Consider the following 57,671-nt stretch of genomic DNA (forward strand, 5'->3'; position numbering starts at 1 on the left):
GCAGTTGATTGCAGAGACTTTTGAGAAAGGTATGAAGAAGTGAGTGGAGAATTCGATAGGGGATTGAATGTGAAATTTTTAACATGATGCTGTGGTGTAGCTAAGTCTTGATTTCTGGTGTGAGTATATCGATAACTACTAGCTAAACCTATAATTGATAGTGCAGCAACACTTACGATTATTTTGAGTTTCTGGCTGAATAGGGTACTCATAATTTGGTAACGGATTTCGCAATATAAATTTGTTTATGCGGTAAACACGCATTTGATCGGGCATTAAACCTCTTCCATTGTTTGGGAGAAACTCAGCCTAACATTGCATTATAACCTGCACTCATAAAGCAATCCGATGTGATTAATTGACATTTTAGTAGGGTGCGTCAGTGTCAGAAAACCTAACTACACCAAGAAATTATTCATACTGACGCACCCTACATTTGGAATATTTTTTTCTCTGGAATTCCCTAATTATTAACCAGATTGTCAAACTTGAGCCGGAATTGATATCACACAAGTCTGTCACAAAATCCTTCTCAGGGTTCATGAAAAATTATCTGTATTTTTCCACAATCGCTACAACATATCATTGCAATTCCGTCAATGCGTAAGTTATATAGAAATAGCATCAAATGCTACTATTAACATTTGCTCATCACAGTTTAATTATCCGTATTCTGAAAAAAATAAAACAAAATGTTAAGTATTCCTATTCATCGACCTTTACCTCGTCAGCCTCACTTGGTGACATCTTTACCAGGGCCGAAAGCCTTAGCTATTGTAGAACGCGATCGCACTGTGACTTCTCCTTCTTATACCCGTGACTATCCCCTAGTTGTGGCTCGCGGTCAGGGTTGTATGTTGGAAGATGTAGATGGTAATGTGTTTCTCGATATGACTGCGGGTATTGCTGTCACCGCTACCGGACACGCGCACCCAGAGGTAGTTAAAGAAATTCAAACACAGGCGGCGCTTTTGCTGCATATGTCAGGGACAGATTTTTATTATGAGCCGATGGTGGAATTAGCAGAACATTTGGCGATTCGCACTCCCTTTCCTCATGGTGCTAGGGTATTTTTCACCAATTCCGGTGCAGAATCTAACGAAGGGGCGATGAAATTAGCTCGATATCACACCAAGCGATCGCTGATTGTCGCTTTTTTAGGCGCATTTCACGGACGCACCTATGGCGCAATGTCCCTGACTGGCTCTAAAGCAGTACAACGCGCTCATTTTGGCCCGTTAGTTCCTGGGGTGACTCATATCCCCTACGGTACTCACGCTAGTTTAGATCATTTAGAACAACAGCTATTTAATACCATCCTACCGCCTCATGAAGTGGCAGCAATTGTAGTTGAACCGATTCAAGGAGAAGGAGGCTATATCGTCCCGGAAGACGGATTTTTAGCTAGGATTCGGGATATCTGCAATCGCCACGGCATATTAATGATAGTCGATGAAGTGCAATCGGGGATGGGACGTACAGGTTGCTTGTTTGCCATTGAGCATTGGGGTGTGATGCCTGATATTATTACTACCGCCAAGGGAATCGCTAGCGGTTTACCTTTAGGTGCAATTCTCGCCCGTCCTGAGTTGATGACTTGGCCACCTGGTTCCCACGCCACCACATTTGGCGGTAATCCTGTAGCTTGTGCGGCTGGTATTGCTACACTGCGACTATTAGATAGTGGTTTGATGAATAATGCTACTCAAATGGGAGAAATCTTAAAAACTGGACTGACTCGGCTGCATGAAAGATTCCCCAGAATGTCCTTACCCAGAGGTAAAGGTTTGATGGTAGCAGTGGATTTATTAGATACCGCAGGAAATTATGATAGCAGACTGCGCGATCGCATTATTCAATCAGCCTTCTTACGCGGTCTATTGTTACTTGGTTGCGGTAAAGCGGCTATTCGTTTCTGTCCACCTTTAGTTATCGACGGCGACCAAATTCAAACGGCTGTGGACACTCTTTCTGAGGTTTTAAAGGAGGAATATTAGACATCTCCAGAAATTAAATATGCGTTTTCCAGAAACCTTGTAGAGACGTTCCATGGAACGTCTCTACATTCTTTTTTGGAGATGTTTATTAGACAAAAACTAATAGCTGTCTTTTTGGCAGAACTGCTAATGGTAATCAAATGCGGTGTAGCTAGCGGTCTATCAGAAAAGTTTTGATCAGATAAAGACTAAACTCCTAACTACAAATCTAGATTAATACGCTAGACCACTAGCTGGGTGATTTACACAAGTTATAGATTCAGCGATCGCTATTTTTGTTATCTGTATTCTAAGCAAACAAGAATTGTGCAGTATTGCCAGAGGCTAGATTCAAACTGAGATTATCGGCGGTGAAACCAGTTACACCTCGTAACTCAGCTAATAATTCACCTGAACCAAATCCGTTATTACCAACTATTCCGTCACCTAGGTGAAAGTAGGTATTGCGACCATTCATTACCACATCAATCGCGTCAATACCTTCAAACTGCAATAAGTCACCACCTGCACCACGCCGGAACTGATGGATAGTATCACTTCCATCACCTTGGCGATATATTACCGTATCAATCTGGCGATCGCGTCCCAAATAAAGCTGATCATCTCCCCAACCACCAATCAAAATATCTGCACCTTTTCCACCATGAAGGGTGTCGTTACCTTCACCACCACGCAAAATATCATCGCCACTCAAACCCCAAATCATGTCATTACCAGCTTGGGCATTAATCACATCATCAGAGTTGTCAAAACCACGCACATAATTATCTAAATCATTCAGAAAGGTGACTGTGTTACGATTCCAAATTGTATTTTGGGTAGAGTCCGCATTGAAGACATCAAAACTATCTTGCAGGGTTTCATCACCATCAAACAGAATGTTACCAATCTGACCATGCTGACCACCAGGAATCGGCAAGTTATCCAAGTTTTCTAAAGCAAAGTCCTTGAGAATCACTTGGGTATCATCAACCCCTTCAAAACTGACAACTAAATCATCACCAGTTTGGGTAAGGAGCAAGTTTTTGGCAACTAAACCCTCTCCTGTAAATATGAGTTCGTCAAAGGTTTCCTTCACTTCCACTGAGGGATTGCTCCCCCGTCCTACACCCTGAAATCCTTCTACCTCAATCGTGCCATCGCCTCGGTTGACTTTGACTGGATAGATATTGCTATCAGCATTTGCCGTTGATGCAGAGTTTTGAATGAAACGCACTCCACCCATATCTCGCAATCTACCCCCCGATTGCACAAAGATTGCACCACCCCGTCCTTGACCATTCTCAAAGCCACTACCACCAACGGCAGAATTGAAGAGAAATGTACTGTTGCTGACGCTAAAGGTTGCGTTGTTAGAGACAAAGACTGCACCGCCTAAACCTGCACCACCGCCGCCTTGTCCTCCCACTCCGCCGTTACCTGGACTGTTACCGGTAAACGTTGAGCGACCATTAGTCCCATTAGCTCCAGCGCGTCCATCCCCAGCAAATGCGCCACCTAAGCCCCCAGAACCACCAGCGCCACCGGGGCGAGCGCGTCCTCCCAACACGTTAGCACCGCCACCGCCGCCACCGCCGCCACCGCCGCCGCCAGCACCATAGCCACCAAAACCACCACCGCCGCCACCGCCGCCACCAGTCGCATTTCGGAAAGCACCAGCACCGCCCGTACCACCACCACCACCGCCGCCACTACCACCAGCGACCCCAAAGCCCCCTGAGCCACCACCGAAACCGCCACCAGCTCCCGAACCTGTAGTTCCGACTATTCGTCCGCCCACACCACCGCTACCGCCGCTAGTTGGGACTATCCCACCAATAGCGAAGAAACTTGGTAAACCACCACTACCACCCGGAAAGCCATTGCTTCCAGCCGAGGAATCATTTCCACCCCGCCCACCGTCGCCACGACCAGTAAAACTATTACCTCCGACTGCTCGGTTATCAAAAAACACCACATTATCTGCTGTGACATTAGCACCTGGATTCAGAAATAGGCCTCCTCCAGCCCCTAAACCGCCACCACCGCCTCGACTGCCGTTTCCTCCTTGAGCAAGACCCCTGTTAATGTGTAAATCATTAAATCTAACGCTGCTGTTATTGATGAGAAATAGGGAAGTGCGCCCCTGTCCATTGAAGCCACTAGAGCTAGTCCCATTACCCTGGAAGTTAATGTTATTGCCTGGTCTGATGACAATTGGGCTATTTAGTAGAGCAATGCTATTAATGACGATGGTATCAGTTCCAGGTAGGGCTTCTGCGGCTGTGACCGCTTCTCGTAAACTTAACAGCCCATCTCTGGCATCAACAACATCATTGAGTGTAGTAACGGTAAAAGTTGCCATCTGAGTATCCTTTGATGAGTAAATTTAGGTTGGCGTAATTTGTATAAATGCAGCAAGCAGCAAGTCAACCACAACGTTGGCAGTGATGTCTACGCATTTATCACCGTCATGATTTTTAAAACTGTTGTATAGCCGGAGTATCCTAGAAAATTCTTGGTTATGTCGATACAGAAAAGTTAAGGACTTAGTAATCTGAGTTAAGTCTGTCCGCCATCAAATTAATACTTTTTGCCTGGTAAAAACTGCATAACTTTTATGTATCGACTGGGAAAAATTAAATTTTATCGTGATAATAGTAAACTCTATTTCAACAATAACTTGAGCAAACATACTCACCCAGGATATCAAGCAACTTGAATTTTTCTTTTCAGTTGTGAAAGCTAGCAATGAGTGGTGTCTGCTCTGGGCGATGGTTGTAATTAAGACATAGTTAACATGAGTATCCTGATTGATTTTGCGCCGGAATGTCGTTTACAGACTTAATATTCCTCAACAAAACTGTGATTTATTTCCGTAATCGCTTACCCTGAAGCAGTATTTATCTACTATTCGCATATTTCCATACCAGTGAATGCTGCTGACCATCACCACCATCCACTCCCCAGCGACGGAGTTAGGCTACCTACTACATAAACACCCAGACCGTTGTCAGTCCTTTGCTCTCAGTTTTGGACAGGCGCACGTCTTTTACCCGGAAGCCAATGATGAGCGTTGTACAGTTGCGCTACTGTTGGATGTTGACCCGGTAAAATTAGTGCGGGGGAGGAGTGCAAGACTGGAACAATATGTAAACGATCGCCCTTATGTGGCATCATCTTTTATGAGTGTAGCGATCGCACAAGTTTTCAGTACGGCTTTAGGTGGACGCTGTAAAGATAGACCAGAATTAGCACAAACTCCGATACCTTTGCTAGCAAAACTATCTGTATTACCCTGTCGTGGTGGTGAAGGTTTCTTAAGAGAATTGTTTGAACCTTTGGGTTACACTGTGAAAGCCACAGGTCATCTGTTAGATGAGCAATTCCCAGAGTGGGGAGAGAGTAAATATTTCACTGTGGAATTGCAAAACACCCTCACAGTCAGCGATTTGTTAAGTCATCTCTATGTTTTAATTCCCGTACTGGATGACGACAAACACTATTGGGTGGGGGATGAAGAAATAGCCAAATTATTACGTCATGGTGAGGGTTGGTTATCGCAACATCCTGCTAAAGAACAAATTACTCGCCGTTATCTCAAACGCCAGCATCGCCTCACACGCCAAGCTTTAGCACAGTTAGTAGAAGAAGATAATCCTGACCCTGATAGTACAGAAGAAAGTCACGCTGAAGAAGAAGCGGCGGTAGAAAAGCCAATTAGCTTGAATCAGCAGCGCATGAATGCAGTAGTTACTGCTTTAAAAGACAGTAATGCTAGGCGCGTGATTGATTTAGGTTGTGGTCAAGGAAATTTATTAAAAATACTCCTAAAAGATAGCTTTTTTGAGCAAGTTACAGGTGTAGATGTTTCCTATAGGTCATTAGAAATTGCTCAAGAAAGATTAGACCGTTTGCGCCTGCCCCGTAATCAATGGGAACGTTTACAACTGATTCAGAGTGCGTTGACTTATCAAGATAAACGCTTTTCTGGTTATGATGCTGCTACTGTAATTGAGGTAATTGAGCATCTGGATTTACCCCGTTTGGGTTCATTTGAGCGAGTTTTGTTTGAGTTCGCTAAACCAAAAATAGTGATAGTCACAACGCCCAATATTGAATATAACGTGAAATTTGTCAACCTCCCGGCGGGAAAATTGCGACATAAAGACCACCGCTTTGAATGGACGCGATCGCAATTTCAAACCTGGGCAAATCATATCACAGCAAAATTTGGTTACACTGTGGAGTTTCAATCCATAGGAGAAGAAGATACAGCAATTGGTTCACCTACACAAATGGCATTGTTTAGCTTGAATAATTAACTTCATGTGTTCAGAATCCAGCCCTCTGATTGGTGTCATTTAACTATTGGTTGATTAAATTAAACATTGATAGCAATATCTTGCTGATTTTGTTTAGATAAGTCAATTAAATTCAACAAACTTTCTCAGAGGGTGTTGCTAAACCTTGAGCCAAAGTTATTCAAAAACAACTATGAATGAACCTAAATTTTCTCGAAAACAATACCTTGAGGAACAACGCAGCGAGATTTTGCAACAGCTAGAAGAGTGGCTAGAAATCCCGATGTTGATTCTAGCATTTGTTTGGTTAGCACTGTTTATAGTTGAGTTGATTTGGGGTTTAAATCCTTTAGTGGATGTGATTGGTATCAGTATTTAGATGATTTTTATTCTCGATTTTGCAGTTAAAATTATCCTGACTCCGCGTAAATTTTCCTATATCAAAAGCAATTGGTTAACCGCTATCTCTTTGATGATACCTGCTTTGCGTACCTTTCGCATTGTTACAGTAGTGCGATCGCTAACATCAGTCAGAGCCGTTAGAGGATTAAAACTTTTACGGGTGATGACACGCACCAATCGAGGAATGCGGGCTTTAGGCGCAACTGTTCAGCGTCGAGGATTTGGTTATGTATTGTCACTAACAGCCATTGTTACTCTAGTAGGAGCAGCTGGAATGTATGCGTTTGAAAGTGATTTGCCCAATGAATCTGGTTTAAATGACTACGCTAATGCACTGTGGTGGACAGCAATGCTCATCACCACAATGGGTTCTGAGTATTGGCCTAAAACCCCTGAAGGTAGAGTGCTGTGCTTTTTCTTAGCAGTATATGCGTTCGCTGTGTTTGGCTACGTAACAGCAACTCTTGCAACCTTCTTTATCGGTCAAGATGCAGACGATGAGGAAGCAGAATTAGCAGGAGCTAAATCAATTACCGCCCTTCAAGCTGAAATTGCCGCGTTGCGAGCTGAGATTCAAACATTGTTGCAGCGAAGTATAGACCCAGAAGAAGATTGCAAAAATTAACATAGATACCAATCACATCAATGAAAATCACCATCCCTGAATTATCTTTAATTATCCTCATCGGTGCTTCTGGTGCAGGTAAATCGACTTTTGCACGCCAGCATTTTCCACCTTTTGAAGTGTTGTCTTCTGATTTTTGTCGCGGTTTAGTTTCTAATGATGAAAATAATCAGTCCGCCTCTAAGGATGCTTTTGATGTTCTACACTACATTGCAGCTAAAAGATTAGCTGTTGGTAAACTTACTGTTATTGATGCTACTAATGTGCAGGCGGAAGACCGCAAAATTTTACTGCAAATGGCAAAACAGTATCATTACTTTGCCGTTGCTATAGTTTTTGACTTACCAGAAGAATTATGTCATGACAGAAATCAGCAAAGGAGTAACCGCAATTTTGGCCCCCATGTCGTGCGTCGTCACACCCAAATGTTACGCCGTTCCTTGCACAGTTTAGAAAAAGAGGGTTTTCGCTACGTCTACACCCTGAAATCTGTTGAGGAAATCGCATCTGTCGAAATTGAAATTCAACCCCTGTGGAACAACAAAAAACACGAACACGGCCCCTTTGATATCATCGGTGACATTCATGGTTGTTGCGATGAACTAGAGGCGTTGCTGCAACAGTTAGGCTACGTGAAAAAAGCAGAAGAGGAGGTAGCAGAACTTTTATCTAGTCCCCAGTCCCTCTGGACTTTCCCCACTTATTACCATCCAGAAGGACGTAAAGCTGTCTTCCTGGGTGATTTAGTAGACCGTGGCCCCCGCATCCTAGATACAGTCAAGCTTGTGCGGAATATGGTCGCCGCCGGGACAGGCTTGTGTGTTTGTGGAAATCATGAACACAAATTTTTGCGGAAATTACGGGGTAAAAATGTCCGAGTAACTCATGGCTTACAGCAAAGCATTGATGAAATGGAAGCGTTACCTGATGCAGTGCGCGAAGCTTTCACCCAAGAACTTGCAGCATTTTTAGATTCCCTTATCAGTCATTATGTGCTGGATGATGGACGCTTAGTGGTGGCTCATGCGGGGATGAAAGCGGAAATGCAAGGACGTGGTTCTGGTGCGGTGCGGGAATTTGCTATGTATGGTGAAACTACAGGTGAGATTGACGAGTTTGGCTTACCTGTGCGTTACAACTGGGCGGGAGATTATCGAGGTGAGGCGTTAGTTGTCTACGGACATACACCTGTCCCTGAAGCAGAATGGCTGAATAATACGATTGATATTGATACAGGTTGCGTGTATGGTGGCAAACTTACCGCCTTACGCTATCCCGAAAAAGAACTGGTGAGTGTACCTGCGGCTCGTGTTTACCGCGAACCATCTAAACCATTGGGAGAGAATAGCATCACCCGTACAGTCCAGCAAGAACTAGATGATGTTCTGAATATTGAGGATGTTTTGGGTAAGCGGCTCATTAATACCAAACTACAGCCAAATATTACCATTCGGGCAGAAAATGCGATCGCGGCTTTAGAAATCATGAGTCGGTTTGCAGCTAACCCCAAATGGCTGATTTACCTACCGCCTACGATGTCTCCACCAGAGACATCCTCAATACCAGGATATTTGGAACACCCCACCCAAGCCTTTACCTACTACCAAAGCCAAGGAATTACAGAAGTTGTCTGTGAAGAAAAACACATGGGTTCACGGGTAATTGTCGTGATTTGCCGCGATGTCGCAGCCGCCGAAAAAAGATTTGGGGTAGTGGATGAAGGTATCGGGATTTGCTACACCCGCACAGGGAGACGCTTTTTTGATGACCCAGAATTAGAAGCGCAAGTCTTAAGGCGGGTGAATGCGGCTCTGACTGACAGCAACTTTTGGGAGGAATTTAATACAGACTGGGTGTGTTTAGACTGTGAACTAATGCCGTGGTCAGCCAAAGCTCAAGGTTTACTACGCGGACAATATGCACCTGTGGGAGTGGCATCACACCTAGCCTTAAATGATGCCATAACTGTATTAAAACAAGCAAGCGATCGCGGTCTAGATGTCGCCACTCAACTTGCTCACTACCAACAACGCACAGCGATGGCGAGTCAATACGTTACCGCTTACCGTCGCTACTGCTGGACAGTGAACGATATTGCAGATTTGAAACTTGCCCCCTTCCACATCCTAGCCACTGAGGGAATTGTTCACATCGACAAAGACCATCGTTGGCATATGGAACAAGCCGCCAAAATCTGTCACTCAGACCCCGCCTTACTCCTAGCTACTGCTTATAAAGTCATCGATTTAACAGACCCTAGCAGCCAAGCTGAGGGGGTGCATTGGTGGTCAGAAATGACTCAAGCTGGGGGTGAGGGTATGGTTGTCAAACCTATACAATTCATCATCAAAGGTAGTCGGGGTATTGTGCAGCCTGCGGTAAAGTGTCGCGGACAAGAATATCTGCGAATTATTTACGGCCCCGAATATTCAGCCTTAGAAAATTTGCAACGTCTGCGTCAACGGGGTTTATCCCTCAAGCGTTCCCTAGCCATGCGTGAATTTGCCTTGGGTGTGGAAGCATTGGAGCGATTTGTTAGTCATGCACCTTTACGCCGTGTCCATGAATGCGTGTTTGGTATTCTAGCCTTGGAAAGCGAACCCGTAGACCCACGATTGTAGAGGGGGAGCAGGGGAGCAGAGGAGCAGAGGAGCAGGGCAGCAGAGGAGCAGAGGAGAAGAACTTTTACCCAATCCCCAGTCCCCAATCCCCACTCCCCACTCCCTACCCTACCTAACGCCGTCTGCCAAAACCAGTTGAGCGCCGGGCAGGAGAACGACCACTACCAAAACTACTACCGCTAGGGCTACGTCTAGTTGTACTAGATTTACCAGAGGATCTGAGATTACTGCTACCAAAACCAGAACCAGAGGGACGGTTTGTAGTACGTGTTGTAGAACGGACATTGGTATTACCAGATGACCGTCTAATTGTGCCTGTAGTTCTAAAAGCAGTCCGATTTCTGACTGCTGCGGGTGCTGAATTGTAGCGAGTCCGGTAACTATCAACAGCTTGGTCATAGCTTCTACCATAGCCACCGTAGCCAGTTAGTATTGTACCGGGTTGATAAACAGGTGGTACGTAATACTGGGGTCTAAATAATAAGCTACCCAATGCTTGACCTGCCAACGCTCCGGCAAAGGGTGTCCAGAAGTTACTTTCTCGGCGGACTACAACCGTTTCAGGTTGTCCTGTCTGGGGATTATTTCTAGTCTCTGTGACGTTGTGAACGTACTCAATTTTAAAATCTTCAGTGAGATACAAAACTGGCTGTCCGCTATCTACTTTCAGATAGGTTTTTTTACCTTCTTTGATTTCTTCGTCAGTCAGCCTTGCCATTTGTAAATTTTCGGTGGCAAATGTTGGGGGTGTACTGTTGAGTAGAAATAAGGTGTACTCCCCAGAAGCATCATCATAAGTGGCTTGTTGGACTTGATACTGACCATCACTGAGTTTGGTAGCAGTAGAAGTTTGGCGAACATTGCCATTTGTGGATGTAGTTTGGGTTCCTCCTCCACAGGCGACAGTTGTCAAGCACAAACTAAAAGCTAATAAAAAGGCTGTAAATTTACGTAGTATGGGCATGATCATGGCGTTATAAGCTTCTCTCTGAGCTTAACAAGTTATTACTGGGGGCAGTGTACGGACAACCCCATTAAGTTACAAAGGTATCAATTCTGGATAATATTGCAACAGCTGATCATTCGTCAGTTCATCACCTAACCGTGCTGGAGAGAAATGTACTTGAATAGCCCTGAGTTTATGTTTGTAATGTAGATTAATCAAGGCTTTCAACCCTTCTTTCAACGCCTGAATATTCGCTAAGTCAGTTTCTAAATCTGGAACTTCTCCTTCAAAAGCAACTGTGATCATCACTATAATGTTGCGCGTTACTGGGAGGGATAAGGGCTGATCATCACCAGAATTGATCTCTAAATCAGCACCGTATCTTTCGGCAGAATCACTAAATAAGTCATTAACATAATCTCCCGCTTCGCCTTCATTCCAAAAGACATCACCTTCATTAGAAGCAGAGAGCCAGTATTCATCGTATCGCACTAAGGTTTCGCAAAGGTCTACTAACCCTTCTCCCATAACTTGCAAGTCACCCTCAGCATCAATCGCTTCTCTGGCAATCCGATTTAATTCTCCTAAAATCGGTGCGACATCAGATCCCCCCAAATGGAGAAACAGGCGACAAACTACATAGCGAGTTCGACCCATCATTCTGTTGAACATTTCTTTATCTACGTAAAATCAGTAATTCTAGGCTCTATCTTAACTGTAATGCTCAACTAATGTTTCAACCCGACCGCGAAAACCAACGTCAAAATCATCATTGGTTCAACCTGAAAAAACCTGCTCCCCACTCCCTTTTTTAGCTAAATTGTATAATTTCAATTAGAAAAACTTCAGTATGAATTTTCTCTAAAGATAGACAATTAATGTGAGATTTGCGTTGCTTTTTGGTTTATAAAAGTAAATTAGTTGGCAAAATTTACCAGCCATTTTATTAAAGCTATTGTAATCATGGATACGAATCTATCTGTTGATATTGCTGAGGCAGAAATAGAGAACTTGGATCTTCTGCTGACAGTAGCGATGATCCGTCATCCTTTGGTGGTTAATACTGATATGCCTGCAATAGAGGCATTGCGGTTAATGAGTAACACAAGAAGCAGCTCACTCTCGACCGATGGCAATCAGTCTTGGCTAGCGATCGCCGCCCAAGCCAGTTGTGTGTTAGTGATGGAAAATAGTCAACTGGTGGGCATCTGCACAGAGCAGGATGTGGTGCGCTGGAGTGCGGAAGGGCGCAATTTGTCTGAAGTCAGCATGGGTGAAGTTATGACCTATCCTGTAATTACCCTAAAGTATTCTCAGTTAAATCATCCCTCCGTATCATTAAACTTATTTTGTCAGCATCAAATTCGGCATTTACCTATAGTTGATGATCATGGGTTGGTCACTGGTTTAATCACCTATGAAAGTTTAATGAATGCACTGAGTTCTGTAAAACAGAGTCAGTTGCAGTTATTAAATTCACTGGAGAATGGCAATGTCCAAGCTGACCAGGGTAGAGTTACAGAGATTACAGTAGTTAAACAGACTCAACCAGCTTTTAGAAATAGTGATGGCCGCTATGTAGCTCTCACTGAAAATGCTCCAGTCGGTATTTTTTATACAGATCACCAAGGTAACTGCCAGTACGTCAATCCCAAATGGGAAGAAATTGCAGGCTTGGCTATGGCAGAGGCATTAGGCACAAACTGGTCACAAGCCCTGCATCCAGACGATCGCGATCGCGTCATTGATGAGTGGTATAGTACCGTTACCAACCAACAGCCTTTTCTCACGGAATGCCGTTACCAAAATCCACAGGGTAAAGTCATTTGGGCGGTTGTGCGTGCCACACCCACAACAGATAGCACTGGTAATTGTATTGGTTATGTAGGTACTATCACAGATATTAGCGAACAGCAAGCTGCACTCCGGGAACGCCAACGGATTGCAAGGCAATTGGAACTACAAAACTGCATTTTAGCCCGGATTGCTAGAGGGGAACCATTAACAGATGTTCTCCATACTCTGATTGCAGGTATGGAACAGCAATTTGATGGCGCGCTGTTTTGTATTATGCTGCTAGACGAAGAAAATCGTTTACGCCACGGTGCATCCCTCAACTTACCACCAGATTACGTCCGTATTGGGGATGGCATGATGATTGGTGAGGGTGTTGGCTCCTGTGGAACAGCTGCTTATCGCCAGCAAGTAGTAATTGTCTCGGATATCGCCAATGATCCTCTGTGGAAAGATTTTAAGGATCTAGCTTTGAGTTATGATTTACGGGCTTGCTGGTCAGCTCCCATTATTGCCAGTGATAGTCAGATGGTGGGTACATTTGCTGTGTATTATCGTCAAGTTAAAACACCCCAACCATCTGATATCGAAACAATTACCCTGGCTGCCTACATTGCCGGTATTGCCATTGAACGCCAACGTTCAGTAATTGCACTGCAAAAGAGCGAGAGTTTTCTCAGAGCCATCTATGAAGATGTTGAGCAAGCCATTTTTGCCTTAGAAATTGATAGTCAGGGCGAATATCGCTATGTCGCTTGGAATCCTGTTGCTGAAAGATTCACTGGTATTAGTTTTTTAGAAATACAAGGTAAAACTCCCCAAGAGGTGTTTTGTCAATCCTGTGGGCAATCACAATCCAGATATTACGAAACTTGTGTCAAGTTAGGTAAACCTTTTTCCTACGAAGAATACATTACTAATTTCAAAACCAATCGCAGCTATTGGATATTAATCACACTCAAACCCCTACGAGATGAAAGTGGGCGTATATATCGCCTTATAGGTACTGGTGCTGATATTACTGGTCGCAAACGCGCTGAAGAATCTTTACGCACCCTAGTCGAAGGCACTGCTACCGTGACGGGTACAGAATTTTTCTCAGCTTTGGTGCGCTATACAGCAAAAGCCCTTGATGCTCCCTACGTGCTGGTATCGGAACTAATGGGCGATCGCTTACATACCTTGGGGTTCTTTGCCGATGAAGAATTACAACCTCCCATCAGCTACAACATAGCTTGTACGCCCTGTGAAAAGGCGCTGTCACAGGGCGTATATTACTGTCCTCGTAATGTTATTCAGGAATTTCCCCAAGATTTTGATTTGCAAGGGATGCAAGCCCAGAGCTATTTAGGTGTAGCACTATGGGATAACAATGGTGTAGTTATAGGCAACCTCTGTATTCTCAATACGCGCCCGATAGAAGAACCAGAACGCCTCGAAGCGACTTTGCGGGTATTTGCAGCCCGTGCTGCCGCCGAATTAGCACGTCAGCGTGCTACAGAGGCCCTAAAACACCTGAATGAAGAACTAGAAACGAAAGTTATCAAACGCACGGCAGCACTAAAAGAGAGTGAAGCTCGCTTTCGCGCTACTTTTGAGCAAGCCAATGTCGGGATGATCGAAGCTGATTTACAGGGCAGATTCACTCGCATGAATCAAAAATTCTGTGAGATTGTTGGTTATTCAGAAGCAGAACTACTGGGCAGAAGCTTTACAAGCATCACCCATCCTGAAGATATTACTGTTAGTAGAGAGCAAATACAGTGTCTCTTATCTGGGGCAATTCACACCTTTGCCCACGAAAAACGGTATATCCACAAACAAAGCCAGTGTGTCTGGGCATACGTCACTATTTCCTTGGTGCGATCGCTCTCTGGTGAACCAGAATACTTAATTGGTGTGATTCAAGATATTAGCGATCGCAAACACGCCGAGGAAATCCTGCAAAAACAAGCACAGCGCGAAAGACTCCTCAGAAATATTACCCAACATATCCGCCAATCTCTAGATTTAGAGTCAATTCTTTCGGCAGCCGTTAACGAAATTAGGCAAACCTTTCAAGCGGAACGCGCCTTAATTTTTCGCCTCATGCCCAACGGATCTGGGGTGGTGTTGGAAGAATCAGTTGTGCCGGACTATCCATCTATAAAAAGTAGGCTATGGCAAGATGAATGTTCTCCTCATGAGTTATATCAATTTTATCGTGATGGTAATGTCCGCATTGTCACCGATACCCAAAATGATCTCTGGGGAGAATGTTTAGCTGAGTTTATGGCTGAAGCACAGGTGCAATCTAAAATTGTCGCCCCCATTGCCCAAAAGTTAGACAACCAACCTCCCAGAGTTTGGGGATTAATCAGCATCCATGCCTGTGGTAAAAAACGTCAATGGCAAACAGATGAAGCTAATCTCCTCCAGCAAATCGCCAGTCAATTATCGGTGGCTATTCAGCAAGCAGATTTATATCAACAGGTGCAAACCGAACTGAGCGATCGCAAACGAGCAGAAGCAGCTTTGTCGGAGTTGAATGAGCAACTTTTGCATACCAATCACGAATTAGCCCGTGCTACCCGCCTCAAAGATGAATTTTTAGCGAGTATGAGTCACGAGTTGCGTACACCCCTCAACGCTATCCTAGGGATGTCTGAAGGCTTGCTAGATGGTGTATTTGGCAACTTAACAGAAAAGCAACAACGAGCTTTGACTACTATCGAGCGTAGTGGTAAACACTTACTAGAACTGATTAACGACATTTTAGACTTAGCAAAAATCGAAGCGGGTAAACTGGAACTAGAAATAGCTCCCATTGCTGTAAATTATTTGTGTGAGTCCAGTTTGGCTTTTGTCAAACAAATGGCATCTCAAAAGCAAATTCAACTCAGGTTGAATATTCAAAACACTGTCCAAGATATTGCCGTAGATGAACGACGGATGCGGCAGGTGTTAATTAACCTGCTCAATAATGCCGTAAAATTTACACCAGAAGGCGGGTCTGTCATCTTAGCAGCGAGAAGGGAAAGAATTGAAACCTATCACACCCAGGGAAATACTCAATCCCCAACATCACAATCATCTGATTGGATCAGCTTTGCAGTAATCGATACAGGTATTGGCATCGCTCCAGAGGATATGGGCAAATTATTCCAATCTTTTGTACAGATTGACAGCCGTCTTAACCGTCAGTATACCGGTACAGGATTAGGATTAGCGTTAGTACGTCAAATCGCCGAGTTGCATGGAGGAAACGTCACAGTCAGTAGTGAAGTAGGCAAAGGTAGTTGCTTTACAGTGCGTTTACCTGACACATACCAAAAATTTAAATCACCTCAACTGACACCAGATGTACAATCAGCCGAGGTACGGCAATCACCCATTGATCTAACTACAGAATCACCATTAATTCTGTTAGCAGAAGATAATCAGGCTAATATCGAAACTATTTCTAGCTATCTGGAAAGTCGGGGGTATCGGCTGATCCTGGCTAGTGATGGAGAAACATCTGTTGACTTGGCTAGATCACAACACCCCAGCTTGATTTTAATGGATATTCAAATGCCCGGTATAGATGGATTAGAAGCTATCCGCCGTATCCGTCAACATCGAGAACTGGCTCAGGTTCCCATTGTAGCCTTGACTGCCTTAGCTATGCCAGGCGATCGCGAAAGATGTCTCCAAGCCGGGGCAAATGAGTACGTAAATAAACCCGTCAAACTCAGAGAACTGACAAATATCATTCAAAACTTATTAACAAGTTAATTTCTATATTCAATGGATAATCAACCATTTATCTTAGTCATTGACGATGAACCAGATAATTTTGATGTAATTGAAACTCTACTTTTTCATGAAGGTTATCACCTAAACTATGCTGCTAGCGGTCAGCGAGCAATGGAGCGTCTGGAAATATTTCAGCCGGATGTGATTTTATTAGATGTGATGATGCCGGACTTAGATGGTATTGAAGTATGCAGACGCATAAAAGCTAATTCTCAGTGGCAGCATATTCCGATCATCATGGTGACAGCCTTGACTGCCAAAGAAGACTTAGCCAAGTGTCTAGCCGCAGGTGCAGATGACTTTATCAGTAAACCTGTCAATGGTTTAGAGTTACGTGCCAGGGTAAACTCAATGCTGCGAATTAAGCATCAGCATGACCAGTTACAGGCATTGCTCCAACTTAGGGAAGACATGGTAAATATGATTTTGCATGATATGCGAAATCCCCTAACCTCGATTTTGCTAGCAACGGAAATTCTTAAATTACCTGATTTTCCAACTTTAAGACAGCAAAATAAGATTGAGCAGATTGTCTCTTGTGTACAGCAGTTACAATCGTTGATTGATCATCTGTTACTCATGGCCAAGTTAGAATCTGGCAAAATGGTTTTAAACTTGAGCGAAACAGACCTTTGTGGTCTTTGTAGATCAGTATTAGCCAACTTTGAGGCGATCGCATCTCAAAAACATCTGGAACTCATCATCCAATTACCTCAACCTCACATTAGTATCAATTTAGATCCTGCCATCTTTCGTAGAGTCCTAGATAACTTGGTTTCTAATGCGATCAAATTCTCTCCTCAAAATAGCCAAGTTGTGCTGAGGGTAAATGATTGGGATGCAGGCGGAGCGATAATTCAGATTGCTGATTTAGGCCCAGGAATCAGCGAAGACCTCAAACAGTGCATTTTTGAGAAATACGAAGTAGGAAAGCTCATACCAGAAGTATCTCAATTAGGTTTAGGTTTAGCGTTTTGTAAAATGGCAGTTGAAGCCCACGGTGGCAAAATTACCGTCGAAAATAATCAACCTCAAGGGGCGGTGTTTACAGTCTTGTTACCAGAAAGTAGGGGGTAGGAAGTGAGGAAAAAACCTTTATTGTGTCTAGCAGGTGACAGGTTACAGGTTACAGGTTACAGAAGTGAAAGGCTTTCATTGTAACGGTTTTAGGATTGTTGGATGTCCTAATCTATATCTATATGGCGACTGGTATATCTTCAGCGTGAGTTGAGCAAACGCCCAGTCTATAGCCGCAGATTGATACTGCTAGCGTTGGGAATCGATACAGTTGTGGTTAACTGTGGAAGCAACAAGGAACTTTTACCATGAAAAATCACTTTACCACATCTGTTGGGGCTGCTGTTCTATCTTTAAGTATGGCGACTTTACCTTTTAGTTTACCTGCTCAAGCTCAGGTTACTGATCCGAGAGTTGATACCGTCCCCAGGACAACAACTTATGAGCGACGCGATACTTTTGATTGGGGTTGGCTGGGTTTAATTGGCCTATTAGGTTTAGCTGGGTTAGCAGGTAAAGGCAGAAGAGATCATGAAGAACCAACCCGCTATCGCGACCCCAATGCACCTGGAGCTACCACTTACAGAGACTAAGCCGATCCGTCATTGATCAATTTTTGTGTCCTAATGATTATAGGCACGGCGGCGAAAACTTGTATTGTTGAAACTAATAACTTCAATGATGCCGTGCCTCTCTACCTATTCAAACTTTAGCTGGCTGCTGGTTCTGGGTTGGGTGAGTTAACTTCTGAAGTCTGGTCATTGTTTAAAGGTGTCCAATAGCTGGCTATCAAGGCAACCATCAGCCACCACAGGGTATTTACTTCCGGGCGAAACCAGATAGTATCTACTGAGCCATGAGCTAGCATCCCCAACAAAGTAGCAAATGCCCCAATTAACCAAAATCCTTCTTTGTTTCTTAATTGTCGCAATCGTCGCAATTGCATAAACGCTGTATTTAAAGTCACTATTATTAACCAGAGAAAACAGCCAAGACCAATAAAACCAGTCTCTACAGCTACCTCTAGAAAAATGGAATAGGCGCTCAAAGCAGTATAACGAGGGCGCTGGTAAAAAGGGTAGATTTTGTTAAATGAATTGTGACCGGGGCCAATCCCGATAATGGGGCGATCGCGGATCATCTCAAACACCGCGTCCCAGACATTGCGGCGAAAATTATTACTGCTATCTTGGCGATCAGCAAAGATACTAAAAATCCGCAGACGTACTGGTTCAACGAAAATTACTGCCATCACTAATATAGCAATGACCCCTCCTAAGAGAATCGGTAGCGACCAAGTACGCCAGAAAGGAGGCATCTGCACAGACCACCAATAAACTAACAAAGCGATCGCACTCAACAAAGCCACTAACAAACCAATCCAACCGCCACGACTAAAAGTTAATACTAAACAGGCAGTATTGACAATCAGCATTGTTAATGCTAGTGCCTTTTTCACCCAGCTTTGCCAAGCAAAAATAGCCACTAGGCTGAAAACTACGGCTGGTACAAGATAACCAGCTAACAAATTAGGATTACCCAAATAACTGTAAACCCTAGTGGTCTTAGATAAGGGAGATTCTGGATCAACCCAAGTAGCCAACTGTGCCGCACCAAAAAACCATTGTCGCAAACCGTAGACGCTGACAATCAGTGTGACGTGCAAATAAAGGGTGATTATCCAAGACCTTAAACGAGGCGATCGCAACACCCTAGCACAAAGAGCAAATAACAGCAAATACAGCGTCAAGGTGATTAAGTCAGTTAATGCTGCTTTTTTAACTGGTGATAAAGCTGTGGCGACTACCGCAATTCCCCAGTACAACAACACTAAAAGATGAATCGGTGTAAATAAAGAACTATTTGTGACTGTTGGTTCATCAGTTAAAGTCAACAATAACCACAATCCCACCCCAGCTAATAGCAATACCCCAACCAGGGTACTAGACACAAAAGGGGCAAGCGCATATACCAAGCTGAGTAAGGCAGCAGCTAAGATATCTCCCCACTGCATTAACACACTGCTTTGCCGCCAAGAAAATAACAACCCCACCAGATAACGGCGTAGGTAACTGGTCGCTAAATATTCTTTTAGCGGTAAATACGATAAAGTAAACCGTTGCCAGACTAAATTCATAAAACACGCTGTGATCAAAGAGCAAGCACTTTTAGCACTTGGACTTGATCATAATGCGGCTGATTCAAAACGGGTAATAATGGGGTAATTTAGGGCGGGCTTTGCCTACCAAGACCTAGCTTAGATATTAAGGGCAAAGCCATCCTAGTTAATTCCAGTTAATAATTGAAAATAATCATGAAATTATTGACCATACTTAAAAATAGAGATTTTTTAAGAAATATCGCTAACTTCTGAGGTAGTGGTCATTTGCAGTGGCAAACTCAGTACATAGCGATGTCCTGACTCTGGTGAACCTTGGATAGAAATTTGTCCCCCATGCAATTCTGCCAACTGGCAGCTAAGTAACAAACCTAAGCTTTCACGGGACAAATGGCCTTTGACTTGAGTGACATCGCCATCAACACTGTCAGCTAAGATATGAGATTCATCATTCTCATTCAGATGATGTAACTTCTCTAGTGTGATGGGTAGGTTGCCAGTTTCCTCCTGATGATCCAGATGAAGACTGTAAGGAGCTGCTTCATTGGTCAACTCTAGTAGAGATAATGAGTTGAGCCGAAAATAAGGATCAACCTCAGTAATACCATCTCCTAACCAGGGATGGGAAACCCAGACAGTAATATTGAGTGTATTTTCCTTGTAAGAGACATGAATCCGCACAATACTACCCGTAGCAGAGAGTTGAATCACGCTAAAAATCAGGTGATATAGTATTTGTCGGACTTTATCTTTATCCAAAGGCCAAATACGTCCACGCCCTGGTTCGATAGATAGGCGAATATCTTGCTCACGACGATTAGCTGCTTCTTCTAAAGTATTGATAGCCTGTTGACAGAGCATCTCAATATCTACAGGAGTTAGATTTAACTCAGTTGAGTTATCCTCTATTGTTCCTAGTTCGGTAATTTCGTTAACCAAGGAAAGTAAGTATCGACCACTGTGTTGGATGATATCTAGGTATTCTCTTTGCTTAGTAGTTAAAGGCCCATAAATTTCACGCCCTAAGACGCTCGCCATACCTAAGACAGATGTTAAAGGTGTACGTAATTCCTGAGTCAGTTGTGCTAAAAGTTCTAATTGGATTTGCTTAGTGCCAACAGTTTTTTTCTCTAAACTAGGTGAAGTAATTTTGATCTCAGTGACAAGTTCGTCATTGAGTAACAAGGAAGGCGCACTCTTCAGACTGATTTTTTCTACTGTTCCAGCCATCAGGAGTTGATTGCGCTCAAACTCACTCATACTCCAACGGGCTATAATCTGTAGAAACTCAATGTCTCGATGAGTAAAATTGCGCGGTACTAAATCCATGACAGCTAATGCACCCAGGCAATTACCAGTCGCGTCTATCAATGGTGCGCCTAGGTAAGCACGGATACCATATTCCTGTACAAGCTTGCTAGTAATAAGTGTCGAATTAGTTAGTTTTTGCGTATCATTAATGACAACAGTTTGCAGGTTTTCTACAACCTGAGTACAAAAAGACTCACCGCGTAACAGCTGACGGCTTTGTGCTAAATGATTCATCAGCCCCAGTCTAGATAAGCCTACAGCTGACTTAAACCAATGACGTTCTTGATCTATAAATCCTAAAACGGAAATTGGTGCTTCCAAAAAGTGAGCAGCAGTTTGAGTAGCCTCTTCAAAAACTGGGATTGTTTCTGGATGTCGCAAACCTAATTCTGACAATGCTTTGAGGCGTTGTTGTTCTCTTGTTTCGTGAGAAGCCCAACCATCCTTAAGAACAAAAAATTTGTTATCCGGCTCTACCATTGCCACCGTTACCTTGATAATTGCTCGATATTGTAATTTATATAACCACTATTACTGGGTTATGATTTGCTATTTTTAAGCATTCCCCAATTTTGCTGCCGACAAACAAGTTGGACAAAAATTTTATTCCCCTGATGGAAATAGGGGATAGTATGTGTATTATAATACAAGTGTTCAATATTTTGGTTGGGATGATCCCAGAAACATTGTTGGCTGTTTAGATAACAGGTCATGTTAGTCTACACTTGTATGCGGGTATCATAACAGTAACAGTACAAGATTCAGATATGGTAGAAAGTCCAGCAATTATTTTAATAATAAATTATGCTAATGATACTCACACCAGATAAATTTAGCCTTGCTTAGGGTTAGTTATGAGCATTAAGGAATTTAATGATGAATTCTCATGTCATTCCACTAATTATGTAATTAAAACACTACTAGATTTTTTGCCCAAAATTTTATTCAATGAACTGGCGATATCAACAAAGGTTGGGTAAAATTTTTCAGTATTGGCAACATTGCTATTTTGCAGAAATGCCTGAAACAGAATACTTTTACATATAATTCTTACTCCCTGACTACTCGGAAAAAGACGTTTATCTCAAAGTGCATCAGTTCTCATCAATTGTCTTTATTTTTTCTTAAACAAGAATTAAACTAACTGCATAAAAATTTTGCTCATCAAACAGTCTGCTAGGACTTGTATTATTAACCATATTTCATATTTATGACCTCATAAAAATTTAGACCTCTGCCAAAATTTATAAAATTTTTACTAAGATTTTAAAATTAATGATGGCAACAAAGTTTACTTTGAAGTCATCAAGTCATCATAGATATAGGTAGATAAAATAATGACATTTAATTTTGAGGCTAACTAGCAATGACTAATATAAGAATCCCTTTCGTAGACTTAAAGTTACAACACCAGTTAATCCACACTCAGATCCAACAGGCAATTGAGACAATTTTGCAGCAAGGGGATTTTATTTTAGGAAAAGCACTGGCAGAATTTGAAGTAGCCTTTGCCAAAGCCTCTGGAGCAAAATACGGTGTGGGTGTAGCATCGGGAACTGATGCGATCGCACTAGGTTTGCAAGCGTGTAACATTGGGGCTGGGGATGAGGTGATTTTACCAGTAAATACATTTGTCGCCACACTGATTGGAGTGCTTCAGGCGGGAGCCAAACCCATCCTTGTAGATTGTGATCCGGCAACAGCTTTAATTGATATAGCAGCAGCAGCCAAAGCGGTTACACCCCGAACTAAAGCCATTATTCCCGTTCATTTGTATGGCCAGATGGTATCTCCTCAACAGTTACTGGATTTTGCCGATCAATACAACGTGTTAATTTTTGAAGATGCAGCTCAGGCACACTTAGCCCACAGAGAAGGGTATACAGCTGGAAGTGTAGGTGTAGCCGCCGCCTTTAGTTTTTATCCCAGTAAGAACCTAGGGGCTTTAGGCGATGGGGGAATGCTGCTCACCAATGATGCAGATATTGCTCAAAAAGCGACTCGCATCAGAAATTATGGCTCATCCCAAAAGTATGTACATCTAGAGATGGGAACAAATAGCCGTTTGGATACATTGCAAGCAGCAATTTTACTAGAAAAACTACCACATTTACCCCAGTGGAATCGCGATCGCCTTAGTATTGCCCAACAATATGACTTAGAACTAGCACCTTTAGCTGCTGCTGGTATTATCCCCATGCACAATCAAAGTGGTACAGGTCATGTTTATCATCTTTATGTCATCAGAGTTACCGATGCTTGTCCTGTAAAACGCCAGCAAATCCAAGCAGAATTAACAGCAGCAGGGATTCAAACTGGTATTCACTACCCTATACCCTGTCATCTTCAGCCAGCATTTACCAATTTAGGTTATCAAAGCGGAGATTTTCCTCAAGCAGAAAAGCTAGCCCAGGAGATACTCTCTTTACCAATGTACCCTGGTTTGAGCCATAGCCAAATCCGAGAAGTTGTAGCAGCTATTGGCCGTGTAGTTGGTGATTTTACAGATAACTCTCCATCTACTACGGAATTAGTGTAACCTATTACACGTAGTATATGCAAATATATGCAAAAAGTGGCGATCGCTACTTTTATAGATATCTGATGTTTTTGTACTGCTTAAAATCATGGCACTTCAGCAACATATTAAAAATAGAAACACAGCCCAATTGTTCAGCATAGGGATTTTAGCCCTTTTGATGCTGCTGTATGCTCCTGTTTTAATCCATTGGGTGGACGGATGGCTACACAAAACGATTAGCATTGAACACGAATACTTCAGCCACGGGCTGATCGGTCTGCCATTTGCTGCTTACTTAAGTTGGAAGCATCGGAAACAGTGGCAACGGTTGCCAGATCAAACCCATTTCTTGGGCGTAGCTTTACTGGTAATTGGGGGAATTTTTTATTTAAGCGGTGTTACAGAATGGGTTAATCTTTCATTGCCCGCTATATTGGCTGCTCTTTGCCTGTGGTTTAAAGGTATCCCAGGCTTACGATTACAATGGTTCCCTCTGCTATTAGTGTTTTTAGCTACCCCCACAGCAATGCCTTACCTGATTGCTCCTTACACTTTCCCTCTCCAAAGTTTCATTGCAGGTACAGCAGGCTTCATCTTGAATCAGTCTGGCATGGAAGTAGTTGTTGAAGGTATCAATATCTATATCGCTGGCAGAATTGTGGAAGTGGCTCCCTACTGTGCAGGGCTGAAAATGCTATTTACGACTATCTACGTCAGTTTAATGCTGCTGTATTGGACAGGTGCTTTATCTTCACGCCAAACAACAATTTGGTTTTTATCTATTGCTGTTGTCATTAGCATTATTGCCAATATTATTCGTAATACTTTACTTAGTTTCTTTCACGGCACAGGTCAAGAAGCCGCATTTACATGGCTACACGATAGTTGGGGCGGTGATCTCTACTCTGCTTTGATGCTACTTTCATTAGTACCTCTGCTCAATTGGATGGATCAATATTTATCAGCACCTATAGACACTTCAGAAGCAGGGGATAGAGGGGAGAGTTAATTTTCTTAATTTTTACTAGGGTAAGGAAGGGCTGGCATTCCGCTACACGAACAGCGAACAGTACCCTTCCTACCACTACGTTAATTTTACTGAACCCATAGTGTGATTTTTTCAAGTAAAATTTTGCGTAAATATAGCAATTTTTACTAATGATTTCCTTATCTAAGTTCATTAGAGAAAAGCGGTTGACTTATGTAGTTGTGTTGGTGTTGTTGCTACTGTTATTGGCAGTAGGAGCAGTTCCCGGATACCTCACAGGAAAATGGTCATGGAAACAACCACCACCAGTTACTAACCTCAAGGCATTAAAAGAAATACGTGCTAAGGGGTTAACTTTGCCGGGATGGAAAACTATTGAACAAGTAGAACAACAGGTTGGTGAACATAAATGGTCTTTGCAACTCCTTCAGCAAGACAGCTCACAAAACAGAGTTATCTTGCTGCTGTTACCGCAAAATGGACCCAAAGATCAGCCGGAAATCGAATGGACAGATATTAGCGGCTGGGGCAAATTTCGTTGGGGTAAATGGGATGAAGCTCAAGAACGTTCTGCTCAGTTGATGATCAAAGATTCACCTAAATCGGCAAATACTCCAACAAAAGTTGAAGCTAGATTCTTTCGTGTTTCTACAAATCAAGAAACCTTTGCTGTCTTACAATGGTACGCTTTACCAAATGGTGGTTACGCATCCCCTTTGCGCTGGTTTTTGGCAGATCAAGTAGCACAATGGCAAAAACAACGTGTGCCTTGGGTTGCTGTCAGTATCCTGGTTCCTATGGAACCTTTAGGTGATGTGGAAACTACTTGGCCTCTAGCACAGTCTATTGGTGAAATAGTACAAACTACATTGATGGCAGGTGCTTTCAATACAACTCAATGAGTGTAATGGCTCCTGGCAATATATTCTTAAAGTCAGCAATGTTAATAGTGACTAACTTTTATATGCGTGCATTTAGCGCCCTTTGCTTTGCCAGTGTTCAAGCGGGGATTTTCTTAAATACTGTTCAACCTGTAGTTGCTCAAACTTCACCGCCTTCAGGGGAATTACCAGTGCAGTTCCCTTCACCTCCACCAGAGACCGAGCTTTTACCTGCTAGCGGAAATAACGAAATTTCTCCCCAATTCAACCGTTACTTGTTAGGTCCAGGGGATGTTATTAACGTCACCTTTGAACGTCCGGCTGGTCCTTATCGCTTAGGACCAGGAGATGGAATTAGTGTTATTGTGCAACGCTTTCCAGATTTAAGCTTTCAATCGACGATTAACCTGGAAGGCAATATCATTGTGCCACTACTAGAAACAGTGCCACTGCAAGGTTTAACTTTGCAAGAAGCACAAGAAAAAATTCGCTTGTTACTCAATCGTTATGTAATTAATCCTGTTGTGGTGTTAGCGTTGACGGCGCAGCGTCCTGATTTGAGTTTTCAAGCTCAAGTTAGTCCCGAAGGCAATATTGTAGTGCCACAAGTCGGAATTGTCTCTGTACAAGGCTTAAGTTTAGAAGAAGCACAAGAAAAAATCCGCTTGAGTTTAAGCCGCATTGTAGTCAATCCGATGTTGGTGGTGTCACTAGCAACTCCCCGTCCGGTGCAAGTAACTATCAGTGGGGAAGTTTTTCGACCAGGGATTTATGGTATTGCTTCATCAATACCCCGTGTTGCTGATGCTTTGCTCACAGCCGGTGGTTCTACCATCGGTGCTGACTTGCGACAGGTGCAGGTGCGTCGTCGGTTGATGGATGGTTCGACAATTGCTCAAAACATTGATTTGTACGGAACATTACAAAATGATGGGTCGCTACCTAGCTTACGCTTGCAGGATGGTGATGCCATTATTGTGCCACGCCGTGAAATTGGTACAGATGACGGTTACGATCGCAATTTAGTTGCTCGTTCCTCTTTAGCCGTACCGCAAATTAGAATTCGAGTGTTAAATTACGCTGCTGGAGGAGTTGTTACTCAAGCACTGCCTAACGGTAGTAGCTTTGTCGATGCCTTGGGAGGAATTAATCTAGATACTGCCAACCTCCGAGATATTGCTTTAGTAAGGTTTGATGCGGAACGAGGAAAAGCTGTCACCCAAAAATTAGATGCGAAGAAGGCTTTGGCTGGTGATGTCTCTCAAAATGTGCCACTGCAAGATAATGATGTGATTGTAGTTGGTCGCAACCTAATTGGGAGAATTACGAATTTTCTTAGCACTATTACTCAGCCATTTTTCAATATTCGGTCGTTCCTGAATTTCTTTGAAAACTTCGGCGGCGGCAATTAAAATATGTCTTTTTGAGGCATTTGGGTTGTAAAGTCTCAATCAAGAATGTAGAAAAATGAAACAATGGGGTGACTAATGCGTGATTCATCATGAATAATAACAAGTAACTATAATCACAGCTAGCGATCGCCTATTCAATTCATCCTCCTCTGTTTACCTATGGCTCTGTTATGACCCCACCAATTGTTAAACGCTACATTATCGCTTTTGAAAAATACAAATGGATTGGATTAGCCAGCTTTGCTTTAGTGATAGCGGGGTCAACAGTGGTGGCTATCCAGCCAGATCCACCAACTACTTATGTAGCAGATGGCGCATTGACCTACTCTCGTCCACCAGTTTCATTCTCTGCTACTGGTAGTGAAATTCAGCAACAGGGACAGGAACTAAACGAACAAGTGTTACTATCAGACCAGTTGGTGGAAAATGTGGCAACAAAACTTAAGATTAAACCGCAAACGATCGGTTCCAGTGTTGCTATCAAGCTACCGAGAAAAAACCCCCGTACTGGGCAATTAGAATCGAACATTATTGATCTAAAGTATCGTGATAGCAACTCTAAGCGCGCTCAAGAAGTGTTACTGGAATTGATGCAGGCAATGGTCAAGCTCAGTAGTGATATTAATACTGGGCGATTAACAGCAATTATTGAAAAAATTAATGAACGCATACCCCAGGCTAGGTCAGAATTGCAAGCGGCTGAACAGAAATTAGAACTATACGATCGCCGCGAACGACCTGCTATATTAGCAGCCGAAAATGGTAGTTTACTGAGTGCAGTAACTAATAGCCAAAATCAGCAACGACTCATTCAACAAACTGTTGCTGGGATTGATGCCCAAATTCGCAGTTTGCAAGAAAAATTGGGGTTAAATGTCGATCAAGCTTATGTTTCTTCGGCCTTAAGTGCTGACCCCATCATTGCCAATTTACGCAACCAGATTTATCAGACGGAATCACAAATAGCTTTGCTACGTAAGGATCTGCGACCAGAACACCCAACTATGATTCAGTTGCAGCGTCAAAAACAAGCCACTGAGGAATTGTTGCAACAACGAGCAGCTGAGGTGATGGGTGGTGGTGGAACAGCCGCACCTTTAGCGGGTAGCATCACTGGTATTCGCACCCAAAGTAATCTCGATCCAGCCAGGCAGCAACTAGCAAACCAGATGGTGGCTTTGCAAACCCAGCGAGAAACCCTGCAACAACAACTAGCGCAGCAAGTTCGAGAAGAAATGCAATTGCGGCAGGAATATTCCCAAATACCCAACAAGCAATTAGAGCGATCGCGCTTAGAACAGGAAGTTGCCCTGAAAAAAGCCGTTTATGACCAAATGCAGACCAAGCTTACCGATGCTAGAACGGCTGAGGCAGAAACAGTCAGTAGTTTTAGCATTGCCAAACTTCCCTCTGTGACAGCTGATACTCCCAAACGTAAGAGTGTACCCTTAACTTTAGGAGTGGGTGGTTTCCTGGGATTTTTGGTAGGTGGTGGAGTCATCTTCTTGTTAGGTGCCTTGGAAGGAACTTTCAGAACCAGGGAGGACATTCGCGACAGCCTCAAACAACGGGAAACCTTACTGCTGGGAGAAATACCTTTAATGCCAGTGGATGATTTGCCGCCAGAAGGAATACCTGTTGTGCTGTCTCCAGATTCTCTATATTTAGAGTTTTATGAGAAGTTACGCAGTAATCTGCGACGCATTGGTGGGAAAAACTTGAAGGTAGTTTTAATGACCAGTACCAGTAGCCAGGAAGGTAAAACTACCAGTGCTTACAACCTGGGTGTAGCAGCTGCACGAGCTGGAAAAAGAACTTTAATTATCGAAACAGATTTGCGATCGCCTTCACGTTGTTTATCGTTGAAAGTCAATCCAGATCCGGATGCTACTATAGAACCCCTGCGTTATTATGGCAGCTTGAGTGAATGTATCCGCTTAGTGCCTGATGTGGAAAACTTATACATCATTCCTAGTCCTGGGCCTGTACGTCAATCTGCTGCTATTTTAGAATCCAGTGAAATCCGTCGATTGATGGAAGATGTCAGGGAGCGTTATGACTTAGTGATTTTAGATACTAATCCCCTGAGCTTATCCAATGATCCTTTATTAATTCAACCTTACAGCGATGGTATTGTCTTAGTAGCACGACCCAACTATACCCAAGAAAATATGCTCGGTGAAGCTATTGACCAATTAGTTGAAGATGAACTGGGTTTATTAGGAGTGATTATTAACGGTGCTGATATTACCGTCTCTTTACCTCCATCAGCTGAATCCTTGTCAGATGATGTATCTGGAGCAGAAAACCAGGAAGAATCAGAACAAATTTCAGTCGGCGTGAGTAATAATTAGTTAATTATGAATTGGGTGTGGGGTGAATATCCCCAACCCATATCAACTATCCACTAATCACGTCTAAATAAACCAAATAAAGGGCTAAGAATCATCCCGAATACAAAACCGCCAATATGCGCCCAATAAGCAACGCCTCCGGTTTCTACACTCATGTTGGCAGCAGCTTGTAGGCTAGCAAGGCCAGATATGACATTCTGAAGAAAGAAAATACCAATCAATACCAGTGCAGGAATATTGATTGTCGTGACAAAAAAACCTAAGAAAACCAAAGTCGTAACTCTGGCATGGGGAAAACGAATAATATACGCACCTAGTACCCCAGAAATCGCACCACTAGCACCCAAAGAAGGGATAGTTGAAGACATCCCAATAAACCATTGACACAAGGCAGCTAAAGCACCACAGCCTAAATAAAACAACAAATATTTGAGATGTCCTAGACGTTCTTCAATATTGTTACCAAACACCCAAAGAAACACCATATTAGATATTAAGTGCCACCAGCCACCATGTAAGAACTGCGACGTAAATAAAGTTGTCCACTCACTAGAGAAATTGGTGGTTAACTCTTGGGGTATTACTGCATACTGATTAAAAAACTGATTTAATTGGGCAGTGGATAAGCTCAATTCGTGAAGAAAGACTAAAACATTCATCCCAATTAAACCGTAAGTAAAATACGGGGTGACTCTTGTCGGGTTTTCGTCGTAAAGGGGAAACACAGGTGTTTTTCCTCATCATTGATTAATTGCAATATAACGTGAACCCGGAGTTGAGTAGTCCAGAAAAGACTCTTCTCTGTGCCTCTGTGGTGAAAAATACTGATTAAACACAGAGATACAAAGAAAGATACATCTCTCTTTTTAGCCTCTAGCCCCTACCATCTGTAACTGCCAGTTGGAGGTAGTCTCAGTTATTTCACAGCCAATGTTTTTCATCTGAGTTAATATTCGCTCATCCCGTTGATGCCAGACTGCAAATATTTCTTGTCTACCATCATTAAATGTTTCTGGAGCGATTTGATAAATATTATTTACCCGTTGCAACTTCAATCCTAATAAATTTAATAATCTGTTGAGGATTTTTATACCTGTAGCGTTACCTTTACCTTTGATAAAATCAATTCCTAAAACTCTTTTAATCTGCTTACTATGTTGAGAAACCACATCTTTTAGCTGAATTAACTTACTATCATCCTCAGTGATTTTTAGTTCTGGTTCTAGGAATTGCAGCATTCCTAAAGCTCTCATCGCTTCAACTTTCAGAGTATAGGTTTTTAAATCTGGCAGAAATACCTTGCCTTCCCCTAAACATAATTGCTGCTGCCATTCTTGCTGATCTTTGAAATGAAAATACTCACTTTCATGGGTAAGATAATAATGAATTAACAATTGTGAATAATATCCTTGATCATCCTGCAATTTCAAACGGGGAGTGACTTTAATTCCATATTTTTGTCTGAGATGATATTTCTGGATTTGGTGACGTTCCGCATCAGTTAGTGAGTGTTGAACAGATAAATGCTCATATTCTAAATAATCGATATCTTTGGCGTTAGCAACATTGGTAGCTAACGCCAATTGATTTTGTTTTTTAATTTCTCTGATTTGGCGCTTAATTTCTTTCCCTTTTTGCCGCTTTTCTGTCCATTCTTTTTGGACTTTGACAATTTCTAGAACTAATCTTTGGCGATTAGCTAAATCACTAGGATCAGTCGCTAAAAATGCTAACCGTAAATCTCGAACAATATTATTGTGAATGGCATTACTTCTAACCCAAAGTTGGTGTCCATCAGTCTTTAAACCATCTTGCATTGATTGTCTGTAAAGACGAAGGGAAGCATTCACCCTCGCAGATATTTTAGCCCAAGTGCGTAAATGAATCGGGTCATAAACTAAGGGTAAATCTACATCTATTTTATGTAATGGACTGAGCAATGCTAGGTTCTCTTTTTGATTTTCTTGATACCAGTTTGACAGTAATCGATAATTTGTACTACCACTGCCAATTAAACCAATTCCTCGTTTAGCACACCAAACAATACGCGGAACATTATCCCGGACTCTGGCTAATGCTTGTCTTGCTTCTGAGTCTGGGATAACTCCTTGGAAAATCCCATATACTCGATCAAAATGTTGGACATCAATACTAATACCTGTACCTAAACTAGGAGTGACAAATACATGATCATATTCGGTAATTTTTTGATTAATATCTGCGACAAAATCAACGGCTGCATGGCCTGGTGTATTTGTAGTTTGGCTATTGATAACAAGAGTTTTAGGAAATTGATATCGCAGTTTCGCTAAACGTTCCTTGAGATAACTTTCGATAGTTTCACAGCTATAACGTCCAGAGCGACTATCTGTGGTGACGTAGCATTTTCGCCCAGCAAGTAAATCTAATTCTAATTGTTGAATTAAAGGTATGGGATTAGGAGAATCATAAAAAGTTACATCCCAACCGTGTTGAGGTTTCCAGTGATTAACTATTAACCACGGATGAAGTTTACATCCTGCTAAACCCTGGAGATATTCTAAAGAGATATCAGATAAATCAGCATCTTGGGCAATTACTAAGCCGCCAGTTAATAATACTGTAGAAATTAATTGTTGGAATATTTTTAAAATTTTGACGCGTTTGTGTTTACAGGTATTGCTATTGAGGAGATGCCATAAAGATTGCTCGACTTCATCTAAAATAACAATGGCTCCTTGCCAATCTTCTGGATGTAGTCTCCAGATGGAATCAACACACAACCCCAAGGATTGGGTATCGGTTGACGTTTGAGGATTAATGGTTAACCAAGTATTCTGGGCTGGTAGTGTTTCACTATTACCTAATCCCCATTTAATGCCAATTTTTTTACATAAAAATCTGCCTAGTTGAATTCTGTGAGTAATTAGTAATACAGGTTGGCTGCGAGTTTTGGCTTGATGTACAACAGTTTGTAGAGCTGTGGTTTTGCCTGTGCCTTTAGCTGATTTTACTCCTACTAACCCAGAAGTGGGAAAAGCGATTTCTCCTAAATAGGGACGATTAATAGTGAGTGCCGCCGGAATAGTTAACTCGGTGTGGGGTTTAATTTGAGCTAAGTAAATTTCTAAATCAACACTTTGACGATAAATCTTTTCAAAGGCGTTAGCACCTTTGCCAACAATCAACTCATCAACGCCTTTTTCTTGCCCTGGTAGTTGGATGACTTTTACAGGACATTTTTTTTCTTGGAATAAACAGCCAAGTTGAGCGATCGCATTACTGACAGCAGCAATTTTTTTGGGTTGGGTTTCAAAATCAAAACATATATACAAGGTGCGTTTCATCCGCGTAAATGCAGACAAGTCAGGGATCAACTGGCGATTGATAACTTTACCAAATTTATCTTTGACTAACCGATAACCGCTAGTAATACCAGGAATAGCGATCGCAGCATACCCTTGTGTCAACAATGTGGCAGCTTTTTTCGCTCCCTCGCAAATAATTACGGGGATTTGAGACTCTATTACCCATTGCCAAAAGCCGACGGCTTCCCCCTGTTCGTTGATGCTGATGTTGGCAGGTAGGGGGATATTGTAGCGTTGGGAAACTTGCTCCCAGATATCCAGCGTCACACGCAGACAGAAAATCCGCGTCGGCGTGCTGGGGGGATGTTCGTATTTGATGGGTTTGCCGTTTTGATTCGTGCGTGGTTGGTTGGGTTTAAAGCAACCCCATTCCATCGGTTGCCAATGATTTAGGGGATCTAAGCCAGAACACCACCAACCACCCGCACTGGTATGACTGTAACGTTGTAACCAGCCAGTTTTCACCATTCCAGTGTTCGTGCGGGGTAGATGTTCAGAAATCAAGAGACACTCATAGGCTGCTACACCTGCAAGAGACTTGAAATTAAGCTGTGTTAAGGCTAAATCAATACCACTATTCTTGACTAATTCTTCAAGATGTTGTGGATGTAAGTCTGGTAGATACATGGGGCGAACCGCGAACGGAATCAGGATGGATTTAAAACTTAGCACGCATTTATCGGTTTTTTTTACCAAAAAATATCAAGTAACCTTGATATTTTTTTTACTTCGTTGTACGAGATACATCGGTGAGTCACACACAAAGTCATTTTGTCGGATGACAGTGTAAGAGTAATAATCTTGTATTGTAATATTTATTGCTATTAATTTTTATTTTTCAGTATTAATCTATAGGAACAACAAGCAGCACAGACCTATAAGCTTTGTCAACCAAACTTTTTCTATTATGTTAAGGATGACATGATTTGTGATTAAATATGATTTTGAGATACATAATAATAAATCACAGCACTGAGATAGATAAAGATGATGAAGAGAAACTAGGTTGATAAAAATATTTTTACTTCAGTATGTAAGGAAATTGCAAGTCAGATATCTTACTAATAAGCGGTATAATGTCCCATGTTTTGATTAATGACCAGCACATGAAAAATGCAAGAAAACGTTGGTTGTCTAAGGGACTAAAAACAGGTGTAATTATACTGTTAGTGCTGGGGTTATTATTCATATCATTTTTGGGTTATACCATACAGCGTTCTTTTCCTGTGGAAAATGGAGCGATCGCCCTCAATGAAATTCAAGCCGAAGTTACAGTTCAAAGGGATAAATGGGGTGTACCTCATATCTATGCAAGCAACTCCCATGATTTATTTATGGCGCAAGGTTATATCCATGCCCAAGATCGCTTTTGGCAAATGGATTTTTGGCGACATATCGGTTCTGGAAAACTAGCCGAAATGTTTGGTGCTGCCCAATTAGATACTGATAAATATCTGCGAACCCTAGGATGGGCAAGGGTTGCACAGCAAGAAATCCAGCAAATGGATGCAGAGATGAAAGCGAATTTGCAAGCCTATGCTGATGGTGTGAACGCTTATCTACAAGAGCATCAAGGCAGTGCTTTAAGTTTAGAATATGCGGTACTGCAATTATTGAATCCTGTCTACAAACCTGAACCTTGGCAACCGCTACATTCTCTGACTTGGGGTAAGGTGATGGCTTATGATTTGGGCAGAAATTTTCAGAATGAAATTGAACGTACCATCTTGTTAAAAACCCTTACCCCTGAACAAGTGGAGGAACTTTTTCCGCCATATCCCCAAGATTTGCCTGTGATTTTACCGGATTGGAAAATCGGAATTACAAAGCCAGCGATCGCACCGCAACCAGTGATCCCCAAGGTGGCAGAAATTGCCCCAAAATTAGCAGCCATCACTCAACCAATGTTGGCATTAGAAAAACTTATTGGTAATACGGGAGTGGGAATTGGTTCTAATAACTGGGTGATCTCAGGTAAACGCACGGCTACAGGTAAACCTATTTTGGCGAATGATCCCCATTTAGCTGTACAAATTCCTTCGATTTGGTATGAAGTAGGTTTGCACTGCAAAATCAAAAATGCCGAATGTCCCTACAACGTGACTGGTTTTTCCTTTGCGGGGATGTTGGGGGTGATTGTTGGACATAGCGATCGCGTTGCTTGGGGTGTGACAAATGTGCAATCCGATGTCATGGATCTATATATAGAGAAGATTAATCCCGATAACCCCAATCAATATCAAGTCAATGGCAAATGGGTAGAGATGCAACTGATTCCAGAGATAATTCAAGTTGCAGGCAGTCAACCAATTGTCCACACAGTACGCTACACCAGACACGGGCCGATTCTTTCGGATGTCTCACCCAATTTACAACAATTTTCTCAAAATCAATCTGCTAACATACCACAAAATTATGCTGTTGCTTTGCGGTGGACAGCTTTAGAACCTACAAGATTAGTTTACTCAATTCCTCAAATTAATCGCGCCCAAAATTGGCCAGAGTTTCGTCAAGCTGCTAGTAACTTTGATGTTCCTGCCCAAAACTTAGTTTATGCTGATGTTGATGGAAATATCGGTTATCAAATGCCTGGTAAGTTTCCGATTCGGGCGAAGGGAAATGGACGCTACCCTGTCCCCGGTTGGACGGACGAATATGAATGGCAAGGCTATATAAATTTTGAAAAATTACCCTATAGCTTCAATCCACCCCAAGGTTATATAGCAACTGCTAACAATTTAGTTGCTAGTGAATACCCTGATTTAATTACTACAGATTGGGTTTATGGCTATCGAGCCAAGCGGATTTTAGAGATGATTTCTCAGCATCATCAGCCGCTTTCTTTAGCCGATGTGCAGAAAATTCAAGGTGATAATCTCAATTTAAATGCCCAGAATATTGTGCCATTTATCCAAGCTATCTCTTTCAATATACCCCGGTTAAAAGCTGCTAATAAATTACTCAAAGATTGGGATTTACAGCTAGGAATGTCATCCCCGGCGGCGGCTTTATTTGAGGTCTTTTGGAAGCACTTGTTAGCAGATACCTTTCATGATCAATTACCTTTAGAATACTTGCCTGATGGGAGCGATCGCTGGTATGCTGTCATGCAAAATCTCATCCAACAACCTAATAGTATTTGGTGGGACAATCGCAATACCTCCCCAGTAGAAAACCGCGACAAAATTTTACAACAAGCTTTGATAGAAGCTGTAGATGAACTAGAAAGTATTCAAGGTAAAAATCCTCAAGCTTGGAACTGGGGTAAATTACACACTATTACGTTTCGTAACGCTACCTTGGGTAAATCTGGAGTTGCACCAATTGAGGCTTTATTCAATCGTGGTGCTTTTACGACATCTGGAAACGGGGAAACTGTCAATGCTAATCGTTGGCGAGCCAATAAATCCTTTGAAGTGACTGATATTCCTTCATTACGCATGATTGTAGATTTAGGAAATTTAGATAACTCACTGGCTATTCATACCCCTGGACAATCAGGCCATGCTTTCCATCAGCACTACGCTGACATGATTAATCCTTGGCGCAACATTAAATATCATCCCATGCTGTGGGAACAGAAGACAGTAGCAGCTAAGGCTAAAGCAACATTGAGATTAACACCAAAATGGGGCAAGTAAACTTTTGTCTTAAGTATAGGGAAAAACCTGATCCGATTATGTATAGGTAATTTAACTTTTTTCTACTTCAGTGTAATCCCATACACCTGTTGTCAAGGATGAAGTATAAAGTAACAGGGCTAAAAAAGGTAGAAGCAAAAACAGATTTGACTTGTATTTTTGTAAACTACGTGTTTTTTATGCCCAGTTTGACTGAAACATAATCGGAGATATGAAAATATATGCCAAGTATGCTGAGACGAACTGCTACACTTTCTGTAACAGCTGCGATCGCATTCATGTTTACAGGTTGTGGAGAAAGTAAAGTAGCTCAATGTAACAAAGTCATCAAAGTTGCCAATCAAGCAGCTGTTTTAGGTCAACAATTCGGTAAAGATCCCAAATCTGCAAAAGGTTCTAAAGGCTTAACTGAACTTGCTACTAAAATAGACGCAATCGGTACAGAAATGCAAGGGTTGGCAATTAAAGATGAACAATTACAAGGCTTCCAAGGACGCTTTCAAAAACTGTATCAAGATATCAGTAAAGGTTTAAACGATGCAGCTGGAGCGATAGATAAAAAGAACATCAGAGATGCAAATCGTTTTTTAGTAACCTTACAAAAGAGTAGTGCTGAAGAAAGTACAATAGTCAAGGAAATTAATAGCTATTGTTCTGGTAAGTAAGGGATTGGGGATTGGGGACTGGGTATTGGGGATTGGGAATCAGAGGAAAATAACTAATGACTAATAACTAATGACTCCAAGCCCCGCTACCGCTAACAGCACTTGTTTACTAAGTTCCCAATAGAGGTAAAACCTTCTTCTTTAATATTTCAATTAAAGTTGGCTCCATATATTCAAATTCATCTGGTATATCTAAACAGATAACTCGCTTATTCTTGAGAAAAGGCTGAAATTTTTGAGATAACTTACGTTTATGTGACTGTTCCATCACAAAAATGATATCAGCCCACTCAATTGCTTCTATAGCTAAGTGCCGCAGACTTTGGCTTTGCTCTCATCCCCTCTCTTCCGGTTTCACCTACACCTGGAGTCTTTCCGCAAAGTTGATAAAAGCTTTTTCATTAGATAACATTTTAACTCAAATCCATGACTACATACAAAATTACTCATCCATTTCTTTTAATGTAGCGAGTGCTGAAGGAGATAATCGACTGAGATAGCGGAAAATCCAATACTTGAATATTGTATTGAGAATCACAGGAAATGTAGCAATAAATAAAAATATGGCATTTCTACTAGCTGGCATACCAAAATGATCTGCTAATCCTTCGAGAAGAATTTCCCATCCATGTGGTGAGTGAAACCCTACAAATATATCGGTAAATAAAATAATTAAGAAAGCCTTGGCGCTATCACTCAAACCATAGACCATATGATCCATAAAGTCTTTCACAACTGCAATTTCGCGTTTACTATAAGTAATCACTAAAGCAAATGCGATGAGTGAGGTTACATCAGCAAACAAATTACTAATAGCGTCTCTACTTTTATTTTGAAACTCGGCTGCTATTTCTATAGCTTTTTGTTTAACCTCAGTTTCTAAGCTTGTACTTAGTAATGGTGTTTGCTGAATCAGGCTAGAAAACTTCAACTTATCTTCAAAAAACTTTAATTCTTGTAAAGCGTCTTCTTCCATTTCGATATTCAGGAAAATTAGACTTTCTTTGGCACTGCTGACATTATCTAGAATAGGTCTGATAAACAATTGTTTCGATAGCTTATGAGTCAGTAATGGTACAATAATTAAAATGATTAGGAATCTGATAGTAATTTTTGTACGATTTTTAGAAACACGATAATCTGTTAAGAAATTTTCTTCAGATTTGGGTTGGAAATATTTGGTGATTCTGTTGATAGTTCTATTAATAGACCTAGGTATCACACCCGTCTTTCGAGAAATAGACTGAGAATTGTTGCGATTAGATTGAGGCTGAGGTTTATTTGCTGGCGTTTGTCTAGGATCAGCTATCAGTAACTCATCCTTGAATTGATACTTATCTATGACTTCATCAATGAATTGAAGTTTTTCTAATAAAGCAGGATCAGAAATGTTGAGAATTGAACGACTCAAGCGAAACTCTGCTAGCCTGAATTGAATAATAGTTAAATTTCTCTTGAGGCATACTTGCCAATAAGACATGACATTTTCAGTATAATTCACCGATTCACGAGATATTTTCTGCCCGTTAAAATGTTCTATTTCAATGTTTTTAATAGCCAGAGCCGCTTGATACGCAGCTAAAATTGATCTTCCTGGCGTTTCTAAAAACCATTTTTTCATTGTTTTTATTTATGCAGTAGTAGATATCTAAAATTTTCAATATTGTATAATTACAAAATTTAGCATTATGACTTGTAGGAAACAAAATTGATTTTATATTTTCAGGACTTACGCAAGTGTCACAATCGATAGTTGGTGCGTGACGCTGCGAAATGGCCAATTCATTAAAAATTGCTAACATCCTCCTTGAGGATTGTCAAGAGTCAGAAAAATAGATTTAATGATCAGTTGGTTGCTAATATCAGCATTAAATTAAATTTGATAATTACAGTTAAACACTTACAAACCAGTATTTATTGGCAATATGAAAATCAGCCTGTGTATGATTGTGAAAAACGAAGCAGACGCATTACCTAAATGCCTGAGCAGTGTGCAGAATGTGGTAGATGAAATGGTAGTGGTGGATACAGGTTCTATCGATCGCACGCCGGAAATTGCCCAAGAATTTGGCGCTAGAGTGCATTATTTCCCCTGGTGCAATGATTTTAGTGCAGCTCGCAACGCTGCTTTAAAATATGTGACTGGTGATTGGGTTTTAGTATTAGATGCAGATGAGACTCTGACATCAGCGATTATACCACCGTTAAAAGAGGCGATCGCCTGTGATGATTACCTGCTCATTAACCTGTTGCGTCACGAAATCGATGCCGAACAATCTCCCTATTCTCTGGTGTCTCGTCTATTTCGCAACCATCCCGATATTCGGTTTGACCGTCCCTATCATGCCTTAATTGATGATAGTGTCTCAGCCGTGATCAAAAAAGACCCCCATTGGGAAATCGGCTATTTACCAGGGGTAGCGATTCTGCACTCAGGTTATCAAAAAAGGGCGATCGCCCAAAATGACAAATACGCTAAAGCCCAAGCCACAATGGAAGGTTTTTTGGCAACTCACCCCCATGATCCTTATGTGTGCAGTAAGTTAGGGGCTTTGTATGTGGAAATCGGGAAATTGAACCAAGGTATAGAGTTATTAAAACGGGGTATTACCGCTTGCCAGGAAAACTACGAAGTTTTATACGAACTCCACTATCATTTAGGTATTGCCTACAATCGCTTAAACAATCCTCAACAGGCCATTTCCCATTACCAAAATGCGATTAAGTTACCCATTTACCCCATGCTGAAATTAGGCGCATACAACAATCTGGGGAACTTACTCAAAGCCGTCGGAGATATCAACGGGGCGAAAAAAGCTTACGAAACAGCCTTGAAAATTGACCCCAACTTTGCCATCGGATATTACAATTTGGGGATGATCTTCAAGGCTGTGGGGATGTTTACAGATGCGATCGCCTGCTATCAAAAAGCAATTCGCTTACAACCCAAATATGCAGAAGCTTATCAAAATTTAGGGGTGGTACAGCTAAAAGTTGGTAATGTGCAAGCTAGTGTCACCGCTTTTAAAAATGCCATTCTCCTCCACGAACAAAACAACCCCCAAGAAGCCAATCGACTCCGCCAGGGGTTGCGGGAAATGGGATTGATGTGAGTTAAATACGGCTACGCACAAACTTTTCTAATCTATCCATACCTTTTTCGATGGTGGCTAAATCGGTAGCGTAGGAAAGGCGGATATTATTATCAGCACCGAAAGCAATACCTGGAATTACGGCTACTTGATGGGCTTCAATCAAGGCATCACAAAATTCTAGGGATTTCAAGCCTGTTTTGCTGATGTCGGGGAACAGATAAAATGCACCGTCGGGTTTAGGACAACTCAAGCCAGGGATGGCGTTGAGACGATCTAACATTACCTGTCGCCGTTGTGCGAAAGCTTGACGCATTTCTTCCACACAGTCTTGGGAACTTTCCAACGCTGCGATCGCTCCATATTGAGCAAAGGTACACACATTAGATGTACTATGTCCTTGGATGGTACTGGCGGCTTTAATAATGTCTACAGGCCCAGCTAAATAACCCAGTCGCCAGCCAGTCATGGAGTAAGCTTTCGCAAAGCCATTACTGATTAAGGTGCGCTCAAAAATTTCCTTGCCTAGGGAACCGATGCTGATATGTTGTGCGCCATCGTAGAGAATTTTTTCGTAAATCTCATCAGATACCACATAGATATCTGCATCAACTACTACCTGTGCCAAAGCTTTGATTTCCTCTGGCGTGTATACCATCCCTGTAGGGTTAGATGGTGAATTGAGGACAAATAGCTTAGTTTTGGGGGTAATAGCTGCTCGCAGTTGCTCTGGTGTGATTTTATAACCTGTGGAAGCATCTGTCTGGATAATTACTGGTTTCCCACCTACCAAAGTTACCATTTCCGGGTAACTCAGCCAGTAAGGAGCCGGGATAATTACCTCATCACCGGGGTCAATCAATGCCACCATTAAGTTGTACAGAGAATGTTTACCGCCATTGGTGACAATGACATTCTCTGCCTTATAATCTAGACCATTATCAGATTGCAGCTTGCGGGCGATCGCCTCCCGTAACTTTGGTTCACCGGCGGCTGGACCATATTTGGTTTTGCCTGACTCCAAAGCCTGGGCTGCTGCTGCTTTGATATGCGCTGGGGTGTCAAAATCCGGTTCACCAGCACTAAAACTACAAACGTCTATACCCTCTGCCTTCATCGCCTTAGCTTTCGCGGCGATCGCTAAGGTTAGTGAAGGTGTTACCTGACTTACTCTTGCTGCCAGCTTCATTCTTACTTTATTTGGCAAATCTTTCACTTACTTTAGGATATCCCAGAATCTGTTTTAAAAATAGGGGCTAGGGATTAGAGGCTAGAAGCTAGAGAAAAGTTGTATTATTCTGCACATGGATTTCTAGTAATCTTATTTAATTTTTGATCATTGCCAAAATTCAAAACCCCACCTTCTTGAAAGAAAGCGGAGTTGTTAGATATCAAAAATGATGGACAATGGTCATAGAATTTTATGTGATCAATCACACAAATAAAACCGAAAATTCTTTCTTATCTATACCCTAGCCCCTATTTTTTTACTAAAAATCTCCTCTAGCTGCCTTATTCCGAGCGAGTTCTTTTTCTATTTCACTACGTTGATAATCTTGTGTTCCAAAACTTCTTTTAAGTGGGTTATTAGTCACTTCTTCACCAGCACGTTTTAACATGGTGATCGGATTTTTTTGTCGCTTACCAGTGCCTAATTCTTTAGGCATAACTTCTGCCGCTCGCTTACCACTTTCGATATAATCATCTCCTGTAGTTGTGATGTGTCTTCTATTTTTGGTGGCATAGTAAGGAGTAGTCTGTTCTGTGCGTGCTATGTGGCGTTCTTTAGTGACGTAGTAAGGTCTAACCACCTCTGCCTTGTGGTCTTTGACTGAATAATAACCAGCCGCCTCAACGGAATTAGTGGGTAAACTAATGAGCCAGATTAAACCAGCTAACATGACTAACGCAATTTTGCGCTGCAATTGATTGAATATATTTCTAATTGCCAACATTGAGAAAATTTCCTTTTGACTCTTTCACCAAGTTAGATAATTTTCAATGCCGCTACTTCTTTCTATGGGATAGTTAATGTGTATGTAAAAAGTGGTGCTAAGTTGATATATTTACTCAGCACTCACCACGCTGTTCAACGCCTCGAAGAAAGCTAACAGCACTCACTTAAGCTATTGTGACATCTGGAGACAAATAAACATCCTGAATAGCGTGAAACAATTTCACCCCTTCATCAAAGGGTTTTTGGAAAGTCTTTCTACCCGAAATTAAACCTGTACCTCCAGCACGTTTATTAATGACGGCAGTACGTACTGCTTCGGCAAAATCATTCTTCCCAGACGCGCCACCAGAATTAATTAAACCTGCACGTCCACAGTAGCAATTTAATACTTGATAACGGGTTAAATCAATGGGATGGTCAGTTGTTAAGTCTGTATATATCCGTTCATTAATTTTGCCGTAACTTTGACCTGTGGCTTTAGCTACTGCTTCGTAACCATGATTATTTTCTGGGAGTTTTTGTTTAATAATGTCGGCTTCGATTGTCACACCTAAATGATTTGCCTGTCCGGTGAGGTCTGCTGCAACGTGATAATCTTTATCTTGTTTAAAAGCATTATTTCGTAAATAACACCAAAGAATTGTCACCATCCCCAATTCATGGGCATATTTAAAAGCTTGGCTGATTTCTTGAATTTGTCTAGTAGATTGTTCTGAACCAAAATAAATGGTTGCGCCTACTGCTACTGCCCCTAAATTCCAAGCTTGTTCCACATCAGCAAACAATACTTGGTCAAATTGATTGGGAAAAGTTAACAGTTCATTATGGTTGATTTTGGCAATAAAGGGAATTTTGTGGGCGTATTTCCGCGAGACACTACCTAATACTCCTAAAGTAGTAGCTACAGCATTACAACCTCCTGCGATCGCTAGTCTGATAATATTTTCTGGATCAAAGTAAATCGGGTTGGGTGCAAATGACGCACCGGCTGAGTGTTCAATACCTTGATCTACTGGCAGAATTGAGAGATAACCAGTATATGCCAAGCGACCTGTAGAATAAAGTTGCTGGAGATTACGCAATACTTGGGGATTGCGATCGCTATTCAACCAAACTCTATCTATAAAGTCAGGCCCCGGTAAATGCAGTAAATCTTTAGAGACTTTGGCTTTGTATGTGAGTAAGTTTTCAGCTTCGTTCCCTAACAATGACTCGATAGAATTAGCTTCTAAGAGAATTGTAGTCATAGCATTTTCCTTTCATCTCAGCAAATGACTTTTGTCCCTAAAATAACATTTTTTTATTAACAAAACGTTAATTAATCAATAATAGTATCTATTAATTCATGTAGAAATATTTCTAGAGGTAAATATACAAATGCAGCCATTTATAGAGTGATTCATAAAAGATATTTTCCCAATATAACTAGATTAATGGCTCATACCTTAGATAGATAGAAAATAAGACATCACACCCCATTAGCCGGAAGAGAGTTAACTAATTACTTTCTTAGGATAGCTTTAGAAATTTACATATTGCTCTTAGTAAATTTAGCAAAACATAGGAGCTATTAATATGACTATGACAGGATTAGATGTTTTTGATACAACTGTGCAGAATACTATTCCTTGGGTGAATGAATTATGTAGTAACTTGGGATGGGACAACAAACACAAAGTTTTTCAAGGGTTGCGTGCCACCTTGCACGCTTTGCGCGATCGCCTGACAATAGAAGAAGCTGCTCATTTAGGCGCACAGTTACCCATTTTGCTAGCGGGATTCTATTACGAAAACTGGCGACCTGGGGCAACTCCCGTTAAAGATAGAACGAAGGAAGTCTTTCTCCAACATATCCGTGATTATCTTCGCACCTCAGACCCCGATATTGATGCTGAAACCGTGGTTCGTGCTGTCTTTAAACTCTTGGCTAAACGGGTGACTAAAGGCGAAATTGCAGACGTAATCAATATGATGCCACCAGCATTGCGAGAACTTTGGCCTGAAGAAGTACGTGCTTAAAATATTTCACCAAATTAAAGCTGTTTTTCTTTTAATATAGCTAGCGAGAACAGGAGAGAGAAACCGACGACATCATAAAGATTTTAGGTGGATTGTCATCAAAAGGACACAGCATACCATTTTTCATGCAGTATTCCCATTAATTTGATGCTGATATTGCATAATGCTATTCAACAAATTATGTAATAGCTGCGATGATTATTGAGTTCATAGTGTTGTTGTTGTTTGTTCTCATAGGCGGATGCTATAAATATCAATCCGCCTATTTATCATTGTCACTCCCAAATATCAAATATAGTTAACTGCGGTAGGTGTTACCAGAATTAACATCAGATGGTGGATGATGAAGTAATATAATTTTGGACTTCAACTAGAAAGTTCATGACATTCCACCAAACTCAACAAACACCTTTCAGATATGGCAAAAGAAATTGAACGCAAATTTTTAGTCAAAAAAGATAGTTGGCGACAACTAGGTGAAGGTAGTTTATATCGTCAAGGATATATTCCTGCACATGGCGCTACTGTACGTGTTCGTATAGCAGGAAATCAAGGTTATTTAACAATTAAAAGCCCCACTATTAACTATTCTCGCTCTGAGTTTGAGTATCGTATTCCTCTAGCAGATGCTCAAGAAATGCTAGATACATTATGTGTTCGTCCTTTAATTGAAAAAACTAGATATAAAATTAATTATTCTGGCTTAGTGTGGGAAGTGGACGAATTTGCCGGAGCTAATCAAGGATTGATATTAGCAGAAGTTGAACTAACTGATGAAGCACAACAGATTCAATTGCCAGATTGGATTGGAGAAGAAGTTTCTGGCGATCTTAGGTATTATAATAGCTATCTAGTTAAACATCCCTATTCTCAATGGTAATTTGAATATTCCTCAGACCATTAATAGAGCTATTAAGTTAGATTAATACTCCATAATGAACAGGTTATCACTCCATGACAACGAAGTAATAACCCTTACTATCAAATTAGTTAAATACGTGAATAACGCATATGTAACCTTAGCAGTCTCAGCCAGCGTAACCAAATTTGTGCAGGTTGTTCAAAAAATGTGAAAATATCACCAAAACCTAGATTTGTTTTTTGGTGATGTAACCAATGTCTTTCAGGAGTAGTAATAAATAGAATTTGGCAGCAAAAGTTGACGAATTTTGGAGTTTGCCACCCTAAGACACTTATATGTCTCCACCACACATGAAATTGACCCAATAATAAACCGAAGATAACACCTATGGCAGAGAAATACCACAAAACTACAGCTACTAATAGATAAGGTAAAGCTCCCAAAATTCCATCTAACAGCACCTGAAAGTTCCATGTCAAAATTGCATAGTGACGAAAATCTTTCTTCCATGAGTGATGTGTTTTCAGATGTAGGCTACCAAAAACGTGTTCAGGTACATGATAAACAAATGTCGATAAAAAATCACCGAAAAACAATAATAGCCAAGCAACAGCGATAGCCTCAAGCATTTGTACTCCTCAAGCTCAATTAAGAAAACACCACAAAAAATTAAATACCTTGTTAGACGCAGATATCTAGTTTCGTTAATTCATCTACGTTTCAGCTTTTTTGGCTCAACGTAAAAGTAATTTGAAAAGTTGCAGTTTTATGAATCTAAAATTCTCAATGCAGGGAATAGCAACTTTTGTGAGCCTCTGGTTTGGCTTCTGGTTTTGGTCTGATAAGATAAATACATCTGATCTTTGATGAGCTTACCGTACTTTAAGATTGTTACTCCACAATCTTCTGACGAAGAAATACACTATAAGCAAAGAATAAGTTAAAAAGAGTACAAATTTAGGTTAAGCTTTTTTGTGATATTTTTGATGCCATAAAACTTTTATTTGATTTTTGCAAGAATTATGTAGAGACGGGTTTAAAAAGATTATCAATACTTGTATGTCATTTAATTTATCAAATTTTGGGCGGTATTTTGACTATCTCTCTGCTACCCCCTGAACGGTAATACCAATTATGTATGAAGCTGCGCTAAATTGTGGCAAAGGGCGTATTTGGTAAAAGTTTAATGGGTTGGATATTGATAGTTGAAATTAAAGAGAGGCAAGAAGAATTAGAAAAAGCTCGATTTTCCTTTATCCCGATTTTTCAGCCTTTTCACTCTCCTAAACTCAACCCGATTGAGCGGTTTTGATAATTTCTCAAATCTCAAATAATATTTTTGTTGATTAAATATGGACGGAGTTAATAAAGCTTCTAAGTGGGCAGCAATCGCTTCATTATCTATAGTAGGAGTATGATGTTTTTGTGTGTGGTCAGAGTTGTGTTTTGGTCGCTTGGGCATGGCGGTAAACCAAACTTTTTTGTGGACTCGCCTAACTTATGAATTTACCGAATAATGTTGCCCAATTTTGATAAAAGTATTCGGTGGTTACAATAGTTTTTAAATGAAAATTTCGGCTATTCAAAAGTTTATTGATTATCATTCTTATTTCAATTAATTTGAGTATTTTAACGGGTTGACAAAATACCTTTTATCTTAACCTCTGACGGATGTGTTGGGCGTTGGTTTCAAGTATGGTAAAAACAGTAGTGAATATGAGCTTGCTGGGGGAGTTCGAGATAGTGAACGCGTCCGTAAAAGCAGATTGACGCGTTTGAAATCTAATACAGATAAAACATCAGATGAAACTGCTATGACCGCTTAGTATAATAGTTAGCAATCGAGTGTAATACATATGATTGTAGGGGCAGGATATATTCTGCCCTTAACTGTGTAAGTAATTAAAATATCTTCAGTGGGAATTAAACACCAAAATTATACTTTAAGTATAAAACAAAAATTCTCATAAGCGATTACCAGTAAGTCTTTTAGACAGAAAATTGGATAAACTTTGCTTGCTAAGTTTTGTCTAAAAATACTTCATAATTAAGGTAAGAAGATACAAAGAGAGAACACAAAAATGTTAGAAAAATATCGTCAACACGTTGCCGAAAGGGCAGCCCTCGGTATTCCGCCTTTACCGTTAGATGCACAGCAAACATCAGAACTGTGTGAATTACTGAAAAATCCACCAGCAGGGGAAGAAGATACATTATTACATTTATTGCGCGATCGCGTCCCCCCTGGTGTGGATGCAGCCGCCTATGTGAAAGCCGGATTCTTAACAGGTGTTGCTAAAGGCGAAATCACCAGTCCCCTAATTTCCTCAATTGAAGCGGTGGAATTACTGGGGACAATGGTAGGCGGTTATAATGTGCAGTCTTTAATTGAGTTGCTAAAACTTTCTACCAAACCATCAGAAGATGATACCCCCTTGGTAATGGGAGGAGAAGGTAAAGAACCCATCGCCGCCGCCGCAGCTGCCGCCCTCAGTAAAACCTTATTGGTGTATGATGCCTTCCATGATGTCTTGGAATTAGCCAAAATCAACCCCTATGCCAAGCAAGTAGTTAATTCCTGGGCAGAAGCCGAGTGGTTTACAGTTCGTTTCCAGCTACCAGAAGCTATTACCGTCACCGTGTTTAAAGTACCTGGGGAAACCAACACCGATGATTTATCCCCAGCCACCCACGCCACCACCCGCCCAGATATTCCCCTCCACGCCTTGGCTATGCTAGAGTCACGGCAACCAGGAAGCTTAGAAACCATTGCTGAGTTGAAGAAAAAAGGACATCCCGTGGCTTATGTTGGGGATGTTGTCGGCACTGGTTCTTCGCGGAAGTCGGCTATTAACTCGGTGTTATGGCACATGGGGCAAGATATCCCCTATGTTCCCAACAAACGCGCTGGGGGTTATATTTTAGGTGGTGCGATCGCTCCTATCTTTTTCAACACAGCAGAAGATGCCGGTGCTTTGCCCATTCAATGCGATGTCACCAAACTCGAAACCGGCATGGTAATTACCATCTATCCCTACAAAGGTGAAATTACCAACGAAGACGGCGAAGTTATTTCTACCTTCACCCTCAAACCCGACACTATCCTTGATGAAGTCCGCGCCGGTGGACGCATCCCCCTATTAATTGGACGTACCCTCACCGACAAAACCCGCCAAGCACTAGGCTTAGAACCCAGCACCCTGTTTATCCGTCCCCAACAACCAGAAGACACAGGTAAAGGCTACACCCTCGCCCAAAAAATGGTCGGTAAAGCCTGCGGTTTACCAGGTGTGCGTCCCGGTACATCCTGCGAACCCATCATGACCACCGTTGGTTCTCAAGATACCACAGGGCCCATGACCCGCGACGAACTCAAAGAACTCGCTTGTTTAGGTTTCAGTGCAGACTTAGTTATGCAGAGTTTCTGTCACACCGCCGCCTATCCCAAACCCGTAGACATCAAAACCCACCACGAACTCCCCGATTTCTTCTCCCAACGTGGCGGTGTCGCCCTACGTCCCGGCGATGGTATCATCCATTCATGGCTCAACCGGATGCTGTTACCTGATACCGTCGGAACAGGTGGCGACTCGCACACCCGCTTCCCCTTGGGAATATCCTTCCCCGCCGGTTCTGGGTTAGTCGCCTTTGCAGGTGCATTGGGTGTCATGCCTTTGGATATGCCAGAATCAGTCTTAGTTAGATTCAAAGGAGAATTGCAACCAGGAATTACCTTAAGAGATATTGTTAACGCCATTCCTTACGTTGCCATTCAAAAAGGTTTGCTCACCGTCGCCAAAGAGAACAAGAAAAACATCTTCTCCGGCAAAATTTTAGAAATGGAAGGCTTACCAGATTTAAAAGTCGAACAAGCCTTTGAATTAACAGATGCTTCCGCCGAACGTTCCTGTGCAGGCTGCACCATTAAATTAAGTGAAGCCACAATTGCTGAATATCTGCGTTCTAACATTGCCCTGTTAAAGAACATGGTAGCCAGAGGTTATCAAGACGCGCGTACAATTATGCGCCGCGTCGCCCAAATGGAAGAATGGCTAGCAAATCCTGTATTACTAGAAGCCGACGCAGATGCAGAATATGCAGAAATAATTGAAATTGATTTGAACGAAATCAAAGAACCAATTGTTGCTGCTCCAAACGACCCCGATAATGTTAAATTATTATCGGAAGTTGCTAATGATCCAGTACAAGAAGTATTTGTTGGTTCTTGTATGACAAACATTGGTCATTATCGAGCCACCGCGAAAGTTTTAGAAGGTGCAGGTGCAGTCAAAACTCGCCTGTGGATAGCACCACCCACCCGCATGGATGAACACCAATTAAAAGAAGAAGGTGTCTATGGTGTATTTGGTGCAGCCGGCGCGAGAACAGAAATGCCAGGATGCAGTTTATGTATGGGAAATCAGGCGCGAGTTGCTGATGGCACAACTGTATTTTCCACCTCTACCCGCAACTTCAATAACCGCATGGGTAAAGGCGCAAGAGTGTATTTAGGTTCAGCCGAATTAGCCGCCGTTTGTGCATTATTAGGACGCATTCCCACAGTGCAGGAATATCTTGATATTGTGGCGAGTAGGATTCATCCTTTTGCTGAGAATTTATATCGGTATTTGAACTTTGATCAAATCGCCGGTTTTGAGGATGAAGGGCGAGTGATTAGTAAGGAGGAGGAAGCTTTGTTGGTATAGTTTAATTAGGGTGAGTCTTCATGGCTCACCTAAATGTTACTAAAAGGGTCAAATGGCTGTAAAAGATACTTACCATGAAGCTGTAAAAAATGCTTTAATTAAAGATGGTTGGACGATTACGTTTGATCCTTATCCCATCAGATATGAAGAAGTTAAATTACTTGCTGATTTAGCAGGAGAAAAAACAATTTCTGCCACAAGAGAAGGAGAACTAATAGTTATTGAAATTAAAAGTTTTCTTGGTCGTTCTAATATGCGTGAATTTGAAACAGCGTTAGGACAGTATTTAATTTACCAAACATTTCTCAGTATTACCAACCCTAGTTATAAAATTTACTTAGCAATTAGTAAAAAGATTTATGAAAAGTTCTTTCAACAAGTTGCTATTCAATTAATCATCCAAAAATATCAGGTTTTACTCTTAGTTGTTGATATCAATAAACAGGAGATTGTTCAATGGACAAAATAACCCATTATCAAAATTTAATTAAACAAATCCTCACCGAGTATGACAAAATTTCATCACAAGTACCAGATCCAGATATAGATGAGGTATTAATGTTTGACGATCAAAGAAGTCAATATCTTTGGTTTAATATTGGCTGGAAAAATGATAAAAGAGTCGAAGCAATTTCAGTTTATGTTCGGATTAAGAATCAGAAGATTTACATTGAGGAAGATTGGACAGAAGAAGGAATCGCTACTGATTTATTAAGAGAAGGTGTACCGAAAGAGGATATTGTTTTAGCATTTCATGATCCAGAAACTCGGAAATTGACTGAGTTTGCTGTTGCGTAATCAATGCAAATAATATTTGCGATCGCTTAAAATTTGTATAGTAAATAAAACTGCGATCAATCGCCCTAGATTGCTGTAGCCACCCCACTAAGTATCTGAACTAAAATGATTGAGCTACATCCTGAATTTTTAACAAAAAATGGTCAAAAGCAATTTGCTTTTTTACCGTATGAGGAGTTTTTAAAAGTTCAGAAATTGTTAGAAGATTTGGAAGATTTACGGGATTTAAGGAATGCAAAAACAGAAGAAAAAGATAGTGCTTCCGTATCTTTAGACGAAATCAAAAAAAGGTTATTATTCTAAATTGACTTCATAATAATAACCTTTTTAAAATTTTCTCGATTTGTATTTTTTACAGAATTAAAAGGTGTGTGTTTTTATAAATTTATGAGTCATCCAAATTAAGAAACCTCGAAAACTAACACTTTTTTTTTAAAAAAATCTTTAATTGTGATATAGTCTTCTACTATTTCATAATAATCTTTTTTGGTTTCTACTTGTTTAGACTCTTGAAAAATTTTTTCTTCTATAAGCTCCCATATTGTTTCATTAACAAAATAATACCGCGATTTAGGATGTAATTGAATTTCTGAGCCAGTCTTCAATAATTTTTCTATTTCACCATAAGCATTTATATTTATACAGGTGAGTTTTATATCTTCTGTAAATTTATCTTGTAAGGTTTCATCAACTTTTTCTTCTTTTTCTAAAATCTTCTTTAACTCCTGTAAAACATCAGCATACTTTCTATTTTTAGTAAATTCTTCAGAAAAATACTTAATTCTGCCAAAATGAATAGACTGAGACATAAATTTTAATTCCTAGCTTGTTTAATGTATTCAACTAACTCAGGTAAGCTGTTTACTTTTTGCAAGTTCTTTACAAGGCGATCAACTGAATCACAATCATAATATTGTATATCTATATTAGGAAACTCTGCTTTCAATTGTTCTAAAAGATTGCAGTTATTACTGTCTAAGCGATTAACAGGGAAGATATAACGAAAACCGCTTGGTTGTTTTTTTCTTAATAGCTTTTTTACATCATTTATCCATTTTTTAAGACTATTTTGATTAATAGGTTCATCTAGATGATCAGGAGATGATTTACACTCATAAATATAATTTCCTTCCTCAAAATATTTTGGTTTTTCTACGAAAAACATGGATTTTACCTGTTAAATTTTGGTGTTAGGTCTGGTAATTTTGGAATATTAGACAAAAAATTACTAAATTTAGTTACGTTAAGCTTTCTTTCTTAGGTCATGAAAATGAGCTTTAACAGTAAATTTCTTGCCTAATTTACTAACTTTACTATGTTCTGAAATAGCTATTATTTTGCCAGTTAATAATCCCTGAATCAAATCATCAGCTTTCTGTGACAAAGCAACAAAGTCTGTGCTTTGTTCTGTATCACTTAAATTATCAACATAATCAACTCCAGGCTTCATTTTGAATTGGTGCATTAAATCTTTCATGATTGATTTGAAAGATTTGTCAATTTGTTGACCTTTTTCAAAGGGGTTTAAATCTTTCCAATCTGGTAAAGACTCTAGTGCTTCATTTAAAGCATTTTTAATAGAATAGAATCCAAAGTGTGACATTAAATATCTCCTGATAAATTTGTAGTATTTGGTATAAATACGTTTTATTTTAAAAGTAATTTAAATGTCAATAGTTTACTAAAAATTACGTGATTTTACAGAAAAGTTTTCTTTCGTCTCCCTGCTAACTTACCCCCATAAGACCTTTGATTTGAGAAAATTGCTTAGAAATCTAGCTCCCCTCTCCGCGTCGGAGAGGGGTTGGGGGAGAGGTCAGCCATAATGTATGAATCAACACCAGTTTCCATAATTCATACATGAATAATTCAACACCCAGAAAAGACCAAACTAACAATATAGTTATAGGACAAAAAATCAACCCAATTAAAATACACCGTGTGAAAGAACTCCGTCGCCAAATGACACCAGCAGAAAAAATCCTTTGGGAATATCTTCGCGGTAATCGTTTGCATGGGTTACACTTTCGTCGTCAGCAAATTATTGATGGCTTCATCGCAGATTTTTACTGTCACGCTGCTAGATTAGTGATAGAGGTAGATGGGAAAATTCACGAACAGCAAGCTGAATATGATGTAGAACGTGAGAAAGTTTTGTTAGCTAGAGGGCTGCGTTTGTTAAGGATTAAAAATGAGGAAGTGCTACAGGAAATTGATCGGGTTTTGGTGCTGATTTATCAGGTTTGTTGTGAAGAGACCTAACCCCCTAACCCCCTTCCCTACGTTCGCGCAGCGTGTCGCAGACAGGGAAGGGGGAACATTTACGCGTTGCATATTTGGGGGTAGACAAGTAAATAATTGCTCACGGATTTAGGCGTTCTTTATAGGCGATCGCTTTACCAATTGATATAATTGTAAAGATAACTGCAAAGATTGAAGATTATCGTATCAATGAATCACCAAACTATTTTTCAAGAAATTGCTTCTCAAGTACAATTATTCCAGAATATAGAACAAAAAGAAACATTTATATTTGTGATTGGTGCTTTAACATCTCGGTTAATTAGTTTGCATAAAGCTGCCGAAATCATGGAAATGGATCAAGAAATATTTTTGAAAATTTTAGAATTGATGAATATAGATTTTTCATACCTTACCGTTGAAGATATTGCCATAGAAAAAACTTGGTAAGTTGAATGAAAATAGTCTTTAACTCTTCTCCTTTAATTTTCTTATCACGTTTAGACTTTCTTAATTTATTCCTGGAAACAGAAGCTCAATTTTTATTGCCGAAAAGTGTCAAAGAGGAAATAAGTGCTAAACAAGATAAATCATCTAGTGACATTAATAAACTCTTCTAAATCATCAAAAACACCTTCTGAATCTATCATTAAAGGTGTATCTTTTAAACATCCTGATGTTTCTTCAAAAAAGTTAGCAGGCCAACCTTTACCTTGAGATGTTTTTTCCTGCTGAGAATCAGTAGTAGGTTGTAAAATCACTGTAATAGTTAAGTCAGTATTAGTAACATCTACAGGAATATCTAAATGTAATATGCCATCTTGCCCAACATGAGAATTTAAAGTTATTGTTTGCATACCATTATTTTCTACTAAACATATAGCTGAATTATATAAATAATTGTAGCGGTGATAAGATTACCGTAGATATCGCCCCCGTTTCAAAAGCGATACCTACAGTAAACTACCCCTAAAATCTACATCATAACTTCCTCACGCTGAGAATCGAAAACTACTGTAAAGATACCATCAGGTATAAGTTGACGTAAAAGTTGCAGATGACCATCAGCATCAGAACGACTGCGAAATCTCGCCACAGTCACCCGTTGCATATCTGGAAGTAAACGAGTAATCGCCCACGGATTCAAGCGTTCTTTGTATGTAATTGCCTGACCTTTCAATGTAGACTCTTGATAATTTGTATTTTGTGTCATGATCGGGTTATTCACGAAAAGTGGAATGAGAAGCGTTAGCAAGTCTCTTGGCGGGGATGCTAACGCCTTCTCAATCATTGATTGAACCTGAATTACACAGTATTTGTCAATTGTCAATACTTAGCGTCAAGTTTTAACGCTAATCTATGAACATTTTCCCGCCAAGTATGAATTTAAGAACATTGAGAAAACGTACAGGACTAAAAATTAGTGATGTCGCTATTGAACTAAGTTGCGCCCTATCTTCAATTCGCAACTGGGAAAAGGGGAGAACAACGCCAAAAATGGAAGTATGGCAAGTATTCCGCCTGCGAGATTTGTATCAATGTACAGAAGATGAGTTAGTGCAAGCCGTTAAGGAATCAATGCTGACTCAAGATACATAACTTTTGAGTGTATAGCGTAGACGCGGAGCGGCTTGTCGATAGACATCACCTGCCTCCATTCTTCACTGATATAGTTTAATTAGAATAATTGGGATAATTACCTGAATGTTGTTATTATCCTAAATTGGCTAATTAGGGTGAGTCGTTATGGCTCACTTTACTGTAATAGTTCTCATGAGGAATAATTACTAATGACTCAACCCAATTTAATTAATCAAGCTGAAGCCAGTCACATTAGTGAAGCAAGCTGTTTGACAGAAATCTTGCAAGAAATTCAAGAAACACCCCAGGAATATTGGTCAAATTTGCTGGAAATAATGCGAGTTTTTCGGAAAAGTGTCACTATTAAACCGGAGTTATTAACCAACTTTGAACAAGAAGATTTGGATATTCAAACAAAAAAACTCTTACATCAACAACATCAAGCACTAAAAGAATTAACTAAAGAATGGTTACAAGCAGGAGATGAACGAGAGCAAACAGAAACTTGGGAATATTTAAATCAAGCAATTGATGATAATCCCTTTTAAAGTAGGCATCAATTTTCATGAGTAAGCTGATTTTGTTAGATACCAATGTTTTAGGAATGGTTACAAATCCTAAAAACACTAATATTATTTGTCAGGAGTGTAAAGAATGGTTAGATGCACTACCATTAAAAGGATATCAAATAATTTTACCTGAAATTGCTGATTATGAAGTGAGACGAGAACTACTCAGAGCAGGAAAATCATCAGGTATTAAGCGGTTAGATCAACTGAAACAAGCAATTACTTATTTACCCATTACTACTTCTGTAATGCTTTTAGCTGCCAATTTTTGGGCGGAAGTTAGAAAAAAAGGAAAAACTACTGCTGATCCTAAATCTCTTGATGGTGATGTTATTTTAGCAGCACAAGCAAAAATTGAAGAAATAAAAGGGCATCAAGTCATTATTGCTACTACTAATGTTAAACATTTATCATTATTTATAGATGCTCGTGAATGGCAGAATATTAACTAAATGTCACTAGATATTAAGTTTTACTATGACTTGATTTCAAGTGCTAATAAATTTTCAATACATAAATTTATTCAACCTAGACGAGTAACTCTGCCCACGGATTCAAGCTTTCTTTATAGGCGTTAGCAGTAGCTTGAGAAATTTTTGATAGTATTTTTGAAGATTAAGGTGCTATACCTGCGGTCATTATTGCGATCGCCTTCCCTTAATATCTTCTAACTCATCAAAAACATCTTCTGAATCTATCGGATAGCAACGGAGTTAATGCGCTTAGGTGTTCCGGCTAGCGATATTGTCTTGGCGTTTCAGCCTCCAGATGTGCGACAATACACTGATTTTGCGATCGCTTAAAATCTGCCATAGTATAATATATTTCAAGAGAGTCAAGTATGTGCAGTCCCAAATAGAATTTAAGACCAAAGCAATTAAAGATTTAGTGATGACTTGCAGGGAGATGTCAAACGCTTAACCAATTTTATGCCAGAATATCATGCCCAGAATTGAGGATATTTTGGGTATGCCTACTGCGGCGAGGTAGTAATAATTGCTTGTAAAATTTTAGGCTTTCACTGAGAATCTACAGTAAAAGACCGTTTTCACGGTTTTTTTATTCTGATAATTATTTTTGCAAGTAAAATAAGATTATCATTTTTAACTTCTATCCCCAAATATGAAAAAACCCGGCTTAACCGGGCAGATGCGTTGTTTGTCGAATTTATGAGGATGACTATAGTTTGAGATCGCAAGTTAAAGGACAAGCCGCATAAACAGTTGTCTGCATCTGCTCTGTTTCTCCTCCATGCAACCAACTTAACCATTGAATTTGTGTTGGATGTACGCCTTTAGCAGTTAGTACACCAGCCGCAATTAAAACTGCCATCACATTACACATAATCAAACCACCTGCAACCAGTAAAACTGCACTAACAGGCATCACAGATTGCAACACAATCGACAACAAGCATCCGACCGTAGCCATCAAAACAACTAATGGAAATCCGACAACCAACAAGCATACTGCCAATGTAAAAGTCCATATCAAAAAACTTTTAATCATTAACAAGGAGTAGGTCTTTCCGAGATTAGAGCTTTGAGCCGAAACCATGACTTTTCCTCCTAAAGTACACAGAAAACTTTTCTTCAGTAATATTTCGCTGTTTAGCAAGCAACTGAATGATTCAATGAAGTTTCAGTATATAAAAACCGTCTCAGAAAATGAGCGTTTATTTATTAAACTTTACAATTAATTTTTTGTAATTATGAATGTAAAGCCACGTACACATTTCTAGATTCATCTAGCTTGTGATATCTGCCTTTAGGAATAGAAGACAAAAAGCATTGGCGCTCAAAGCCTATTTCCAATTATTTAGTTGAGGAATGGCTTAACATTTCTTATATAAAATCACCCTGTTTCTCATAATTATTCAGAGAAGCTAAACAAACTATCTAGAGATGATTTTGCGGTTAATTGCTAAAAACTTATAGTCAACATAGACAAAATTTTCTCATTTACCATCTGGGAGTCTTGTTGATGTAATTTAGCCGCATTAAAAAATACCCTTAATTAACAATATATTTACTGAGGTTTTTTTTGAAAGTCCTAGAGTAAACCAGTTTATGTAGGTGCAAAATTTTTCTTCGTGTTTAATAGTTAAAAAATATACAAAAATTAAACAAGTGTGATGAAATGTTAATTAGAGGTTTTGAGTCAGCAAATACCTGAAATTGCGGTATCTAGAGCTATGAGAACTTCTCAGTCAGTCTTTCTGCCCATTCCAAACTGATCAACTACTAATTCTTAAAGATATATGACGGAATCACAACATCCATCAAATTCTCATCCTGTTGTTGCCCGTAATGTTCCACCTGTACCGCCACCGCCTCCACTACCAGCATCAGCAACCCAACGCCAATATACGCAAACGTTGGATATGTCAGCCGTCAATAGGAGTGCTGAACGAACTGCACCCACACCCCCAAGTTCCACAACTGTGGCGGCTCATCGTCCTGGTACTCCGCCACCGATGCCTTCTCCAGCTAGTAGTCAGGGAATCACTTTAGCGCAAATTATCAAAGAGGCATTCGACAATGGCTATTCTGATATTCATTTGGGAGTAGGTGAAGTACCGCGCTTTCGTAATCGAGGAGAAATTAACCCAACTGATTATCCAGAAACCGAAAAACCAACTTTTATGAGTTGGTTACGGGAGATTATGACTGAGGCAGAAATTCAACGATTTCAAGAACACTTGGAATTTGATGGAGCTACTCAATATGACTTTGCTCGTGTACGGATTAATGTCTTTGACTCTCTCAAAGGCTATGCAATGGTGCTGCGGTTGATTCCCTTGAAAATCTTATCTATGGATCAGTTGAGACTCCCTCCAGTATTTCGGGATATTTGCCACCACCACAAGGGACTAATTTTAGTTACGGGGCCTACTGGTTCTGGTAAATCGACGACAATGGCGGCGATGATTGATTACATCAACCGAGAGATGGCCAAGCATATTATTACCATCGAAGATCCGGTTGAATTTGTGCATCAAAGCCGTAGATCTCTCATTAAGCAACGGGAAGTGGGAATGCACACCCGGAAATTCGACAATGCCTTAAAAGCTGCTTTGCGGGAAGATCCAGATTTGATTCTGGTGGGTGAAATGCGGGATAAAGAAACAGTCAACACAGCTCTG

At 40.7% G+C, this 57,671-nt stretch carries 45 protein-coding genes and 3 pseudogenes (2 of these 48 only partly in view); 28 read left to right on the plus strand and 20 right to left on the minus strand.

The features are described 5' to 3' along the window. Positions 1 to 212: the start of a hypothetical protein gene (locus tag NOS7524_RS23270; RefSeq protein ID WP_015140931.1), read on the minus strand. The gene continues 1,150 nt to the left of window position 1, outside the view; only the first 212 of its 1,362 coding nucleotides appear in the window; the start codon lies at positions 210 to 212; its stop codon lies off the left edge, out of view. 480 nt (positions 213 to 692) lie between these two features. Between NOS7524_RS23270 and NOS7524_RS23275 the strand changes: the two genes are divergently transcribed. After that, positions 693 to 1,997 (plus strand): acetyl ornithine aminotransferase family protein, encoded by a 1,305-nt coding sequence (locus NOS7524_RS23275; RefSeq protein ID WP_015140932.1) that lies wholly within the window; start codon positions 693 to 695, stop codon positions 1,995 to 1,997. Positions 1,998 to 2,286: 289 nt separating this feature from the next. On the opposite strand, the gene NOS7524_RS31040 is transcribed toward NOS7524_RS23275, so the two are convergent. After that, the gene (locus tag NOS7524_RS31040; protein ID WP_015140933.1) at positions 2,287 to 4,341 is read right to left on the minus strand and encodes a calcium-binding protein; all 2,055 of its coding nucleotides are present in this window, start codon (positions 4,339 to 4,341) and stop codon (positions 2,287 to 2,289) included. A gap of 571 nt (positions 4,342 to 4,912) precedes the next feature. Between NOS7524_RS31040 and NOS7524_RS23285 the strand changes: the two genes are divergently transcribed. The 3 genes and pseudogenes from NOS7524_RS23285 (at position 4,913) to NOS7524_RS23295 (ending at position 9,928) form a co-directional block, all read left to right on the plus strand. Continuing rightward, entirely contained in the window at positions 4,913 to 6,301 is a 1,389-nt protein-coding gene (locus tag NOS7524_RS23285) for a 3' terminal RNA ribose 2'-O-methyltransferase Hen1 (protein WP_015140934.1), read from the plus strand. A 172-nt stretch (positions 6,302 to 6,473) separates the two neighbouring features. Next, positions 6,474 to 7,307 (plus strand): annotated as a pseudogene (locus tag NOS7524_RS23290) (ion transporter). Positions 7,308 to 7,327: 20 nt separating this feature from the next. Beyond that, positions 7,328 to 9,928 (plus strand): polynucleotide kinase-phosphatase, encoded by a 2,601-nt coding sequence (locus NOS7524_RS23295; protein ID WP_015140935.1) that lies wholly within the window; start codon positions 7,328 to 7,330, stop codon positions 9,926 to 9,928. A 112-nt stretch (positions 9,929 to 10,040) separates the two neighbouring features. Here the strand turns inward: NOS7524_RS23295 and NOS7524_RS23300 are convergent, their stop codons facing one another. Together NOS7524_RS23300 and NOS7524_RS23305 are read right to left on the minus strand one after the other, a co-directional pair. Beyond that, positions 10,041 to 10,898, minus strand: a complete 858-nt coding sequence (locus NOS7524_RS23300; RefSeq protein WP_041555431.1) for a hypothetical protein — start codon at positions 10,896 to 10,898, stop codon at positions 10,041 to 10,043. 69 nt (positions 10,899 to 10,967) lie between these two features. Beyond that, positions 10,968 to 11,531 (minus strand): DUF1517 domain-containing protein, encoded by a 564-nt coding sequence (locus NOS7524_RS23305; RefSeq protein WP_015140937.1) that lies wholly within the window; start codon positions 11,529 to 11,531, stop codon positions 10,968 to 10,970. 306 nt (positions 11,532 to 11,837) lie between these two features. Here NOS7524_RS23305 and NOS7524_RS27930 point away from each other — a divergent pair, with 306 nt between their 5' ends. From NOS7524_RS27930 to NOS7524_RS23320, 3 genes are all read left to right on the plus strand, one after another. Further along, positions 11,838 to 16,424: a PAS domain S-box protein gene (locus NOS7524_RS27930; RefSeq protein WP_015140938.1), complete on the plus strand. Its 4,587-nt coding sequence runs from the start codon at positions 11,838 to 11,840 to the stop codon at positions 16,422 to 16,424. A 12-nt stretch (positions 16,425 to 16,436) separates the two neighbouring features. Next, complete coding sequence (locus NOS7524_RS23315; RefSeq protein ID WP_015140939.1) at positions 16,437 to 17,522, plus strand: hybrid sensor histidine kinase/response regulator; 1,086 nt, start codon at positions 16,437 to 16,439, stop codon at positions 17,520 to 17,522. Positions 17,523 to 17,770: 248 nt separating this feature from the next. Beyond that, complete coding sequence (locus NOS7524_RS23320) at positions 17,771 to 18,055, plus strand: WGxxGxxG family protein (RefSeq protein ID WP_015140940.1); 285 nt, start codon at positions 17,771 to 17,773, stop codon at positions 18,053 to 18,055. 116 nt (positions 18,056 to 18,171) lie between these two features. On the opposite strand, the gene NOS7524_RS23325 is transcribed toward NOS7524_RS23320, so the two are convergent. Further along, positions 18,172 to 19,599: an IctB family putative bicarbonate transporter gene (locus NOS7524_RS23325; RefSeq protein ID WP_015140941.1), complete on the minus strand. Its 1,428-nt coding sequence runs from the start codon at positions 19,597 to 19,599 to the stop codon at positions 18,172 to 18,174. Positions 19,600 to 19,812: 213 nt separating this feature from the next. Further along, positions 19,813 to 21,372, minus strand: coding sequence for a GAF domain-containing sensor histidine kinase (locus NOS7524_RS23330; RefSeq protein WP_015140942.1), 1,560 nt, complete (start codon positions 21,370 to 21,372; stop codon positions 19,813 to 19,815). A gap of 886 nt (positions 21,373 to 22,258) precedes the next feature. Here NOS7524_RS23330 and NOS7524_RS23335 point away from each other — a divergent pair. The 5 genes from NOS7524_RS23335 to NOS7524_RS23355 all read left to right on the plus strand — a co-directional run bounded on the left by NOS7524_RS23335 (position 22,259) and on the right by NOS7524_RS23355 (position 29,048). Beyond that, positions 22,259 to 23,431: a DegT/DnrJ/EryC1/StrS family aminotransferase gene (locus NOS7524_RS23335; RefSeq protein ID WP_015140943.1), complete on the plus strand. Its 1,173-nt coding sequence runs from the start codon at positions 22,259 to 22,261 to the stop codon at positions 23,429 to 23,431. 88 nt (positions 23,432 to 23,519) lie between these two features. Beyond that, complete coding sequence (crtB, locus tag NOS7524_RS23340) at positions 23,520 to 24,422, plus strand: cyanoexosortase B (RefSeq protein ID WP_015140944.1); 903 nt, start codon at positions 23,520 to 23,522, stop codon at positions 24,420 to 24,422. A 149-nt stretch (positions 24,423 to 24,571) separates the two neighbouring features. Next, positions 24,572 to 25,303, plus strand: coding sequence for a cyanoexosortase B system-associated protein (locus NOS7524_RS23345; RefSeq protein ID WP_015140945.1), 732 nt, complete (start codon positions 24,572 to 24,574; stop codon positions 25,301 to 25,303). Between the two features lie 38 nt (positions 25,304 to 25,341). Beyond that, entirely contained in the window at positions 25,342 to 26,694 is a 1,353-nt protein-coding gene (locus tag NOS7524_RS23350; protein ID WP_041555925.1) for a polysaccharide biosynthesis/export family protein, read from the plus strand. 170 nt (positions 26,695 to 26,864) lie between these two features. After that, on the plus strand, positions 26,865 to 29,048 hold the full coding sequence (locus NOS7524_RS23355; protein WP_015140947.1) for a GumC family protein: 2,184 nt from the start codon (positions 26,865 to 26,867) through the stop codon (positions 29,046 to 29,048). 53 nt (positions 29,049 to 29,101) lie between these two features. On the opposite strand, the gene NOS7524_RS23360 is transcribed toward NOS7524_RS23355, so the two are convergent. Together NOS7524_RS23360 and NOS7524_RS23365 are read right to left on the minus strand one after the other, a co-directional pair. Continuing rightward, positions 29,102 to 29,773 (minus strand): rhomboid family intramembrane serine protease, encoded by a 672-nt coding sequence (locus NOS7524_RS23360; RefSeq protein WP_015140948.1) that lies wholly within the window; start codon positions 29,771 to 29,773, stop codon positions 29,102 to 29,104. A gap of 141 nt (positions 29,774 to 29,914) precedes the next feature. Then, positions 29,915 to 33,022, minus strand: coding sequence for a plasmid replication protein, CyRepA1 family (locus tag NOS7524_RS23365; protein ID WP_015140949.1), 3,108 nt, complete (start codon positions 33,020 to 33,022; stop codon positions 29,915 to 29,917). A 479-nt stretch (positions 33,023 to 33,501) separates the two neighbouring features. Between NOS7524_RS23365 and NOS7524_RS23370 the strand changes: the two genes are divergently transcribed. Together NOS7524_RS23370 and NOS7524_RS23375 are read left to right on the plus strand one after the other, a co-directional pair. Next, positions 33,502 to 36,036, plus strand: coding sequence for a penicillin acylase family protein (locus NOS7524_RS23370; RefSeq protein WP_041555926.1), 2,535 nt, complete (start codon positions 33,502 to 33,504; stop codon positions 36,034 to 36,036). A gap of 221 nt (positions 36,037 to 36,257) precedes the next feature. Continuing rightward, entirely contained in the window at positions 36,258 to 36,701 is a 444-nt protein-coding gene (locus NOS7524_RS23375; RefSeq protein ID WP_015140951.1) for a hypothetical protein, read from the plus strand. A 109-nt stretch (positions 36,702 to 36,810) separates the two neighbouring features. Here the strand turns inward: NOS7524_RS23375 and NOS7524_RS23380 are convergent. After that, a pseudogene (locus NOS7524_RS23380) lies at positions 36,811 to 37,011 on the minus strand (phosphotyrosine protein phosphatase); the annotation flags it as partial. Positions 37,012 to 37,143: 132 nt separating this feature from the next. Further along, on the minus strand, positions 37,144 to 38,322 hold the full coding sequence (locus NOS7524_RS23385) for a proton extrusion protein PcxA (protein WP_015140952.1): 1,179 nt from the start codon (positions 38,320 to 38,322) through the stop codon (positions 37,144 to 37,146). 304 nt (positions 38,323 to 38,626) lie between these two features. Between NOS7524_RS23385 and NOS7524_RS23390 the strand changes: the two genes are divergently transcribed. Continuing rightward, positions 38,627 to 39,814: a tetratricopeptide repeat protein gene (locus tag NOS7524_RS23390; protein WP_015140953.1), complete on the plus strand. Its 1,188-nt coding sequence runs from the start codon at positions 38,627 to 38,629 to the stop codon at positions 39,812 to 39,814. Position 39,815: 1 nt separating this feature from the next. Here NOS7524_RS23390 and NOS7524_RS23395 read toward each other — a convergent pair whose 3' ends face one another. The 3 genes from NOS7524_RS23395 to NOS7524_RS23405 all read right to left on the minus strand — a co-directional run bounded on the left by NOS7524_RS23395 (position 39,816) and on the right by NOS7524_RS23405 (position 42,997). Next, positions 39,816 to 40,982: a pyridoxal phosphate-dependent aminotransferase gene (locus tag NOS7524_RS23395; RefSeq protein WP_015140954.1), complete on the minus strand. Its 1,167-nt coding sequence runs from the start codon at positions 40,980 to 40,982 to the stop codon at positions 39,816 to 39,818. A 301-nt stretch (positions 40,983 to 41,283) separates the two neighbouring features. Further along, positions 41,284 to 41,748 carry a hypothetical protein gene (locus NOS7524_RS23400; RefSeq protein WP_015140955.1) on the minus strand — a complete coding sequence of 155 codons (465 nt, stop codon included), beginning with the start codon at positions 41,746 to 41,748 and terminating at the stop codon, positions 41,284 to 41,286. 166 nt (positions 41,749 to 41,914) lie between these two features. Next, positions 41,915 to 42,997, minus strand: coding sequence for a class I fructose-bisphosphate aldolase (locus NOS7524_RS23405; protein WP_015140956.1), 1,083 nt, complete (start codon positions 42,995 to 42,997; stop codon positions 41,915 to 41,917). 328 nt (positions 42,998 to 43,325) lie between these two features. On the opposite strand from NOS7524_RS23405, the gene NOS7524_RS23410 reads away from it, so the two are divergent. Then, positions 43,326 to 43,769 carry a DUF2267 domain-containing protein gene (locus tag NOS7524_RS23410; RefSeq protein WP_015140957.1) on the plus strand — a complete coding sequence of 148 codons (444 nt, stop codon included), beginning with the start codon at positions 43,326 to 43,328 and terminating at the stop codon, positions 43,767 to 43,769. A gap of 418 nt (positions 43,770 to 44,187) precedes the next feature. Beyond that, positions 44,188 to 44,649 (plus strand): CYTH domain-containing protein, encoded by a 462-nt coding sequence (locus NOS7524_RS23415; protein ID WP_015140958.1) that lies wholly within the window; start codon positions 44,188 to 44,190, stop codon positions 44,647 to 44,649. 110 nt (positions 44,650 to 44,759) lie between these two features. On the opposite strand, the gene NOS7524_RS23420 is transcribed toward NOS7524_RS23415, so the two are convergent. After that, positions 44,760 to 45,260, minus strand: a complete 501-nt coding sequence (locus tag NOS7524_RS23420) for a sterol desaturase family protein (RefSeq protein WP_015140959.1) — start codon at positions 45,258 to 45,260, stop codon at positions 44,760 to 44,762. A gap of 1,452 nt (positions 45,261 to 46,712) precedes the next feature. Here NOS7524_RS23420 and acnB point away from each other — a divergent pair. From acnB to NOS7524_RS23440, 4 genes are all read left to right on the plus strand, one after another. Then, positions 46,713 to 49,337, plus strand: coding sequence for a bifunctional aconitate hydratase 2/2-methylisocitrate dehydratase (gene acnB / locus NOS7524_RS23425; protein ID WP_015140961.1), 2,625 nt, complete (start codon positions 46,713 to 46,715; stop codon positions 49,335 to 49,337). Between the two features lie 52 nt (positions 49,338 to 49,389). After that, positions 49,390 to 49,806, plus strand: a complete 417-nt coding sequence (locus NOS7524_RS23430) for a XisH family protein (RefSeq protein WP_015140962.1) — start codon at positions 49,390 to 49,392, stop codon at positions 49,804 to 49,806. Then, positions 49,794 to 50,135 carry a XisI protein gene (locus NOS7524_RS23435; RefSeq protein ID WP_015140963.1) on the plus strand — a complete coding sequence of 114 codons (342 nt, stop codon included), beginning with the start codon at positions 49,794 to 49,796 and terminating at the stop codon, positions 50,133 to 50,135. The genes NOS7524_RS23430 and NOS7524_RS23435 overlap by 13 nt, the downstream gene beginning before the upstream one ends. Positions 50,136 to 50,240: 105 nt before the next feature. Then, positions 50,241 to 50,438, plus strand: a complete 198-nt coding sequence (locus NOS7524_RS23440; protein ID WP_015140964.1) for a hypothetical protein — start codon at positions 50,241 to 50,243, stop codon at positions 50,436 to 50,438. A gap of 98 nt (positions 50,439 to 50,536) precedes the next feature. On the opposite strand, the gene NOS7524_RS23445 is transcribed toward NOS7524_RS23440, so the two are convergent. The 3 genes from NOS7524_RS23445 to NOS7524_RS23455 form a co-directional block, all read right to left on the minus strand. Beyond that, positions 50,537 to 50,944, minus strand: coding sequence for a hypothetical protein (locus NOS7524_RS23445; protein ID WP_015140965.1), 408 nt, complete (start codon positions 50,942 to 50,944; stop codon positions 50,537 to 50,539). A 5-nt stretch (positions 50,945 to 50,949) separates the two neighbouring features. Next, positions 50,950 to 51,300, minus strand: a complete 351-nt coding sequence (locus NOS7524_RS23450; RefSeq protein ID WP_015140966.1) for a hypothetical protein — start codon at positions 51,298 to 51,300, stop codon at positions 50,950 to 50,952. Between the two features lie 78 nt (positions 51,301 to 51,378). Then, positions 51,379 to 51,738 (minus strand): hypothetical protein, encoded by a 360-nt coding sequence (locus NOS7524_RS23455; protein ID WP_015140967.1) that lies wholly within the window; start codon positions 51,736 to 51,738, stop codon positions 51,379 to 51,381. Between the two features lie 257 nt (positions 51,739 to 51,995). Here NOS7524_RS23455 and NOS7524_RS23460 point away from each other — a divergent pair, with 257 nt between their 5' ends. Continuing rightward, the gene (locus NOS7524_RS23460) at positions 51,996 to 52,397 is read left to right on the plus strand and encodes an endonuclease domain-containing protein (protein WP_015140968.1); all 402 of its coding nucleotides are present in this window, start codon (positions 51,996 to 51,998) and stop codon (positions 52,395 to 52,397) included. A 189-nt stretch (positions 52,398 to 52,586) separates the two neighbouring features. Further along, complete coding sequence (locus NOS7524_RS23465; RefSeq protein ID WP_015140969.1) at positions 52,587 to 52,826, plus strand: hypothetical protein; 240 nt, start codon at positions 52,587 to 52,589, stop codon at positions 52,824 to 52,826. Positions 52,827 to 52,966: 140 nt separating this feature from the next. Here NOS7524_RS23465 and NOS7524_RS23470 read toward each other — a convergent pair whose 3' ends face one another. Together NOS7524_RS23470 and NOS7524_RS23475 are read right to left on the minus strand one after the other, a co-directional pair. Further along, positions 52,967 to 53,233, minus strand: a complete 267-nt coding sequence (locus NOS7524_RS23470) for a hypothetical protein (protein WP_015140971.1) — start codon at positions 53,231 to 53,233, stop codon at positions 52,967 to 52,969. Between the two features lie 119 nt (positions 53,234 to 53,352). After that, a complete protein-coding gene (locus tag NOS7524_RS23475) occupies positions 53,353 to 53,589 on the minus strand; it encodes a hypothetical protein (RefSeq protein WP_041555434.1) in 237 nt (78 codons plus the stop codon). 146 nt (positions 53,590 to 53,735) lie between these two features. On the opposite strand from NOS7524_RS23475, the gene NOS7524_RS23480 reads away from it, so the two are divergent. The 4 genes and pseudogenes from NOS7524_RS23480 to NOS7524_RS28915 form a co-directional block, all read left to right on the plus strand. Beyond that, entirely contained in the window at positions 53,736 to 53,975 is a 240-nt protein-coding gene (locus NOS7524_RS23480) for a helix-turn-helix domain-containing protein (protein WP_235622377.1), read from the plus strand. A 191-nt stretch (positions 53,976 to 54,166) separates the two neighbouring features. Then, positions 54,167 to 54,505 carry a hypothetical protein gene (locus NOS7524_RS23485; protein ID WP_015140974.1) on the plus strand — a complete coding sequence of 113 codons (339 nt, stop codon included), beginning with the start codon at positions 54,167 to 54,169 and terminating at the stop codon, positions 54,503 to 54,505. A 17-nt stretch (positions 54,506 to 54,522) separates the two neighbouring features. After that, positions 54,523 to 54,978, plus strand: a complete 456-nt coding sequence (locus tag NOS7524_RS23490; RefSeq protein ID WP_015140975.1) for a type II toxin-antitoxin system VapC family toxin — start codon at positions 54,523 to 54,525, stop codon at positions 54,976 to 54,978. A 249-nt stretch (positions 54,979 to 55,227) separates the two neighbouring features. Beyond that, positions 55,228 to 55,329: pseudogene (locus NOS7524_RS28915) on the plus strand (element excision factor XisI family protein); the annotation flags it as partial. 376 nt (positions 55,330 to 55,705) lie between these two features. Here the strand turns inward: NOS7524_RS28915 and NOS7524_RS23495 are convergent. Then, positions 55,706 to 56,083 (minus strand): hypothetical protein, encoded by a 378-nt coding sequence (locus NOS7524_RS23495; RefSeq protein ID WP_015140976.1) that lies wholly within the window; start codon positions 56,081 to 56,083, stop codon positions 55,706 to 55,708. Between the two features lie 703 nt (positions 56,084 to 56,786). Here NOS7524_RS23495 and NOS7524_RS23500 point away from each other — a divergent pair. Next, positions 56,787 to 57,671: the 5' portion of a type IV pilus twitching motility protein PilT gene (locus NOS7524_RS23500; protein ID WP_015140977.1), read on the plus strand. It continues 414 nt past the right edge of the window; 885 of the gene's 1,299 nt are visible here — the first part of the coding sequence; the start codon lies at positions 56,787 to 56,789; the stop codon falls past the right edge of the window.

It is taken from the genome of Nostoc sp. PCC 7524, from assembly GCF_000316645.1.
Classification (GTDB): Bacteria; Cyanobacteriota; Cyanobacteriia; order Cyanobacteriales; family Nostocaceae; genus Trichormus.

What these genes read in the sequence shown, in the direction of transcription:
- acnB (WP_015140961.1), top strand. Translation starts at nt 46,713, where the DNA reads ATGTTAGAAAAATATCGTCAACACGTTGCCGAAAGGGCAGCCCTCGGT.
- NOS7524_RS23395 (WP_015140954.1), bottom strand. Translation starts at nt 40,982, where the DNA reads ATGAAGCTGGCAGCAAGAGTAAGTCAGGTAACACCTTCACTAACCTTA.
- NOS7524_RS23320 (WP_015140940.1), top strand. Translation starts at nt 17,771, where the DNA reads ATGAAAAATCACTTTACCACATCTGTTGGGGCTGCTGTTCTATCTTTA.
- NOS7524_RS23325 (WP_015140941.1), bottom strand. Translation starts at nt 19,599, where the DNA reads ATGAATTTAGTCTGGCAACGGTTTACTTTATCGTATTTACCGCTAAAA.
- NOS7524_RS23355 (WP_015140947.1), top strand. Translation starts at nt 26,865, where the DNA reads ATGACCCCACCAATTGTTAAACGCTACATTATCGCTTTTGAAAAATAC.
- NOS7524_RS23390 (WP_015140953.1), top strand. Translation starts at nt 38,627, where the DNA reads ATGAAAATCAGCCTGTGTATGATTGTGAAAAACGAAGCAGACGCATTA.
- NOS7524_RS23275 (WP_015140932.1), top strand. Translation starts at nt 693, where the DNA reads ATGTTAAGTATTCCTATTCATCGACCTTTACCTCGTCAGCCTCACTTG.
- crtB (WP_015140944.1), top strand. Translation starts at nt 23,520, where the DNA reads ATGGCACTTCAGCAACATATTAAAAATAGAAACACAGCCCAATTGTTC.
- NOS7524_RS23365 (WP_015140949.1), bottom strand. Translation starts at nt 33,022, where the DNA reads ATGTATCTACCAGACTTACATCCACAACATCTTGAAGAATTAGTCAAG.
- NOS7524_RS23405 (WP_015140956.1), bottom strand. Translation starts at nt 42,997, where the DNA reads ATGACTACAATTCTCTTAGAAGCTAATTCTATCGAGTCATTGTTAGGG.
- NOS7524_RS23485 (WP_015140974.1), top strand. Translation starts at nt 54,167, where the DNA reads ATGACTCAACCCAATTTAATTAATCAAGCTGAAGCCAGTCACATTAGT.
- NOS7524_RS23315 (WP_015140939.1), top strand. Translation starts at nt 16,437, where the DNA reads ATGGATAATCAACCATTTATCTTAGTCATTGACGATGAACCAGATAAT.
- NOS7524_RS23305 (WP_015140937.1), bottom strand. Translation starts at nt 11,531, where the DNA reads ATGGGTCGAACTCGCTATGTAGTTTGTCGCCTGTTTCTCCATTTGGGG.
- NOS7524_RS23375 (WP_015140951.1), top strand. Translation starts at nt 36,258, where the DNA reads ATGCCAAGTATGCTGAGACGAACTGCTACACTTTCTGTAACAGCTGCG.
- NOS7524_RS23370 (WP_041555926.1), top strand. Translation starts at nt 33,502, where the DNA reads ATGAAAAATGCAAGAAAACGTTGGTTGTCTAAGGGACTAAAAACAGGT.
- NOS7524_RS23400 (WP_015140955.1), bottom strand. Translation starts at nt 41,748, where the DNA reads ATGTTGGCAATTAGAAATATATTCAATCAATTGCAGCGCAAAATTGCG.
- NOS7524_RS23415 (WP_015140958.1), top strand. Translation starts at nt 44,188, where the DNA reads ATGGCAAAAGAAATTGAACGCAAATTTTTAGTCAAAAAAGATAGTTGG.
- NOS7524_RS23335 (WP_015140943.1), top strand. Translation starts at nt 22,259, where the DNA reads ATGACTAATATAAGAATCCCTTTCGTAGACTTAAAGTTACAACACCAG.
- NOS7524_RS23300 (WP_041555431.1), bottom strand. Translation starts at nt 10,898, where the DNA reads ATGATCATGCCCATACTACGTAAATTTACAGCCTTTTTATTAGCTTTT.
- NOS7524_RS23480 (WP_235622377.1), top strand. Translation starts at nt 53,736, where the DNA reads ATGAACATTTTCCCGCCAAGTATGAATTTAAGAACATTGAGAAAACGT.
- NOS7524_RS23450 (WP_015140966.1), bottom strand. Translation starts at nt 51,300, where the DNA reads ATGTTTTTCGTAGAAAAACCAAAATATTTTGAGGAAGGAAATTATATT.
- NOS7524_RS31040 (WP_015140933.1), bottom strand. Translation starts at nt 4,341, where the DNA reads ATGGCAACTTTTACCGTTACTACACTCAATGATGTTGTTGATGCCAGA.
- NOS7524_RS23285 (WP_015140934.1), top strand. Translation starts at nt 4,913, where the DNA reads ATGCTGCTGACCATCACCACCATCCACTCCCCAGCGACGGAGTTAGGC.
- NOS7524_RS23495 (WP_015140976.1), bottom strand. Translation starts at nt 56,083, where the DNA reads ATGGTTTCGGCTCAAAGCTCTAATCTCGGAAAGACCTACTCCTTGTTA.
- NOS7524_RS23455 (WP_015140967.1), bottom strand. Translation starts at nt 51,738, where the DNA reads ATGTCACACTTTGGATTCTATTCTATTAAAAATGCTTTAAATGAAGCA.
- NOS7524_RS23330 (WP_015140942.1), bottom strand. Translation starts at nt 21,372, where the DNA reads ATGGTAGAGCCGGATAACAAATTTTTTGTTCTTAAGGATGGTTGGGCT.
- NOS7524_RS23445 (WP_015140965.1), bottom strand. Translation starts at nt 50,944, where the DNA reads ATGTCTCAGTCTATTCATTTTGGCAGAATTAAGTATTTTTCTGAAGAA.
- NOS7524_RS23470 (WP_015140971.1), bottom strand. Translation starts at nt 53,233, where the DNA reads ATGCAAACAATAACTTTAAATTCTCATGTTGGGCAAGATGGCATATTA.
- NOS7524_RS23295 (WP_015140935.1), top strand. Translation starts at nt 7,328, where the DNA reads ATGAAAATCACCATCCCTGAATTATCTTTAATTATCCTCATCGGTGCT.
- NOS7524_RS23430 (WP_015140962.1), top strand. Translation starts at nt 49,390, where the DNA reads ATGGCTGTAAAAGATACTTACCATGAAGCTGTAAAAAATGCTTTAATT.
- NOS7524_RS27930 (WP_015140938.1), top strand. Translation starts at nt 11,838, where the DNA reads ATGGATACGAATCTATCTGTTGATATTGCTGAGGCAGAAATAGAGAAC.
- NOS7524_RS23465 (WP_015140969.1), top strand. Translation starts at nt 52,587, where the DNA reads ATGAATCACCAAACTATTTTTCAAGAAATTGCTTCTCAAGTACAATTA.
- NOS7524_RS23490 (WP_015140975.1), top strand. Translation starts at nt 54,523, where the DNA reads ATGAGTAAGCTGATTTTGTTAGATACCAATGTTTTAGGAATGGTTACA.
- NOS7524_RS23435 (WP_015140963.1), top strand. Translation starts at nt 49,794, where the DNA reads ATGGACAAAATAACCCATTATCAAAATTTAATTAAACAAATCCTCACC.
- NOS7524_RS23410 (WP_015140957.1), top strand. Translation starts at nt 43,326, where the DNA reads ATGACTATGACAGGATTAGATGTTTTTGATACAACTGTGCAGAATACT.
- NOS7524_RS23345 (WP_015140945.1), top strand. Translation starts at nt 24,572, where the DNA reads ATGATTTCCTTATCTAAGTTCATTAGAGAAAAGCGGTTGACTTATGTA.
- NOS7524_RS23440 (WP_015140964.1), top strand. Translation starts at nt 50,241, where the DNA reads ATGATTGAGCTACATCCTGAATTTTTAACAAAAAATGGTCAAAAGCAA.
- NOS7524_RS23385 (WP_015140952.1), bottom strand. Translation starts at nt 38,322, where the DNA reads ATGAAAAAATGGTTTTTAGAAACGCCAGGAAGATCAATTTTAGCTGCG.
- NOS7524_RS23475 (WP_041555434.1), bottom strand. Translation starts at nt 53,589, where the DNA reads ATGACACAAAATACAAATTATCAAGAGTCTACATTGAAAGGTCAGGCA.
- NOS7524_RS23420 (WP_015140959.1), bottom strand. Translation starts at nt 45,260, where the DNA reads ATGCTTGAGGCTATCGCTGTTGCTTGGCTATTATTGTTTTTCGGTGAT.
- NOS7524_RS23460 (WP_015140968.1), top strand. Translation starts at nt 51,996, where the DNA reads ATGAATAATTCAACACCCAGAAAAGACCAAACTAACAATATAGTTATA.
- NOS7524_RS23350 (WP_041555925.1), top strand. Translation starts at nt 25,342, where the DNA reads ATGTTAATAGTGACTAACTTTTATATGCGTGCATTTAGCGCCCTTTGC.